A 57,671-nucleotide genomic window follows, 5' to 3' on the forward strand; every position below is an offset into this window, starting at 1 on the left:
CGCTGGACCGGCTGGCGGCCGGCGAACCGCTCTGGCGCGTCCACGAGGCGGTCTTCGCCGTACTGGCGTTGGAGTCGGAGCCGGTCGACCCCCGGCTGTGACGCCGTGAGTCGTGCCCGTCGAGCGGTCGGGCCGCCCACACCCCTCCGGTGGGCGGTCCGACCGGGCTCGATCCCCGTGTGCCGAACCGGTCCTACCCCAGCAGCCGCAGCGCCGTCGCCGACCGGCCGAGGCGTACGGTCTGACCCCAGGTCAGCTCCAGCGCGTCGGACTCCATGCCGTCGCCGAAGGCGACCAGACGGTCGGACTCGACGGTCAGCCGGAGCCGGTCGGCCGCGGCCAGCACGCCCGCGACCTGCGAAGTGCCGGTCGCGGGGGAGGGCCAGGCCTCGCGGACGAACCACAGCAGCCGCGGCTCCGCGGGACCCGGCAGCGGAAGGCCGCTGCCGCGTTCCTGCCACAGCGACCGCAGCCAACCCGTGGCACCCGTGCCTGTACCCACCAGAACGCCCGATGACGCCTGGGCTTCCGCGGGCGCGGCGTCGTCGTCGGGACCGAGCCGGTAGCGGGCGGTCTGATGTCCCGGCGGTCCGAGGTAGATCTCGTTGAGCGCCAGCAGCCGCTGTGTGTCGTCGGCGACGGCCTCCACCATGGTCAGTTCGTCGGCCCGGCCGCCGCGCGCGGCGGAGTCGAGCAGCTTGCCCGCGTCGCCCGCCCGGTGCCGGACGAGCACGCCCGGATTACGGCCGGGATCGGTGTCGATCCCCACCACCGGCTGCCCCGACAGGTACTTGGCGGCGTTGGCGACCAGCCCGTCCTGGCCGATCACCACGACCACGTCCTCCGGCGCGAAGAGGAAGCGGTCCAGATCGGCCCGCTCCACCCGCGCCTGCCGCCACCGCAACGGCACCGCCGCGGCCACCTCGGCGAGCGCGGCCCGCCCGCGCTGATGGCGTTCGCGCACCTCCTGGATGCTCCGGCCGCGCGAGGAGAGGAAGAACGCCGCCTGGCCGTGGGTGCCGTGCCGGGCCAGCAACTCCTCGTACTCGCTGACCCGGTGCACCAGCACCGCGCGCGGGGCGAGGCTCACCGCCGCTCACCACCGGAGCCCGGGACCGCGCCGCCGCCGGGGCGCCCGAGCCGTTCCACCAGGCCGGTGAGCATGTCGGGGGTGAGCGTGAGGCTGTCGATCCGCGGCAGATTCTCCGCGACCCGGTTGAGCGCCAGCGCGTGCAGCGTCGCCGGATCCACGTCCCCGTGCACCCGCAGCCACCCGGCCTGTGCCTCGGCGCGCGCCGTACCCGCCTCGCGCGCCGCCTCGGCCTTCGCGCGGGCGAGGCGGACGAGCCGGGCGGCCTCGGCCTCGGCGCGCACGGCGTCGGCCGCCGCGTTCTCCTCCGCCTCGCGGCGCGCGTTCGTGCCGTGCTGCTCGACCAACTGCTCCTCGCGCCGGGCCAGTTCGATCCGGCTGGCCAACTCGTTCTCGGCGATGGCCCGTTCGCGCTCGACGGCGACGGCCCGCCGCTCGTACGTGGCCCGGTCCGCCTCCTGCTGGATCTGCTCGCGGGCGGGCGTCCGCAGCGCGCGCTCCACCTCGGGCTCCGGCCGGATCGCCACCACGCGTACGGCGACGACCTCGATGCCGGTGGTGGCCAGTCGCGGCTCGGCGGCGAGCCCGTCGGCGATCCGCTGCCGTACCGCCGCCACGCCGTCGACCAGCGCGGACGCCAGCGCGGTACGGGCCAGGACGTCGAGCGCGTGCTGCTGGGCGGTCTCGGTGAGCAGGGTGGCGAGCTGTTCCAGCGGGGCGCCGCGCCAGATCCCGGTGTCGGGGTCGATGGAGAAGTCCAGGCGCTCGGCTGCGGTGGCCGGGGCGCTGATCCGGTACGTCACGGTCGACTGCACGCTGACGTCCTGGAAGTCGGAGGTCCTGGCATGGAAGGACATCGCCAACTCGCGGTCGTCGACCGGCACTTCGGACAGGGCCGCGGTCAGCGACCGGTACCAGAAGCTGAGGCCGGGCCCGTCGTGCACGAGCGCGCCGCGCGAGTGGTGGCAGATGTGCGCGGTGGGCGCCGAACGCAGATGGCGCCAGCCGAAGCGCCTGGTGATGTCGGCCATGGTGGGCCCCTCCTTCTCGTCAGTGCGACGATATCGAGCGATCCTCTTATCGTCAAGAGGACGAGATGGGGAGTTCGGCGTACCCGCCGGGGTGCGCTGGCGCGGGCTGACGGGGCGCGCGCGGCGCGTCCTGCCGCCGGGGCGCGTGAATCGCGGGCGCGGTGGTCAGGATGGAGGCATGGGATTCCACGTCGACTCCGAGACCGGGCGGCTGCGCCGCGTCATACTGCACCGCCCCGACCTCGAACTGAAGCGCCTGACCCCCAGCAACAAGGACGCGCTGCTCTTCGACGACGTCCTGTGGGTGCGCAGGGCCCGCGCCGAGCACGACGGCTTCGCGGACGTGCTGCGCGACCGGGGCGTCGAGGTCCACCTCTTCGGCGACCTGCTGCGCGAGTCGATGCTGGTGCCCGAGGCCAAGAAGCTGGTCCTCGACCGGGTCTTCGACGCCAAGGAGTACGGACCGCTGGCCACGCCCCATCTGCGGGAGGCGTTCGACCGGTTGGGCGTCGTGGAACTGACCGAGGCGCTGATCGGCGGCATGACCAAGCGCGAATTCCTGGAGCGCTTCGCCGAACCCGTCTCCGTCCGCTTCCACGCCATGGACCTGGACGACTTCCTGCTCGCCCCGCTGCCCAACCACATCTTCACCCGCGACACCTCGGCCTGGGTCTACGACGGCGTCAGCATCAACGCCATGCGGTGGCCCGCCCGGCAGCGCGAGACGGTGCACTTCGAGGCGATCTACCGGCACCATCCGCTGTTCTCCGGCGGCGGCTTCCACGTCTGGTCCGAGGGGCAGGCCGACTACCCGTCCACCATCGAGGGCGGCGACGTCCTGGTCATCGGCAGCGGCGCCGTGCTGATCGGGATGAGCGAGCGCACCACCCCGCAGGCCGTGGAGATGCTGGCGCAGGGGCTGTTCGAGGCCGGCTCCGCGCAGACCATCGTGGCCCTGGACATGCCGAAGCGGCGGGCCTTCATGCACCTCGACACGGTGATGACGATGGTCGACGGCGACACGTTCACGCAGTACGCGGGGCTGGGGATGCTGCCCTCGTACACCATCGAGCCGGGCTCGGGCGCGGGCGACCTCAAGGTCACCGACCACTCGCCCGAGCACATGCACCGGGCCATCGCGGCGGCCCTCGGCCTGGACTCCATCGACGTGCTCACCGCGACGCAGGACGTGCACGCCGCCGAGCGCGAGCAGTGGGACGACGGCTGCAACGTCCTGGCCGTGGAGCCGGGCGTGGTCGTCGCCTACGAGCGCAACGCGACCACCAACACGTTTCTGCGCAAGCGCGGCGTCGAGGTGATCGAGATCCCGGGCAGCGAGCTGGGCCGGGGCAGGGGCGGCCCGCGCTGCATGAGCTGCCCGATCGAGCGGGACGCGGTCTGAACGCCCGACCGGAGCTGAGGGGCGGCCCGAACGCCTGGTCGGGGGCGGGCGGGGTCTGAACGCCTGATCTCGGCGGGGCGCGTGTGCGGCGCGGGAGGGGTCTGTATAAGAATGCCGATCTACGTATAGACTTCCAGTCTTGTTCGTCCCGCACCCCGACCTAGGAGTCTCCGCATGGCCGTCGACCTCAAGGGCCGCCACTTCCTCAAGGAGCTGGACTTCACGCCCGAGGAGTTTCGCCACCTGGTGGAGCTGGCCGCGGAGCTGAAGGCGGCGAAGAAGGCGGGCACGGAGGAGCAGCGGCTGCGCGGCCGTAACATCGCGCTGGTCTTCGAGAAGACCTCCACCCGTACCCGGTGCTCCTTCGAGGTCGCCGCCGCCGACCAGGGCGCGTCCACCACCTATCTCGACCCGTCCGGCTCGCAGATCGGACACAAGGAGTCGGTCAAGGACACCGCCCGCGTGCTGGGCCGGATGTTCGACGGCATCGAGTACCGGGGCAGCGGCCAGGACGTCGTCGAGGAGCTGGCCGCCCACGCGGGCGTCCCCGTGTGGAACGGCCTCACCGACGACTGGCACCCCACCCAGATGCTCGCCGACGTCCTCACCATGACCGAGCACAGCGCGAAGCCGCTCACCGGCATCGCATACGCCTACCTCGGCGACGCCCGCTCCAACATGGGCAATTCGCTGCTGATCACGGGCGCGCTGCTGGGCATGGACGTACGTGTCGCCGCGCCCGCCACCCTGTGGCCGCGGGAGTCCGTGGTCGCCGAGGCCCGCCGCCTCGCCGAGGTCTCCGGCGCCCGCCTCACCCTCACCGAGGACGTCACCGAGGCCGTGCGCGGCGCCGACTTCGTCCACACCGACGTGTGGGTGTCGATGGGCGAGCCGAAGGAGGTCTGGGACGAGCGGATCGCGCTGCTCGCGCCGTACGCCGTCACCGCCGACGTCCTCGCCGCCACCGGCAACCCGGACGTGCGCTTCATGCACTGCCTGCCCGCGTACCACGACCTGGGCACCGCGATCGGCCGCGAGATCCACCAGCGCACCGGGCTGACCTCGCTGGAGGTCACCGACGAGGTCTTCGAATCCGACCGGTCGGTCGTCTTCGACCAGGCGGAGAACCGTATGCACACCATCAAGGCGGTCCTGGTGGCGACGCTGGCCTGAGCCCGGTGCCGCCCCGGTCCTGAGGCCAGGCCCGGCCGCCCTGGTGGTCAGTGCAGGGTGAACCAGACGGCCTTGCCGGTGCCGGTCAGCCGGCAGCCGGAGTCGGCGCTCAGCGCGCGGATCAGGATCAGGCCGCGGCCGTGCTCGGCCAGCTCGTCGTGGCACGGGGGGTCGGGCTGGGCGGGGATCAGGAGATTGAGGCCGACGGGGAAGTCCAGGCCCTGGTCGTGGACCTCGACCTGGAAGCCGTGCGGAAGCAGCTCCACGAACAGCTCGATCGCTCCCGGCGGGGTGTGCTCCACGGCGTTGGCCACGACCTCGGCGGTGAGGAGCTCCGCGGTGTCGGTGTCGGGGCCGGTGTCCTGACCGAGTTCGACCAGGACGGTACGGACCATGGCGCGCGCCAGCGGGACGGCGGCGGGGGAGTGCGGCAGGTCGATCCGCCAGACCGTCGGCCGGTCGGGGAACTCGCCTGCGGTGCGGGTGGGGCTGGTCATCGCTACTCCGATCCGGACGGGGCGGGGGCTCGCTCACCCCGATGTCCTCCACCTTAGGAATCGGACAATACGGTCAGCAGAGGCGTCCGGAAGGAGGTCGTAGGGACCAAAGGCCCGCGAGCGGACGGACCTGCTACCCGTACCCGGCGCGCGCGCCGCTCTCGTTCCGCCCGTGTTCGCGCCCCGCCTCCTCCTTGTCTCGCCCTCCTGACGACAGTCACAAACAGGTGATAACGTCGGGACGAGGAGGCCGCGCATGAGTCCGTATCCCAGCTCCGCGAGCCCCACCGGCCACTGGCGCCATCTGCGCGTCGACCGGGCCGAGGGCGTCGTCACCGTCACCTTCGACCGGCCCGAGCGGCTCAACGCACTGACCTTCGGCGCCTACGCCGACCTGCGCGACCTGCTGGCCGAGCTGGCCAGGGAGGGCGGGACCCGCGCCCTGGTCCTCGGCGGCGCGGGCCGCGGTTTCTGCTCGGGCGGCGACGTGGACGAGATCATCGGCGCCACCCTGGCCATGGGCACCGGCGAGCTGCTGGAGTTCAACCGGATGACCGGACAGGTCGTCCGGGCGATCCGCGAGGCGCCCTTCCCGGTGATCGCCGCCGTGCACGGCGTCGCCGCGGGCGCGGGCGCGGTGCTCGCCCTCGCCGCCGACTTCCGGATCGTGGAGCCCTCCGCGCGCTTCGCCTTCCTGTTCACCCGCGTCGGCCTGTCGGGCGCCGACATGGGCGCCGCGTATCTGCTGCCCCGGCTCGTCGGGCTCGGCCACGCCACCCGGCTGCTGATGCTCGGCGACAGCGTCGACGCGGCGGAGGCGGAGCGGATCGGCCTGGTCAGCCAGCCGGCGCCGGAGGGCGGTGCCGACGAGACCGCCGCCGCGCTCGCCCGCAGGCTGGCGGCGGGCCCGGCGCTGGCCCACCAGCAGACCAAGGCGCTGCTCACCGCCGAGTTGGACATGCCGCTGGGCGCCGCCGTCGAAATGGACGCCGCGGCCCAGGCGTTGCTCATGACCAGCGGCGACTACGCCGAATTCCACGCCGCCTTCACCGCGAAGCGCGAGCCGACGTGGGAAGGCCACTAGCGATGCCGGGCGGTCACCGGACCGCGGGCGCCCGCCGTCCCGAGCGCGTCGCCGTCATCGGCGGCGGCCCCGGCGGCCTCTACGCCGCCGCGCTCCTCAAGCGCCTCGACCCGGACCGCACGGTCACGGTGTGGGAACGCGGCGCGCCCGAGGACACCTTCGGCTTCGGCGTCGTCTTCTCCGACGAGACCGTGGGCGGCATCGAGAACGCCGACCCGGCCGTCTACGCCGCCATGCGCGAGGAGTTCATCCGCTGGGAAGCGATCGACATCCGGCACCGCGACCGCCTCACCCGCTCCGGCGGCCACGGTTTCGCGGCCCTCGACCGGCGCCGGCTGCTCGCGCTGCTGTACGAGCGCTGCCGCGACCTCGGCGTGGACGTCCGCGTCCGCACCCCGGCCCCCTCCGCCGACCGGCTCGCCCTCGACCACGACCTCGTGGTGGCCGCCGACGGCGCCCACAGCGCCACCCGCGCCGCGCACGCCGACGTCTTCCGCCCCCGCCTGACCACCCACGGCTGCCGCTACATCTGGCTCTCCGCCGACCTCCCGCTCGACGCCTTCCGCTTCGAGATCCTGGAGACCCCGCACGGCGTGATGCAGGCCCACGCCTACCCGTACCGGCCGGGCGCCAGCACCTTCGTCGTCGAGATGACCGAGGACGTCTGGCGGCGCGCGGGCTTCGACCGCGAGGCCGCCGAGACCGCCGAAGCCGCTGAGGGCGCTGAGGGTGCCGTCGGCGCCGTCGGCGCGGAGGGCGCAGCGAACGGGTCCGATATGGAAGCCGCCACCGCCGCCACCATCGCCGCCTGCGAAAAGCTCTTCGCCCGCCTCCTGGACGGCCGCGCCCTGCACGCCAACCGCTCCCGCTGGCAGCCCTTCACCACCGTGGTCAACGAGCGCTGGCGGCACGGCCGTACGGTCCTGCTCGGCGACGCCGCCCACACCGCGCACTTCTCCATCGGCTCCGGCACCAAGCTCGCCATGGAGGACGCGCTGGCGCTCGCCGCTTCCCTGCGCGAACAGCCCGACACCGAAACGGCGTTGGCCGCCTACGAGAGCGAGCGGCGGCCGGTGGTGGAGAGCACGCAGCGGGCGGCGCTGGCCAGCCTGGAGTGGTTCGAACGGCTCGGCAGCTACGTGGACCAGCCGCCGACACAGTTCGCGTTCAATCTGCTGACCCGCAGCCGCCGCGTCACGCACGGCAATCTGCGGCTGCGCGACCGGGAGTTCACCGACCGCGTCGAGCGCGGCTTCGGGGCGCCGCCCGGCACACCGCCGATGTTCACCCCCTTCCGGCTGCGCGGCCTGACGCTGCGCAACCGCGTCGTCGTGTCACCGATGGACATGTACGTGGCGCGGGACGGTGTGCCCGGCGACTTCCACCTCGTCCACCTGGGCGCGCGGGCCCTCGGCGGGGCCGGTCTGGTGATGACCGAGATGGTCTGCGTCAGCCCGCGCGGCCGGATCACCCCCGGCTGCACCGGCCTGTGGAACGGCCAACAGGAAGCCGCCTGGCGGCGGATCACCGACTTCGTCCACCAGCAGGGCGGCGCGGGCGGGACCGGCGCGGGTGCGAGCGGCCCGGACGGAACCGGCCCGGACGGAACCGGCGCTGGTGGGACCGGCGTCGGCGGAACCGGCACCGCCATCGGCCTCCAGCTCGGCCACAGCGGCCGCAAAGGCTCCACCCGCCTCATGTGGGACGGCATCGACCAGCCGCTCCCCGACGGCAACTGGCCGCTGGTCGCCCCCTCGCCGCTGCCGTACCGCGAAGGCGTCAACCAGGTGCCGCACGCCCTGCGCGCGGACGAACTCGCACAGATCCGCGACCAGTTCGCGGCGGCGGCCGAGCGCGGCGCCCGCGCCGGTTTCGACCTGCTCGAACTGCACTGCGCCCACGGCTACTTGCTCTCCTCCTTCCTGTCCCCGCTGACCAATCACCGCACCGACCGCTACGGCGGCGACCTCGCGGGGCGGCTCCGCTTCCCGCTCGAAGTCCTGGACGCGGTACGGGAGTCGTGGCCGTCCGACCGGCCGCTGACGGTACGGATCTCCGCCACCGACTGGGCGCCGGGCGGCGCCACGGGAGACGACGCCGTCACCGTCGCCCGCGCGCTGGCCGAGCACGGCGCCGACGCCGTGGACGTCTCCACCGGCCAGGTCGTCGCCGACGAGCGGCCCGCCTTCGGACGCTCCTACCAGACGCCGTACGCCGACCGGATCCGTAACGAGACGGGCCTGCCGGTGATCGCGGTCGGCGCCATCTCCTCCTGGGACGACGTCAATTCCCTGCTGCTCGCGGGCCGCGCCGACCTCTGCGCGCTGGCCCGCCCGCACCTGTACGACCCGCACTGGACACTGCACGCCGCCGCCGACCAGTCCTACGAGGGCCCCGGCGCGCCCTGGCCCACCCCGTACCTCGCGGGCCGCCGCCCGCCGCCCACCGGCCGTACGGACGCGCCGAAACCCCGCCTGGCGCTGGACTCCTGAGCGCAAGGGGCCGGGCTACTGGTCCGCCACGAAGCGCGCCCCCTGGTCGCGCAGCAGCACATGCAGGGCCGTGAACACCGCCGCCGAGCGGATGCCCGGCCAGTCCGCGGGCAGCAGCGCCGGGGGCAGGCCGGGGTCGGCGTACGGCAGGCGGCGCCAGGTGTCGAGCGCGCGCAGATAGTCCCCGAAGGCCCGCTCGGGCGAGGGCTCACCGGCCCCGGACTCGGCCCCGACCTCGGACTCAGCCCCGGCCCCGGACTCAGCCCCGACCTCGGACTCGGCCTCGGCCCCGGACTCGGCCGACCACCTCCCCAGCACCGGCTCGTGCGCCGCCAGGAAGGTGTGGTGCAGCGCGGCCAGCGCGTCCAGATCCCACCAGCGCCGTACCGCCTCCTCGGTCGCGGTGAAACCGAGGTGCGCGCCGCGGAACAGGTCGACGTACGGGGCCAGTTCGAGCCGCCGCAGCACGTGCCGGGTCTCCTCGTGCAGCGCGCCGGGCGCCACCCACACACCGGGCGCGGCCGTACCGAAGCCGAGACCGGCCAGCCGGGACCGCAGCAGATGCCGCTTGTGCCGCTCGGACTCCGGCACCGAGAAGACGGCGAGCAGCCAGTCCTCCGGGTCGGGATCGGGCGCGGCGCCGACCCCGTAGATCCGCCCGTCGCCGTCCGCGAGCAGCAGCCGCGCGTCGTCGGACAGCGCGTACGCGGCGGCCCCGCCGACCCGGTCGGGCACGAGGAGGCCGCGCCGCTTGAGCCGGGAGACCGCGGACCGGACCGACGGCGGGTCCACGCCCACCGCCCCCATCAGCCGGATGAGCGCGGCCACCGGCACCCGTCCCGCCAACTCCGCGCGCCCGTAGGCGCCGTAGAAGGTGAGGATCAGGGAACTCGGTGTGTGCTGCTCGGTCACATGATCACCCTAGGGCGTCTCAGTCCAGGTCGCGCAGCCGGAAGCGCTGGAGCTTGCCGGTGGGCGTACGGGGGAGCGCGGGCACGAAACGGATCTCGCGCGGCGCCTTGTACGGCACGATCACACTCTTGGCGAAGTCCCGCAGCGCGCCCGCCGCCCGGTCCCCGCCGTCCACGCCCTCGTGCAGGACGACGAACGCCCGGACGATCTGCCCGCGCTCCTCGTCCGGCACCCCGATCACCGCCGCCTCCCGCACGTCCGGGTGCCGCAGCAGCGCCTCCTCGACCTCGGGCCCCGCGATGTTGTACCCGGCCGAGATGATCATGTCATCGGCGCGCGCCACGTAGCGGAAGTAGCCGTCGGCGTCCCGGACGTAGGTGTCGCCGGTCAGATTCCAGCCGTCGCGTACGTACTCCGTCTGGCGTTCGTCGGCCAGATACCGGCAGCCGGTCGGCCCGCGCACGGCCAGCAGCCCCGGCTCGCCGTCCGGCACCGGCCGCAGGCGCTCGTCCACGATCCGCGCGGTGTACCCGGGTACCGGCAGCCCGGTCGCGCCGGGCCGGGCCGCGTCGTCGGCGGCGGAGATGAAGATGTGCAGCAGCTCCGTCGCCCCGATCCCGTTGATCAGCCGCAAGCCGGTCCGCTCGTGCCAGCCCATCCAGGTCGCGGCGGGCAGATTCTCCCCCGCGGACACGCAGCGCCGCAGCGACGAGACGTCGTACGACGGCAGGTCGCCGAGCATCGCGCGGTACGCGGTCGGCGCGGTGAACAGCACGCTGACCCGGTGCTTCTCGACCGCCGCCAGCAGCTCCTCCGGTCCGGCCCGCTCCAGCAGCAGCGAGGACGCGCCCGCGCGCAGCGGGAAGACCACCAGGCCGCCGAGTCCGAAGGTGAAGCCCAGCGGCGGGCTGCCGGTGAAGACGTCCTCGGGCACCGGGCGCAGCACCCGCGCGGAGAAGGTGTCCGCTATGGCCAGCACATCGCGGTGGAAGTGCATGCAGCCCTTGGGGTGCCCGGTCGTGCCGGAGGTGAAGGCGATCAGCGCCACGTCGTCCGCCGAGGTCGGCACCGCCTCGTACGTGTCGGCGCGCCCCTCGGCCAGCCGCAGCAGATCGTCGTCGCCGGTACCGCCGTACGGGGTGATCCGCAGCCCCGGCACGCGCGCCGCCGTCAGCTCCTCCAGATACGCGGCGTCGCACAGCGCGTGCGAGACGCGGGCGATCCGGCCCACCTCCGCCAGCTCGTGCGCGCGCTGCGCGGCCAGGACGGTGACGGCCACCGCGCCCGCCTCCAGCACGGCGAGCCAGCAGGCGACCAGCCAGGGGGTGGTCGGGCCGCGCAGCAGCACGCGGTTGCCGGGGACGACGCCCAGCTCGTCGGTGAGGACGTGCGCGATCCTGGCGGTCGTCGCGCGCAGCTCGGCGTACGTCCACTCCGAGCCGTCGGGCAGCCGGAGGCAGGGGGCGTCGGGGCGTCCGGTGGCGAGGAGTTCGGCGGCGCAGTTGAGCCGATCGGGGTAGCGGAGACCGCCGTCGGCTCCGGGGCCTTCACCGAGGGCGTCGCGGTCGTCGCGGTCGTCGCCGGCGTCGCCGTCCAGGCCGTCGAGGCGCGGCCACTGGTCGGACGGCGGAAGGTGATCGCGCGCGAAGGTGTCCACATGGGCTGACGGCAGCAGGTCCATGGCGACAGTGCCCCTCGACGAGTAAGCATCCAGCGGACGATTTCAGCGTAACGTGTTGATGACGGCAGTCAACAGGACGCGATAAAGCTGGGAGGCGGGGCGATGGAGGACGGGGTTTCCCGCGGTGCGGATTCCGACGGTCCGGCGGCCGGGGAAGGAGCCGTGGGCCGCGCCGGTGGAGGCGGTGGCACCGGTGGCGGTGGCATCGGTGGGGGCGGCGGCGCCCGTGTGGCGTTCACCCTCGACCCGGCACGGGCGGCCTGGGCGGACCGGATCAGGGCGCTCGCGGCGGAACGCCTGAAACCGCTGGCCGAGGCGGGTGAGCCGGGCCGCGTCAACCGGCCGCTGCTGGCCGAACTCGGCGCCCTCGGACTCCTGGCCCGCGTCCTGCCGGGAGACGGCGCCCCGGTCTCCGCCCTCGATCTCTGTGTACTGCGGGAATCGCTGGCGCGCGAGTGCACCGAGGCCGAGACCGCCCTCGCCCTCCAGGGCCTGGGCGCCCACCCGCTGCTCACCGCGCCCGCCGTCGCCGCGCGCTGGCTGCCCGAGGTGACCTCGGGCCGGGCCGTCGCCGCCTTCGCGCTCACCGAGCCGGGCGCGGGCTCCGACGCGGCGGCGCTGTCCCTGGCCGCCGAGCCGGACGGCGCGGGCCGCTGGCGGCTGACCGGCGAGAAGTGCTGGATCTCCAACGCGCCCGAGGCCGACATCCTCACCGTCTTCGCCCGGACTGCCCCCGGGCCGGGCCCCGGCGGCAGCGGCGCGCGCGGTGTCACCGCCTTCGCCGTCCCCGCCGACCGCCCCGGCCTGACCGGCGAACACCTCGACATGCTCTCGCCGCACCCCATCGGACGGCTGGTCTTCGACGGCGTCCCGGTCGGCGCCGACGACCTCCTCGGCGTGCCCGACCACGGCTTTCGTACCGCCATGGCCACCCTCGACCTCTTCCGGCCCAGCGTCGGCGCCTTCGCGGTCGGCATGGCGCAGGCCGCACTCGACGCGGCCGTCGCGCACGCGGGTGAACGCACCGCGTTCGGCGGCCCGTTGAAGGACCTCCAGGCCGTCGCGCACCCGCTCGCCGAGATGGCCACCCGCACCGAGGCCGCCCGGCTGCTGGTCCACGCGGCGGCCACCGCGTACGACACCGGCGCCGCCGACCTGACCGTCCGCGCGGCGATGGCCAAGCTCTACGCCACCGAGACCGCGCAGTACGTGGTCGACGCCGCACTCCAGATCCACGGCGCCCGCGCACTGCGCCGCGGCCACCTGCTCGAACACCTCTACCGCGAGGTGCGCGCCCCGCGGATCTACGAGGGTGCCACCGAGGTCCAACGGACCATCATCGCCAGGGAGTTGTACCGATGAGCCTGCGCCGTATCAACCCCGCCGAACTCTCGCCGCCCACCGGCTTCTCACACGCCGTCACCGCCACCGGCCGCAGCCTGGTGATGCTCGCGGGCCAGACCGCGCTGGACTCCTCCGGCGCGGTCGTCGGCGACGGCCTGCCCGCCCAGTTCGAGCGCGCCCTCGCCAATCTGCTGACCGCCCTGCGCGCGGCGGGCGGCACCCCGGCCGATCTCGCCCGGCTCACCGTGCACACCACCGACGTCGCCGCGTATCGCGCGTGCGCCGCTGAACTGGGCCGGATCTGGCGGGAGTCGGCGGGCCGGGACTATCCGGCGATGGCGGTGATCGGGGTGGTCGGACTCTGGGACGAACAGGCCCTGGTGGAACTGGACGGCATCGCGGTGCTGCCGTAACGCCCTTCCTCGCGTAACCCCCTTCCGCGCGTAACGCCCCTCCTGGGCTGCGGACTTGGCGGCACTACGCGTCCACGCCGGTCCGATAGCTCTCGCGCGTCCACGCGCGGGCCCGGTCGGTGAGGGTGAAGCCGAGGCCGGGGCGGTCGGACAGGTGCATACGGCCGTCCCGGATCTCCAGCCGCTCGTTGAACAGCGGTTCGAGCCACTCGAAGTGCTCGACCCACGGCTCGTGCGGGTAGGCGGCGGCCAGGTGGAGATGGATCTCCATGGCGAAGTGCGGGGCGAGTTGCAGCCGGTGGTGGTCGGCCAGCGCGGCCAGCTTGAGGAACTGGGTGATCCCGCCGACGCGCGGCGCGTCCGGCTGGATGATGTCGCAGGCCCGCGCGTCGATCAGCGCCACGTGCTCCGCGACACTGGCCAGCATCTCCCCGGTGGCGATCGGCGTGTCCAGCGCGGCGGCCAGCGCGGCGTGCCCCTCCGCGTCGTACGCGTCCAGCGGCTCCTCGATCCAGGTGAGCCCGAACGACTCCAGCGCCCGCCCCAGCCGCGCCGCCGTCGGCCGGTCCCACTGCTGGTTGGCGTCCACCATCAGCGGTACGCCGTCGCCGAGATGGGCCCGTACCGCTGCGAGCCGCTTGAGGTCCTCTGCGCTGTCCGGCTGCCCCACCTTGATCTTGACGCCGCCGATCCCGCGCTCCAGCGAGGCCGTCGCGTTCTCCATCACCTGCTCGACGGGCGTGTGCAGAAAGCCGCCGGAGGTGTTGTAGCACCGCACCGAATCCCGGTGCGCGCCCAGCAGTTTGGCCAGCGGCAGGCCCGCCCGCTTCGCCTTCAGATCCCACAGCGCGATGTCGAACGCGGCGATCGCCTGCGTGGCCAGGCCACTTCGGCCCACCGAGGCGCCCGCCCACACCAGCTTCCCCCACAGCCGCCCGATGTCGTTGGGGTCCTCGCCCACCAACTCCCCGGCCACCTCCCGCGCGTGCGCGAACTGCCCCGGACCGCCGGCCCGCTTGGAGTAACCGAACCCGATCCCCTCGTGCCCGTCCTCCGTCCCGATCTCCGCGAAGAGCAGCGCGACCTCCGTCATCGCCTTCTGCACCCCCGTCAGCACCTTGGCGTCGCTCACCGGCACCGCCAGCGGCAGATAGACGGACGACAATCTGACCGACCGGATCCGGTCACCGGCGGGCGGTATCGACACCACGGAAATCCTCCCGATCACATATCTAAACGCCAAGCGCATCCCTGAACGCGCCCAGCATACGACCAGCCGCCGCACCCCGCACCGACCCGCTCAACAGCAGGTCAGACGGGGTGCGGTGGCATCCGTGTGTCAGATGTCGCGGAAGATCTCGATCTGGGCGCCGATGGAGTTGAGACGCTCGGCGAGGTCTTCGTAGCCGCGGTTGATGACGTAGACGTTGCGGAGGACGGAGGTGCCTTCGGCGGCCATCATGGCGAGCAGGACGACGACGGCGGGGCGCAGGGCCGGGGGGCACATCATCTCGGCGGCGCGCCAGCGAGTGGGGCCCTCGACCAGGACGCGGTGCGGGTCGAGGAGCTTGACGGCCGCGCCGAGGCGGGTCAGCTCAGTGAGGTAGATGGCGCGGTTGTCGTAGACCCAGTCGTGGATGAGGGTCGAGCCCTGGGCGGTGGCGGCGATGGCCGCGAAGAAGGGGACGTTGTCGATGTTGAGCCCGGGGAACGGCATCGGGTGGATCTTGTCGATGGGGGAGCGCAGCTTGGACGGGCGGACGGTGAGGTCCACCAGCCGGGTGCGGCCGTTGTCGGCGCGGTACTCGGGAGTCAGCTCGTGGTCGAGCCCCATCTCCTCCAGCACGGCCAGCTCGATCTCCATGAACTCGATCGGCACCCGCCGGATCGTCAGCTCCGACTCGGTGACGACGGCCGCGGCCAGCAGGCTCATCGCCTCGACCGGGTCCTCGGACGGCGCGTAGTCCACGTCGCGGTCGATCGAGGAGACGCCGTGCACGGTGAGCGTCGTCGTACCGATGCCGTCGACGCGGACGCCCAGCTCCTCCAGGAAGAAGCAGAGGTCCTGGACCATGTAGTTGGAGCTGGCGTTGCGGATGACGGTGACGCCGTCGTGCCGGGCGGCGGCCAGCAGCGCGTTCTCGGTCACCGTGTCACCGCGCTCGGTCAGCACGATCGGCCGGGTCGGGGTGACGCTCCGGTCGACCTCCGCGTGGTACGTGCCGTCCGTCGCGGTGATGTCCAGGCCGAAGTGGCGCAGCGCGTTCATGTGCGGCTGGACCGTACGGGTGCCGAGGTCGCAGCCGCCCGCGTACGGGATGCGGAAGCGGTCGGTGCGGTGCAGCAGCGGCCCGAGGAACATGATCACACTGCGGGTGCGCCGCGCGGCCTCGGTGTCCATCGAGTCCAGGTCGAGGCTGGCGGGCGGCACGATCTCCAGGTCGTTGCCGTCGTTGATCCAGCGGGCGCGGACGCCGATGCTGCCCAGCACCTCCAGGATCCGGTAGACCTCCTCGATCCTGGCCACCCGGCGCAGCGTGGTGCGCCCGGCGTTCAGCAGGGTCGCGCACAGCAGGGCCACGCAGGCGTTCTTGCTCGTCTTGACGTCTATGGCGCCGGACAGGCGACGCCCGCCGACCACCCGCAGATGCATGGGGCCCGCGTAGCCGAGGGAGACGATCTCGCTGTCCAGGGCTTCGCCGATGCGGGCGATCATCTCAAGACTGATGTTCTGGTTGCCGCGCTCGATACGGTTGACTGCGCTCTGGCTGGTCCCGAGAGCCTCGGCGAGCTGGGACTGTGTCCAGCCTCTGTGCTGCCTGGCGTCCCGGATGAGCCTGCCGATACGTACGAGGTAGTCGTCGGTCATATCGCCGAGGCTATCTCACATATGAGATGCGGCAACCGCAGATCGGCCGTCCGTGACGGACCCCACTCCCGCCGCGTGCCATCCGGCGTACGCCAGCGCGTGCCGCCCGTGCCCGCACCCGCGACCGCCATCACCGTACTCGCGGGTCACGGCCGCGCAACCCGGAGCGCTGTCCGGCCCACCATCCGACCGCGGAACCCGGTCCCACAACCCGACCGCGCGGCCCCTGCCCCCGCGACCCGATGCGCACGCCCCGACCACGCGCCGCCGCGGGCGTACGGCACACTTCCGATCATGCTCACGCGCATACGTTCCCCACGGCCCACGCGGCCCCGGCCCGCGCACCGCGCGGCCGGTGCGGGACTGGTCGTCGCCGTACTCGCCCTGGCCGGAGCGCTCGCCGGGTGCGGCGGCGGCGCGGGCCCCTCGCGGGACCAGCCGAAGCTGCCCTTCGGCTGGTCGCCGAGCGGACCCTCCCGGACACCCCCGACCCGGGCGGAGACGACGGGCGCCGCGGCCACGCGGGGTACCGGATCGCCCTCGGCCGGCTCGACGTTCGCCCTCACGGCGCCGCCGGCGCGCGCGGGAGCGACCGCGGTGACGCCCGGCGTGAGCGGGAACGCGCGCACGTGCCCGACCCCCGGACACCCGTATCGCGTGTGCGGCCACTACACGCTGGTCCGGCCGACGATCGACCCGTCCGCGCCGTGCGTCGACAGCGACCAGGGGGTCCACGGCGGCACGACGTATGCGTGCCTCTACGGCTACTGGGTGGAGCTCCCGAAGGTCCCGACACCGGCCACGCCGACGTAGCGCGGCCGGTGCCCGCTACCGCCCGTGCGGTACGAAGATCCGCTCGTCGTCGGCCGCGGCCCGCGGCGCCGGAATCCGGCGGCGCGCCACCCGCCGCGGCGTACGCGGCAGGACCACGGCCAGCAGGCAGCACACCGCCATGCCGAGCAGCCCGGTGACGACGCCGAGCTTCGTGGCCAGGGAGACCTGCGGCAGGACGAACACGGCGATGTCGAGGCCGAAGGACGCGGCGCTCACCACCGTCAGCGCCGCCGCGACACGGTTCAGCCGGGCGTCCAGCGCCTCCGCGCGCTGCGAGGACGCGGCCAGCAGGGAGTTGCTGACGTAACCGAGGAGCTTGTCGGCGCGCTCCTGGGTGTCGTCGAGCCCGATCACCTGGCGCGCGGAGAGATAACTGGCCCGGTGCGCCTGCGTCGACTCGATCCGGTAGCCGTCGAGATGGTGGAAGTCGGCCCACAGACCGTCGAGGAACCGCCGGAAGGCGTGCACATCGGTGGTCTCGGGGTGGCCGTGCGCCAGGTCGGCCAGCACCCACCGCCCGGCGACGAGCGCGCCCACCAGCAGCGACTGCTGCGCCACCGCGATGTCCGTGGGCTCGGTCATGGTCAGCAGATCGTGCAGCGGCGTCGCCGGATCGCGGTCCCAGGCGTAGGTGTACGGCAGCAGGATCCGGCAGTCGGGGCCCGATATCAGCGCGGGCACCCGTGCGTCGGCCGCCCACGGCGGGTCCCGCGTCACGAAGTGGCAGTTGTAGCGCGCCGATTGACGGTCGATCGGCGAACCCGCCCCGGCCGGCGCGAGATCGGGCCGCAGTGCGATCTCCTGGACTAGACCACTGGCGACGGCCGCGGCCAGCACCGCCGTCAGGATCGGCGCGTCCGCCTCGCGCAGCGCCTGGTTGACGGTCGCGTCGAGCGCGTCGAGGTCGTGCAGCGCCATCCGCCGCAGATCGGCCTCGTGCCGCAGCGCGTAGACCACCAGCACCGTGCCCGCGGTCAGGATGCGCGCGTGGCAGGCCACGATCTCCGTGCCCGGCAGGCTGATCGCCGGTCCGACCATGCCGGTCAGGTCCATCTCGATGGTGGTGTCCGGGTTGTACGCCAGCGACCGCAGGCCCCCGACCACCGGCCGTAACTCGCCGTGGCCCGGCACCGCGACCAGCTCCAACGAGCTGACGGGGGAGCGGTGGTGCAGCGGATACGCCCGGCTCTGGAGGTGCAGCACCTCGCTCGCGCCGAAGCTCATACTGCCGCTCGTGCCGCCGCTCATGCCGCCGCTCCCGCGCGGCCGGTGCCGGAGCCCGGGGTCCAGGAGACCGCCACGTACTCCGGGATCAGGTCGGACTCGCTCACCGACACCCCGCCCAGGTAACGCCGTTGCAGATCCTCGGGGCCCCGGTCCTCGATCGCCGTGCCCAGCAGCGACTCCAGCTCGTCGTGCGTGAGATGGCTCGCGTCCGCGGGCACCGACCTGCGCAGGAACCAGTCGCGCTGCTCGGCCAGGACGCGGCAGCCCGCCGCCGCCGCGGGCCAGTAGCTGACCGCGGTCACCGCCGTCGTACCGAAACCGGCGCCCAGCGTCACCACCGACCGTGCCGCGTCCCCCGGCAGATAGAAGACGACGCCCTCCGCGACGTACGCGACCGGCCGGCCGGCCGCCAACTCGCGTGCGGCGGAGGTCACTTCGGCGCGGCCCTGCGCGCTGTTCAGATCGGCCGCGAGATGCCGCACCTCGCGCTCCGGCGCGACACCGGACGCCGTCAGCTCCGCCGCCCGCCGCCGCTTGGCCGCCGCCATCTCCGGCAGATCCACCTCCAGCGCCGCGGGGAACGGCAGCAGCCAGGGATACGAGGAGAAACCGGCCCCGCACACCACGAGCACCGTGTCCGGGTCGGCGCGCAGCGCCCGCGCGAGGGTGTCGGCGATGTAGCGTCCGCGCAGCGACACCACCAGGTCGTCGTGCGGGTACACCTCGTCGGCGAACTCCCGCCACAACTCCCTCACCGCGGGCCGGTCACCGTCCGGAATCCACGCGCCCGCCAGAGGATCCTCGGCGAGGTCGGGCTTGCGCGCCCGCGACTCGTTGACCAGATACGCGGTCAGTTCGACCCCACCGTGCTGCATGACCCGTCGACCCCCGAGTGTGTGACGTTGCGTCACCCACCTTGGTATCACGTCCCGTTGCCGTTGTGGATCTCCCCGTCGGCCGCACGACGGGTCCCGCGGGTCAGGCCCGCAGGCGCGCCAACTCCGCTTCCCTGGCGTCGATGTACGGTCCGAGGTCGGTCACGGTCGCCAACCGGACCTGTCCGATGGGCACGTGGTGCCCGACGACGGTGACCGTGACGGATTCCGCGTCAGCGTCAGCGTCCGCGTCCGCATCCGCATCCGCATCCGCGTCGGCGTCCGTACCGGCATCCGCCACCGCCTCGATCCGCGCCGCCCACCACGTCCCTTCCGTCAGCACGTCGGCCGCCCGCGGCGCACCGTCCACGACGACCTCCGCCCGCGACGTACGGCCTGCCCCGGCCTCCCGCGCCGAAGGGTCCTCGTCCGCCCGCGGGTACCCGTCCCGCTCCAGCCGCAGCGACTCGGCCAGGCTCACCGGCTCGGCGGCACGCACCGCGCTGGTCACCCAGACCGCCGCCTCGTCCTGCCCCAGCCGTCCGTGCCGCACGGTGATCCGCTGCCATACGTCGTCTCTTCTGTGGCCCTCGGCGAACCACGCCGGTTCCGGCGCGGGACCGGTCACCGCGCACACCCGGAAAGGCGGCGCCCCGCGCAGCGCGGCCATCCGCCGCGCCGCCTCGGCCAGGACCGCCGCGACCCTCGCGCCCTCGTCCTCCGTCGCATACCGCATGAGGGCATTGTCCCGGCACCCGTCAAGCGGGCACACTCCCGCGCGAGGCCCGCGCCCCGTCCCGCGTCCGACCCGCCGCACGGCACACCCGTCGGTCACGCCGTCGGTCACGCCCGTCCGACCCGCCCGTCCGACCCGGCGCCCGCCACGCCGCCGTCCCCGGGTGACCTGTCGCAGTGAAGGTTGAGCGATTCTCACCGAAGGTTGAGCGGCTTCCTGCCGGTGGCGTGGACCTATCTCTGGACGGCTGTCGTGGTGGGCACCCCCATCCGTAGGATCGCGGCATGCCTGCCGCCGAACGTGTTACCCGGTCCTCGTTTGCCGGTCGCATCCAGCCGATCTCGTCTCCCGGATCACTCCCGGTCTTGCCCGGCCGGATCTGGTCGGATGCGGACTGGGAGCGGATCCAGCTCGGTTACCACTCCCGGGGTATGGACGAGAAGTGGGACGTGTTCAGCGAGGGCAGGGTTGTCTTCCTCCATCGGAGCTGGACCGGTCGCGGGGTCTTCGAAGCAACTTTCACGCCCGTGGACGCCGGGGGCTGGCGGATCTCCGGAGCTGTGGTGGAGCGTGATCAGGAGCGCTACCGGAGCAGGGACGACGAGTACGACTGCGTGATGCTGGAACTGGTGATCAGTGCGATTGTGCTGGATGAGCCGACGCAGGAGTTGCGGTCGCGATTGGTGGCGATGACGCGCAGTGCGTCCGGTGGCGCGGACGTGCCAGCTGGATGGGTTCAGCACAGTGCCCTGGGTCTGCGCTCGGATCCGCCGTCTCAGCCGTAGCAGAGCCCGTAGACCGGGTTGATGCGAGGGCGCCCCACCGGCAGGAGCCGATCAAGCTTCGGTGGGAAACACTCAACCTTCACTGCGACAGGTCAGGTGGGCCGGGCATGACCCAGCGGCGGTCATGTACTAGAGTTATCTCGACATCGAGATATCTGCTGAGGCGTACGACGACCGCACCGCACGAGGTAAGGGTTACCTAACCAGAGCCCACCTTAGCGGACCGGCCGGCGGGCATGTCACCGACATGCGGCCGGGCCGGGGGACCGCGGTGGTACGCGCGCAATGACGCAAGACGACGCATGAAGGAGACTGTCGTGTCGGCGAACAGCTTCGACGCCCGCAGCACGCTGCGCGTGGGCGACGAGTCGTACGAGATCTTCCGGCTGGACAAGGTGGCGGGCGCGGCCCGGCTGCCGTACAGCCTGAAGGTGCTGCTGGAGAACCTGCTGCGTACCGAGGACGGCGCGAACATCACCGCCGACCACATCCGGGCGCTGGGCGGCTGGGACTCCCAGGCCCAGCCGAGCCAGGAGATCCAGTTCACGCCGGCCCGCGTGATCATGCAGGACTTCACGGGTGTGCCCTGCGTCGTGGACCTGGCCACCATGCGCGAGGCCGTCAAGGAGCTCGGCGGCGACGCCGCCCGGATCAACCCGCTCGCCCCGGCCGAGCTGGTCATCGACCACTCGGTGATCGCCGACCGCTTCGGCACCGCCGACTCCTTCGCGCAGAACGTGGAGCTGGAGTACGGCCGCAACAAGGAGCGCTACCAGTTCCTGCGCTGGGGCCAGACCGCGTTCGACGAGTTCAAGGTCGTCCCGCCCGGCACCGGCATCGTTCACCAGGTGAACATCGAGCACCTGGCCCGTACCGTCATGGTCCGCGGCGGCCAGGCGTACCCGGACACCCTGGTCGGCACCGACTCGCACACCACCATGGTCAACGGCCTCGGCGTGCTCGGCTGGGGCGTCGGCGGCATCGAGGCCGAGGCCGCGATGCTGGGCCAGCCGGTGTCCATGCTGATCCCGCGGGTCGTCGGCTTCAAGCTGACCGGCGAGCTGCCCACCGGCACCACCGCCACCGACCTGGTGCTGACCATCACCGAGATGCTGCGCAAGCACGGCGTGGTCGGCAAGTTCGTGGAGTTCTACGGCGAGGGCGTCGGCGCCACGTCGCTGGCCAACCGCGCCACCATCGGCAACATGTCGCCGGAGTTCGGCTCCACCGCGGCGATCTTCCCGATCGACGAGGAGACGCTGAAGTACCTGCGGCTGACCGGCCGCGACGCGCAGCAGGTCGCGCTGGTCGAGGCGTACGCCAAGGAGCAGGGCCTGTGGCTGGACCCGGCCGCCGAGCCGGACTTCTCCGAGAAGCTGGAGCTGGACCTCGCCACCGTCGTCCCGTCGATCGCCGGGCCCAAGCGCCCGCAGGACCGTATCGTCCTGGCGAACGCCTCCCAGCAGTTCGCCCGCGACGTGCGCAACTACGTGACCGACGACGAGGAGGCGGGCAAGGAGTCCTTCCCGGCCTCCGACTCCCCGGCCACCCACAACGGCGTGCCGACCAAGCCGACCGTGGTCACCGCCCCCGACGGCAGCACGTACGAGATCGACCACGGCGCCGTCACCGTCGCCGCGATCACCTCGTGCACCAACACCTCGAACCCGTACGTGATGGTCGCCGCCGCCCTGGTCGCCAAGAAGGCGGTCGAGCGCGGTCTGACCCGCAAGCCGTGGGTGAAGACGACGCTGGCGCCCGGCTCCAAGGTCGTCACGGACTACTTCGACAAGGCGGGCCTGACCCCGTACCTGGACAAGCTCGGCTTCAACCTGGTCGGTTACGGCTGCACCACCTGCATCGGCAACTCGGGCCCGCTGCCCGAGGAGGTCTCCAAGGCGGTCAACGAGGCGGACCTCGCGGTCGCCGCGGTGCTCTCGGGCAACCGCAACTTCGAGGGCCGGATCAACCCGGACGTCAAGATGAACTACCTGGCGTCGCCGCCGCTGGTCGTCGCGTACGCCATCGCGGGCTCGATGAAGGTGAACATCACCGAGGACGTCCTCGGCACCGACACCGACGGCAAGCCGGTCCGCCTCCAGGACATCTGGCCGACCGAGGCCGAGGTCAACGACGTGGTCGCGTCCGCGATCGGCCAGGACATGTTCAACGAGTCCTACCGCGACGTCTTCGCGGGCGACGCGCAGTGGCAGGCGCTGTCGATCCCGACCGGTGACACCTTCGAGTGGGACCCGCAGTCCACCTACGTCCGCAAGCCCCCGTACTTCGAGGGCATGACGATGGAGACCACCCCGGTCACCGACATCGAGGGCGCCCGCGTCCTGGCCAAGCTCGGCGACTCGGTCACCACCGACCACATCTCCCCGGCCGGCGCGATCAAGGCCGACACCCCGGCGGGCAAGTACCTCACCGGACACGGCGTCGACCGGCGCGACTTCAACAGCTACGGCTCGCGCCGCGGCAACCACGAGGTCATGATCCGCGGCACCTTCGCCAACATCCGGCTGCGCAACCAGATCGCGCCGGGCACCGAGGGCGGCTACACCCGCGACTTCACCCAGGCGGACGGCCCGGTCGCCTTCATCTACGACGCCTCGCGCAACTACATCGAGCAGGGCGTGCCGCTGGTCGTCCTGGCGGGCAAGGAGTACGGCTCCGGCTCGTCCCGCGACTGGGCGGCCAAGGGCACCGCGCTGCTCGGCGTCAAGGCGGTCGTCGCGGAGTCCTACGAGCGCATCCACCGCTCCAACCTGATCGGCATGGGCGTGCTGCCGCTCCAGTACCCCGAGGGCGCCTCCGCGGCCTCCCTGGGGCTCACGGGCGAGGAGACGTTCGCCATCTCCGGCGTGACCGAGCTGAACGACGGCACGACCCCGCGCACGGTGAAGGTCACCACCGACACCGGCGTGGAGTTCGACGCCGTTGTCCGGATCGACACCCCCGGAGAGGCCGACTACTACCGCAACGGCGGCATCATGCAGTACGTGTTGCGGTCGCTGATCCGCAAGTAACGATCAAGTGACGTTCCGCTACGGCGGATACGCAGAAGAAACCGCAGGCGGGCCGCGCTCCTCTCAGGGGAGTGCGGCCCGTCCGCTTATGTCCGTACATGCAGACCGGCTCGGCCCGGTTCGGTCTTCACTACTTGAACGCACTTCCGTGACAGTCGTGTTGACTAGTGAATACAAGATCCGGCGCGCTCGGGATCGGTGAGACATCCCACGTTTCGCGGAGGTCTCAACTCGGGAAAGCTTGCCGCCCAAACCATCATTCGATCTTGCCCTGCCGACTGCAAGTGGACTATACCTGTCGGCGTCCAAGGAACCCGCTCACAGCGGGGCGGGGCGGGGGGGAACGTCGGGCAGAAACACCCGGCGGCCTACGGTGACGTACCCCTCCTCGATGGATGCACGGCATCACTCAAGCTTCAACTGTTCGCGGTCGTCGGCGGATTCCGCTGCACCGCATGAGTCCTGATGAGAGCGAGGACTTGAGCATGGGATCCGAAATGAACCGCCGGGATCTGGTCAAGCGTTCCGCGGCGCTTGGCCTCGTAGCCATTCCGTCGGCCGGTCTGCTGAGCGCCTGCGCGTCCAGCGGCGGTGACAGCAGTAGCGACAAGCCCACCAAGAGCGCGACTGCGGCCTCGAAGGACAACCCCTTCGGCGTGAACGACTCCACGGCCCTCGACATCGTCATCTTCGACGGTGGTTACGGCCACGACTACGCCACCGCGCTCGGCAAGCTGTACGAGTCCAAGCACCCGGGCTCCAAGTCCAGCGTCCTGCCCACGCAGGACATCGCCGGCAAGCTCCAGCCGCGCTTCAACGCCGGCAGCCCGCCGGACGTCATCGACGACTCGGGCGCCCAGCAGATCAAGCTGGACGTCCTGCAGAAGAGCGGTCAGCTCGCGGACCTCACCCCGCTGCTCGACGCGCCCTACATCGACGACCCGAGCAAGAAGATCCGCGACGTGCTCCAGCCCGGCACGATCGAGACCGGCACGCTCGACGGCAAGATGTACTCGCTGAGCTACATCTACACCGTGTTCGGCCTGTGGTACTCCGGCAAGCTGTTCAAGGACAAGGGCTGGACCGAGCCCAAGACGTGGGCCGACTTCATCTCCCTTTCCGCGGAGATCAAGAAGGAGAAGATCGCGCCCTTCTGTCACCAGGGCAAGTACCCGTACTACATCAACGTCGCGATCATGGACCTCATCGCCAAGAACGGCGGCCTGGAGCTCCAGAAGCGCATCGACACGATGGACCCGACGGCCTGGGACGACCCGGCCGTCAAGGCGGGCATCGAGGCGGTCTACGAGATCGTGGACAAGAACTACCTGCTGCCCGGCACCAACGGTCTGACCCACATCGAGTCGCAGACCGCGTGGAACCAGTACAAGGCCGCCTTCATCCCGTGCGGCTCCTGGCTGGAGAACGAGCAGATGAAGGCCACCCCGAGCGACTTCGACATGAAGTTCATGCCGATGCCGTCGCTCACGGGCGACAAGCTGCCCTTCGAGGCGATCCGGGCGGGCGCGGGCGAGCCGTTCATCGTCCCGGAGAAGGCCAAGAACAAGGCCGGCGGCCTGGAGTTCCTGCGCATGATGCTGACGAAGGAGGGCTCCGGCAAGTTCGCCGCCGCCGCCAACTCCCTCACCGTCCTCAAGGACGGCGTCGGCTCCGACGTCCAGCTCCGTCCGGGTACCGCGTCGACCGTGACCGCGCTGAGCGCTGCCGGTGCGAACACGTTCAACTACAACTACCCGAACACCAACAGCGAGTTCGATGTCGCCCTGCAGAACCTGAGCGGTGAGCTGATGGCCAAGCGCCTCACCCCCGCCCAGTGGATCTCGAAGGCCAAGGCGCTCGCGGCCAAGGCCAAGAAGGCCTGACCCAGCGACGTCGTGCGGTGCGGGGGCCGGAATCCGTCCGGCCCCCGCACCGGCATAGCCCCTCGATCAGGAGCAGGATCCATGCAGCATCGCAAATACCCCTTCATTGTGGGCTTCCTCATCGTCCCGATCGTCCTGTATGTGACGTTCGTGATCTGGCCGTATCTTCAGACGATCGGCTACTCGCTCACGGACTGGAAGGGCGAGTCCCAGACCTTCAACTTCGTGGGCCTGGACAACTACACGACCCTGTTCCACGACTCCGTCTTCAGAACCGCGTTGTGGCACAACATCCTGCTGCTGATCTTCCTGCCGGTGATCACCATCCTGCTGGCGCTGTTCTTCGCCTTCATGGTGAACGTGGGCGGTCGCAGCACGGCGGGCGGTGTCCAGGGCGTCCGCGGCGCCGGGATCTACAAGGTCGTCTACTTCTTCCCGCAGGTCCTGTCGGTCGCGATCCTGATCGTGCTGTTCGGCGCGGTCTACCGCAGTGACTCGGCCGGTCTGCTCAACGGCGTCCTGGTGAAGCTGCACCTGGAGGACGCCAACAACCCCATCGAGTGGCTGAACGACCCCAACCTCGTGCTCTGGTGCCTGCTGGCGATCCAGGTCTGGGCGGGCGTCGGCTTCTACCTCGTGCTGTTCTCCGCGGCGATGCAGTCCATCCCCAAGGACATCTACGAGGCCGCGCTGCTCGACGGCGCGGGCCGCTCGCAGACCTTCTTCAAGGTCACCCTCCCGCTGCTGTGGGACAGCGTGCAGACCTCGTGGGTGTACATCTCGATCTTCGCGATGGACTTCTTCGCCCTGGTCTCCGGACTGACCCCCGGAACCGGCTACGGCGGTGGTCCCGACCACCACAGCGAGGTCATGGCGACCTACCTGATGCGCAACTTCCTGTCCTTCGGCAAGAGCGGTTACGCCTGCGCACAGGGCGTGATCATCATGCTGGTGACCTTGATCGTTTCCGCTGTCACGCTGCGGGTCTCCCGCCGTGACCGCATCGAGTTCTGAGCGGGGAAGCACCATGACCTCACCCATCACCGAGGCGCAGTCCGGCGGACTGCTGGGCCAGGTACCCGCTCAGGGCGGGCCCGGCAAGAAGCGCAAGGGCAAGGGAGCGGAGGAGGCCGGCTACGACGGAGCCGGCGGCCGGGTGCTCAACGTCTTCTCGCACGGCTTCCTTGCGGTCTGGGCGATCATGATCATCCTGCCACTGGCATGGATCATCCTCAGCTCGTTCAAGAACAACAGCGAGATCGGCTCCAGCGCGTGGTCCTGGCCCTCGCACTTCACCTTCGGCGCGTTCAGCCGCGCCTGGGACAAGGGCATCGGCGACTTCTTCCTGAACACCGTGATCGTGATGGTGTTCTCGGTGCCGCTGACCATGCTCTTCGGCTCGATGGTCGCCTACGTGCTGGCCCGGTACGAGTTCCCCGGCAACAGGTTCATCTACTTCCTGTTCGTCGGCGGCGCGATGTTCCCGTACTTCCTCGCGCTGGTCCCGCTGTTCTTCATGGTGAAGAACCTCGGCATGCTGAACACGTACCAGGGTCTGATCCTGGTGTACGTCGCCTACTCGCTGCCGTTCACGACCTTCTTCATGCACTCGTTCTTCAAGACGCTGCCAACGGCCATCCATGAGGCGGCGGTGCTCGACGGCGCCTCGCACACCCGGACGTTCTTCCAGGTGATGGTGCCGATGGCCAAGCCCGGTCTGCTGAGCGTCGGCATCTTCAACGTGCTCGGGCAGTGGAATCAGTACATCCTGCCGGTCACGCTGATGCAGCCGCAGACCAGCACCGACAAGGACCACTCCATGCTGGCCCAGGGCCTGGTGAACCTCGCGCTGTCGCAGGGGTACTCGGGCGACTACCCGGCGCTGTTCGCCGGCATGGTGATCGCGATGCTGCCGGTGCTGGTGGTGTACCTGTCCTTCCAGCGCCAGGTCCAGGCCGGACTCACCGCGGGCACCCTGAAGTAGCCCACGGCGGCGCCCCCGAGCGCCGTTGAGCAGGCCGTACGCCGCGAGGAGCGGCTCCGCGAGGGCGCGGAGCCGCTCCTCGGCGTTCGCGACCGATTCGCATAACGGTGTGGCTCTCCCCCTTGACGGGACATCACCCCAAACACTCAACTTAGAGTTCACATGTTGTAGACGACGGGGTCTCACCGATGTGGCAGGTACGACATCGGTCCGGGTCCCCGTCCGTGCGGGCAGCCGGGACGCTCCGGCTGCCGGGCAGGAGTGGATGTCGTGGTCGAGACTCCGGGATCGCAGTCGTCGCTGCACCGGGCCAACCTGGAACGCGTCGTGCGTGCCGTACGGCTGGCCGGGTCACTCACCCAGGCGGAGATCGCGCGCAGCACCGGCCTGTCGGCCGCGACGGTCTCCAACATCGTCCGCGAACTGCGGGACAACGGCACGGTGCAGGTGACGTCGACCTCCTCGGGTGGTCGGCGGGCCCGCAGCGTGGCGCTGTCCGGTGACGCCGGCATCGTCGTAGGAGTCGATTTCGGCCATTCGCATCTCCGGGTCGCGGTCGGCAATCTGGCCCATCAGGTGCTGGCCGAGCAGTCCGAGCCGATCGACGTGGACGCCTCCGCCTCCCAGGGCTTCGACCGCGCCGAGCAACTCGTCGCGCGGCTGGTGGAGTCCACCGGGATCAACCCCGACAAGGTGCTCGGGGTGGGTCTGGGCGTGCCGGGGCCGATCGACGTGGAGTCCGGGACGCTCGGTTCGACCGCGATCCTGCCCGGCTGGAGCGGTATCAACCCCCGCCAGGAGTTGACCGACCGGCTCGGTGTGCCGGTCCAGGTGGACAACGACGCGAATCTGGGCGCACTGGGCGAGTTGGTCTGGGGCGGCGGCCGGGGCGTGAAGGACCTGGCGTACATCAAGGTCGCCAGCGGCGTCGGCGCGGGCCTGGTGATCGACGGCAGGATCTACCGCGGACCGGGGGGCACGGCGGGTGAAATCGGCCACATCACCCTCGACGAGTCGGGTCCGGTGTGCCGGTGCGGCAACCGCGGCTGCCTGGAGACCTTCACCGCCGCGCGCTATGTGCTCGAACTCCTGCGCGGCAGCCACGGAGATGGCCTAACGGTCCCGAAGATGGTGCAGCTCGCACGCGAGGGCGACCCCGGCTGCCGTCGCGTGATCGGGGACGTGGGCCGCCACATAGGCATGGGCGTGGCCAGTCTGTGCAACCTCTTGAACCCCAGCAGGGTCGTGCTGGGCGGGGACTTGGCCGAGGCGGGGGAGCTGGTGCTCGGCCCGATAAGGGAGTCCGTGTCGCGGTACGCGATCCCCAGTGCCGCCCAACGGCTGTCCGTGGTGCCCGGGTCGCTGGGTGCCCGTGCGGAGGTTTTGGGGGCACTTGCCCTGGTGCTGAGTGAGATGGGTGATTCTACACTGTTGGATGGTAATACTCCGGTTGATACACCCGCCTTTTCGGCATAACTGAGCGTTCACACAGCTAACGAAACGGGTCGTTGCCATCTCGTTAAGTGTTTACTTCTTGACGGCATGGCGTCAGCCGGAGTTGACTCACGAGCACCTCGGCCGCGGTGTTGCGGCCCTGTCAGGGAGGCAACCTCACATGAACGCAATGACGCGTCGAATCGCCGTCGGGACGGTCGCTGTTTCGATCGCGCTCACGATGGCCGCTTGTGGCAAGGCGGGCGACAAGTCGTCCGACAGCAGCAAGGACAAGACCATCGGCCTGCTGCTCCCGGAGAACGCGACCACCCGGTACGAGAAGTTCGACCGGCCCCTGATCGAGGCGAAGGTCAAGGAGCTGTGCTCCGACTGCAAGGTCGACTACGCCAACGCCGCCGGTGACCCCGCCAAGCAGGCGCAGCAGGTCAGCAGCATGATCGCCAAGGGCGTCAAGGTTCTCATCCTGGACGCGCAGGACTCGGTCGGCATCCAGTCCTCGGTCCAGGCCGCGGTCGACAAGGGCATCAAGGTCGTCGCGTACGACCGCCTCGCGCAGGGCCCGGTCTCGGCCTACGTCTCCTACGACAACGAGAAGATCGGCGAGCTCCAGGGCCAGGCGCTGCTCAACGCCATGGGCGCCGACGCCAAGCCGACCTCGAAGATCGTCATGATCGACGGCGACCCGGCCGACCCGAACGCCGCCTCCTTCAAGGCCGGCGCCCACAAGATCCTCGACGGCAAGGTGAACATCGCCTACGAGCAGTCGGGTCTGTGGAAGGACACCGTCGCCAACCAGAAGGTCACCGCGGCGATCACCCAGCTCGGCAAGGCCAACATCAAGGGCGTCTACTCGGCCAACGACGGCATGGCCGGCGGTATCGCCACCGCCCTCAAGGGCGCCGGCATCAACCCGCCGCTGACCGGCCAGGACGCCGAACTGCCCGGCATCCAGCGGATCCTCGCGGGCACCCAGGCCGCGACGATCTACAAGGCGTACCAGCCGGAGGCCGACGCCACCGCCCAGATCGCGGTCGCGCTGCTCGAGGGCAAGGACTTCAAGGACGTCGCCGACACCACCGCCAAGAGCGGCTCGGGCCAGACGGTCCCCGCCCACCTCATCGGCGCCGTCGCGGTGACCAAGGAGAACATCAAGGACACGGTCATCAAGGACAAGCTGTACACCGTGGCCCAGATCTGCACCGCCGAGTTCGCCCAGGCGTGCAAGGACGCGGGCATCCAGTAGTACCCAGGGCCTCGGCCCGCCCCCGAAAGACCTGTCCGGTGCCCCGCCCCCACCATTCCACCCCGCTGCCGGGGCGGGGCACCGGACGGAAACGCTTCCGGGGTAGAGCGTTCGGGGAAGGGGTATGAGCCCGTTCCCCGTTGACTGATGTCATCCCAGTGCTTTATTGCACGTCCCCCGCGGCTGTCCCCCCAGTACGCGGCATCCCCGCCGGTCAGGCGGCGAAGGAGATGGTTCACGTGTCCGCTACGCCCGTGCTGGCGTTGCGCGGAGTCTCCAAGCGATTCGGTGCGGTTCAGGCCCTCACCGATGTCGAGTTGGAGGTCCACGCCGGAGAGGTTGTCGCCCTGGTGGGCGACAACGGAGCCGGTAAGTCCACACTGGTCAAGACGATCGCCGGTGTGCACCCCATCGACGAAGGCGTCATCGAATGGGAGGGCAAGGCGGTCAGCATCAACCGGCCGCAGGACGCCCAGAGCCTCGGCATCGCCACCACGTACCAGGACCTCGCGCTCTGCGACAACCTCGACGTGGTCGGCAACCTCTATCTCGGACGGGAGATCCTCCGGGTCGGAGTGCTCGACGAGGTCACGATGGAAAGGCGTGCGCGCGAGCTGCTCAACACGCTGTCCATCCGGATCCCCAGCGTGCGGATCCCGATCGCCAGCCTCTCCGGCGGTCAGCGGCAGGTCGTGGCCATCGCCCGCGCCCTGATCGGCGAGCCCAAGGTCGTCATCCTCGACGAGCCCACCGCCGCCCTCGGCGTCGAGCAGACCGCCCAGGTCCTCGACCTGGTCGAGCGGCTGCGCGAGCGCGGCCTCGGCGTGATTCTGATCAGCCACAACATGGCTGACGTGACGGCGGTCGCGGACACCGTCCACGTGCTGCGCCTGGGCAGGAACAACGGGTCCTTCCCGGTCAAGGGCACCACGAACGAGCAGATCATCGCGGCCATCACCGGAGCCACGGACAACGCCGTGACCCGCCGTCAGTCGCGCAATGTGGAGGCGGCGAAGTGAGCGACAAGACCACCCTGTCGAAGGCCGACGAGGAGCCGCCGGCCGCTCCGGTCGACGAAATGGCGCCGGCCGCGGTCGAGGTCATCGACCCCCGGCTGCTGGTCCGCCAAGAGGGCTTCAAGGGCTACATCACCGAGTTCAAGCGCAAGCTCAAGGGCGGTGAACTGGGCTCGCTGCCCGTCATCGTCGGCCTGATCATCATCTGGACCGTGTTCCAGCTGAAGGACAGCCTGTTCCTCAGCTCGACCAACATGGTCAACATCAGCTACTTCCTGGCCGCCACCGGCATGATCGCGGTCGGCCTGGTCTTCGTGCTGCTGCTCGGTGAGATCGACCTGTCGGTCGCCTCCGTCAGCGGTCTGTCGGCCGCGATCTTCGCGATCTTCTCCACCACGCACGGCATGAACATGTGGCTGGCGATGATCCTCACGGTCCTCACCGGCATCGGCATCGGCGCGATCCACGGCTTCTTCTTCGCCAAGATCGGCGTCCCCGCCTTCGTGGTCACCCTCGCGGGCAACCTCGGCTGGAACGGCCTGATGCTGTGGCTGCTCGGCTCCACCGGCTCGCTGTCCATCCAGGACAAGGGCCCGATGCACATCCTGGGCCAGCGCTCCTTCTTCATGGACCAGGACATCGCCGGCGCCTACATCCTGGCGACCGTCGGTGTCGTCGCGCTGCTCGCCGGTTCGCTGATCGAGCAGACCCGCCGCCGCAAGGCGGGCGTCCCGTTCCGCCCCACCAGCGAGATCGCGCTGCGCACCGTCGCCCTGGCCGTCGTGGCCTACGTGGCCGCGTACGTGCTCAACAAGTCCGCCGGTGTGCCGAACGCCCTGGTGATCTTCCTGGTCGCCCTGGTGATCTGCGACTTCGTCCTGCGCCGCACGCCCTTCGGCCGCAAGGTCTTCGCGGTCGGCGGCAGCATCGAGGCCGCCCGCCGCGCCGGTATCAACGTGGCGCTGATCCGGATCGCGGTCTTCGCGATCTCCGGCGGCTTCGCCGCCATCGGCGGTCTCTTCCTGGCCGCCCAGACCTACACCGCGACGCTCGCCGCCGGTACCGGCAACCTGCTGATGCTGGCGATCGCCGCCGCGGTCATCGGCGGCACCAGCCTCTTCGGCGGTCGCGGCAACGTCTGGTCGGCGCTGCTCGGCATGCTGGTCATCCAGTCCATCCAGACCGGACTCGACCTGCTCAACATGAACACCTCGATCCAGTACATGATCACCGGCGCCGTTCTGCTCGCCGCCGTCGTCATCGACTCGGTCTCGCGCCGTACGCAGAAGACCTCCGGCCGCGCGTAGCGGCACCGCGTACGACGGCGGCGCGCGTAACGGCTCGTAACAACGCGGGCGGACACGCGCGCCGCGGCAGCACCTCGAACCGCCGGGCGGACCTGGAAATCCAGGTCCGCCCGGCGGTTCGCCGTTGCCGTGCCGTGACATACATCGCACAGGGCGGCCGACAGCCTTGGAACCGGAAGATTAGACTCGTCGGATCGGCCGTATCGAAGCGATCCGGCCGTGTCGGCGTCCACGTCGGCAAAACCGTGGGACAGACCTTCGACAGGTGCCGACAGGTACCGACAGGCAGCAGAGGGAGGAACGGGTGGCAGTGCTGACCCGTATCAACGGACCGCGCGACCTCGACCGGCTCAGCCAGCAGCAGCTCGTGGAGCTGGCGGGGGAGATCCGTGCCTTCCTCGTCGACGCGGTGTCCAAGACCGGCGGGCACCTCGGCCCCAACCTCGGTGTGGTCGAGCTGACCATCGCCCTGCACCGCACCTTCCACTCGCCCGTCGACCGGATCCTCTTCGACACCGGCCACCAGGCGTACGTGCACAAACTGCTCACCGGACGCAAGGACTTCGCGAAGCTCAAGAGCAAGGGCGGCCTGTCCGGCTACCCGTCGCGCGCCGAGTCCGAGCACGACGTGATCGAGAACAGCCACGCCTCCACCGTCCTCGGCTGGGCCGACGGTCTCGCCAAGGCCAACGAGGTGCTGGGCCGCACCGACCACGTGGTCGCCGTGATCGGCGACGGCGCGCTCACCGGCGGCATGGCCTGGGAGGCGCTGAACAACATCGCCGCCGCCCAGGACCGCCCGCTGATCATCGTCGTCAACGACAACGAGCGGTCCTACGCGCCCACCATCGGCGGCCTCGCGGACCACCTGGCGACCCTGCGCACCACCGACGGCTACGAGCGCTTCCTGTCCCGTACCAAGGACCTCCTGGAGCGCACCCCGCTGATCGGCCAGCCGCTCTACGAGACGCTGCACGGCGCGAAGAAGGGCCTGAAGGACTTCATCGCCCCGCAGGGCATGTTCGAGGATCTCGGCCTGAAGTACGTCGGCCCGATCGACGGCCACGACGTGGAGGCGCTGGAGTCCGCGCTGCTGCGCGCCAAGCGGTTCGGCGGCCCGGTCATCGTGCACTGCATCACCGAGAAGGGCCGCGGCTACAAGCCCGCCGAGCAGGACGAGGCCGACCGCTTCCACGGCATCGGCCCGATCCACCCCGACACCGGTCTGCCGGTCGCCGCCGCGGGCGCCGACTGGACGTCCGTCTTCGGTGACGAGATGGTCGCGCTCGGCAAGGAGCGCGACGACATCGTCGCCATCACCGCCGCGATGCTCCAGCCGGTCGGCCTGGAGAAGTTCGCCAAGGCGTTCCCCGACCGCGTCTACGACGTCGGCATCGCGGAACAGCACGGCGCGACCTCGGCCGCGGGTCTGGCCACCGGCGGACTGCACCCGGTCTTCGCGGTCTACGCGACCTTCCTCAACCGCGCCTTCGACCAGGTCCTGATGGACGTGGCCCTGCACAAGTGCGGTGTCACCTTCGTCCTGGACCGGGCGGGCGTCACCGGCAGCGACGGCGCCTCGCACAACGGCATGTGGGACATGTCCATCCTCCAGGTCGTGCCGGGACTGCGGATCGCCGCCCCGCGCGACGCCGACCAGGTACGCGCCCAGCTCCGCGAGGCCGTCGCGGTGGACGACGCGCCGACCGTGGTGCGCTACTCCAAGGGCGCGGTCGGCCCGGCCGTCGCCGCCGTCGGCCGGATCGGCGGCATGGACGTGCTGCGCGAGCCGTCCGAGGGCGAGCGCCCCGACGTCCTGCTGGTCTCGGTCGGCGCCCTCGCGCCGATGTGCCTGGAGATCGCCGGGCTGCTGGACGCGCAGGGCATCACCACCACCGTGGTCGACCCGCGCTGGGTCAAGCCGGTGGACGAGGCGCTGCCCGGCCTTGCCGCCAAGCACCGCGTCGTGGTCACCGTCGAGGACAACGGGCGGGTGGGCGGCGTCGGTTCCGCCGTCGCGCAGGCGCTGCGCGACGCGGAGGTGGACGTGCCGCTGCGCGACTTCGGCATCCCGCAGCGCTTCCTCGACCACGGATCGCGCAAGGACGTGATGGCCGACATCGGGCTCACCGCGCCGGACATCGCCCGCCAGGTGACCGGCCTGGTCGCCACCATCGACGGCCGCTTCGCGGACGACGCGGACCACGCGCGCGAGATCGCCCGCGACTGATCCCACCGCCCGCCCGCCCCTCGCCGGGGACACGGCGGCGCACCCGTACGACGCGGGGGTCCACCCATACGGGTGGACCCCCTCTTCCATCGGCGTACGCGTAGGCGCGCCTATTCGGGTGAGACGGACCTCCGGAGTGCAGTAACGCAGTAGCGGCTGCCGACCGACGGAATCGACCGGCCGAACCGACCGGCCGCCGGACGATCTGGAGGTGTGACGGTGGACACCGACACGCGTGACGACACGGCCCCCCGACCCCGGGGGGTGTTCCGCACCAAGAGCATCGAACAGTCGATCGCGGACACCGAGGAGCCGGAACACGGCCTGCGCAAGGAGCTGTCCGCGCTCGACCTGATCGTCTACGGGGTCGGCGTCATCGTCGGCACCGGCATCTTCGTGGTCACCGGCTCGGTGGCCAAGGACTACGCGGGGCCCGCCGTCGCGCTCGCCTTCATCGTCTCCGCGATCGTCTGCGGGCTGGCCGGGCTCTGCTATGCCGAGTTCGCCTCGACCGTGCCGGTGGCCGGATCGGCGTACACCTTCAGCTACGCCTCCATCGGCGAACTGCCCGCCTGGATCATCGGCTGGGACCTGATCCTCGAACTGGCGCTGGGCGCGGGCGTGGTGGCGGGCGGCTGGTCAGGCTACATGGCCAATCTGCTGTCGCACTTCGGCATCGACATCCCCAAGGTCCTCACCCACGACGGCGGCGGCTTCGGCTTCGACCTGCTGGCCGCGGTGCTGGTGCTGGTGCTCACCGGCATCGTGATGGCCGGAATGAAGCTGTCCGCGCGGGTCACCACGCTGATCGTCGCCGTCAAGGTGACCGTGGTGCTGCTGGTGATCTTCGCCGGGCTCTTCTTCGTCACCGGCAGCAACTACCACCCGTTCCTCCCGGCGTCGAAGGCCAACACCGGCAGCGGCTCCGACCTGCACGCGCCGCTGGTGCAGATGATCTTCGGCTTCACCCCGTCCTCGTTCGGCGTGATGGGCATCTTCTCCGCCGCCGCCGTGGTCTTCTTCGCCTTCATCGGCTTCGACATCGTCGCCACCGCCGCCGAGGAGACCAAGAAGCCGCAGCGGGACATGCCGCGCGGCATCCTCGGCTCGCTGGTGATCTGCACCGTGCTGTACGTGGCGGTCTCGCTCGTCGTCACCGGCATGCAGAAGTACTCGGAGCTGGACACCACCGCGCCGCTGGCGTCCGCCTTCAAGTCGGTCGGCGCGCCCTTCTGGTCCGGCCTGATCAGCTTCGGCGCGGCCGTCGGCCTGACCTCCGTGGTGATGATCCTGCTGATGGGCCAGACCCGGGTGTTCTTCGCGATGAGCCGCGACGGGCTGCTGCCGCGCGCCTTCTCCCAGGTGCACCCGAAGTTCGGCACCCCCTACCGCACCACGGTGCTGCTCGGCGTGATCGTCGCGCTGATCGCCGGATTCTTCACCGTCGGCGAACTGGAGGAGATGGTCAACGTCGGGACGCTCTTCGCGTTCGTCGTCGTCGCCATCGGCGTCGTCGTGCTCCGCCGGACGCGCCCCGACCTGCCGCGCGCCTTCCGCGCCCCCTGGGTGCCCGTCCTGCCGGTGGCCTCGGTGTGCGCGTCCCTGTGGCTGATGCTCAACCTCAGCGTGGAGACCTGGCTCCGGTTCGCCGTATGGATGGTGATCGGCTTCGTCATCTACTTCGGCTACGGCCGCTCCCACAGCAGGCTGGGCCGCGGGCGCTAAGTGCAGCCGACGAGCGCGGTACTGCCGGCGCGGCCGGCCGTACCGGTGGCCGTACCCGCGGGTGCCCCCGGCCGCCGCGACCGGCGCTACTGGTCGCGGCTGGCCGCCCTGCTCGCGGCGCTCACCGTCCTGCTGCGCCTGCCGTCCTTCGCCCGCCCGGTGTGGAACCCCGACGAGGGCTATCTGGCCGTCCAGGCGCGGCTGCTGGCGCACGGCGGGGTGCTGTACGACACGGTGGTCGACCGCAAGCCGCCGCTGCTGCCGTGGCTGTACCAGGGGCTCTTCGCGGTCTTCGGCGACGGCTCGCTGTGGCCGCCGCGCACGGCCGCGCTGCTGGCGCACCTGGCGACCGCGCTGCTGCTGGCCGCGGTCGCCCGCCGCCGCTGGGGCGACCGGTCGGGGGCGGCGGCGGGCGCGGGATATCTGCTGCTGTCGGTCGGTCTCGCGCCCGAGGACACCCTGGCGGCCACCTTCGAGGTCTTCATACTCCCGTGGACCGCCGCCGCCGTCTGGTGCGCCGACCGGTCCCGCTGGGGACTGGCGGGCGTGGCCGTGGCGGGCGCGGCCCTGACCAAGCAGACCGGCGCGGTGATACTGCTCCCGGTGGCCTGGACGCTGTGGCGGGCGGCGCGGGCCGGACGCGCCCCGGCGCTCGCGGGCGCGCTGCGGCTCTGCCTCGGCTTCGCGCTGCCGGTCGGCGCGGTGGCCATGCTGACCGGACCCGGCCGCTTCCTGTTCTGGACGGTCACCGGCTCCGCCGAGTACGTCTCGCCGCGCGGCGCCTGGCTGACCGGGCTGAGCCGGGCGGCGGGCGGCGCCAGCGTCCTGGCGGTGGCCGCCGCCGGAATGCTGCTGGCCGCGGGCGCCGCCTGGGCGCTGCGCCGCCGCCCGGTCCCCGCCGACCTGTGGGTGTGGCTGGCCGCCTCCGGGGCCGCCGTGGTCTCCGGCTTCCAGTTCTACGGCCACTACTTCCTCCAGATGGTGCCCCCGCTGGTGCTGATCGGCGTGGCCGCCGTCCGCGCGCTGCCCCGGCTGCGCGCCGCCGTCACCTACTGGACGGTCCTGGCCTGCGCCGGATTCCTGGTCTGGGACCTGGCCGCGCCGAGCCGCGAGCTGGACCACGCGGTCGCCGTCGCCGCCGCGGTCCGCGCGCACACCGCGCCCGACGACCGCGTCCTGGTGTGGGGCATACACCCCGAGACGTACTGGTTCGCCGACCGGCGGCCCGCCAGCCGCTATCTGACCGCGGGCTTCCTCACCAACTTCAGCGGCGGGCGCGGCGGGGTCCGGGTGGGGGAGCGGTACGCGGTCCCCGGCGCCTGGCGTGCCTTCGGCGCGGAATTCTCCGCGCACCCGCCCGCGCTGGTGGTCGACGACTCCCGCGGCGACCCGTACGCGATCTCGCGCACGCCGACCCTGCGTGACCTGCTGGGTTCCGGCTACCGGCGGGTGGCGAGGGTCGACGGCGCGGTCGTCTGGGCGCGCGAGGCCGCAGGACCGGCCGGGCGCGGCGGCGCCCATGGGGGACCGGCTGGACGTGGCGCATGGGGGCGATGGTAAAAAGGCGCGAGAGCTGGTGCGGCAATATCGAGGTGGCGTTGTCATGACGGAGTCCAAGGGACCCGGGAACCAGGACCGTGCGAAGGACGGGGGGAGCAAGCCCAAGCGCAAGTCCCTCCTGGACCGGGTACGGCCCTACGCGGTCGGCACGACCGCGATCGTGGTGGTCTTCGGCGGGTCCGCGCTGATCGGCCAGCACGTACGCAGCACCAAGGACGACAAGGTGCGCGAGCCCTCGGGCGTCATCGCCGCGCCCATCGTGCCCACGGGCCCGGTGGACACCGCGTCGCCCAGCCCCAGCGCCGCCCCCACGGGCCCCAAGCTCGGCCTGCCGGTGCGGCCGTCCGTGCCGGTCACGGTCACGATCTTCGTGGACCTGCGCAGCCCCGACTCCAAGGCGTTCGCCGACGAGTACCAGGCCACGCTGACGCAGTTGCTGACGACCGGCCAGGCGGAGCTCCAGTACCGCCTGGTGACCGCCTCCGACCAGCAGTACGGCGGCGAGGGCTCCAAGACCGCGGCCAACGCGGCGGCGTGCGCGCAGGACCAGAGCCGCTTCACGCAGTTCATGAAGGAGGTCTGGAAGCACCAGCCGGACCCGAAGAGCGACACGCTGACCCACCTGAACTTCCTGAAGGAACTGGCCGTCAAGGCCGGGAAGATCAAGCTCAGCACCTTCGAGCCGTGCCTGGAGCAGGGCGACCACAACGGCTGGGTGCAGCAGTCGCAGAACGACTTCGCGAAGTCCGACCTCGGCTCGATCCCGGTGGTGGAGATCAACGGCACGCCGGTCAAGGACGTGCACTCCACGCTGACCCCGCAGAAGCTGCGCAAGATGGTGCTCGCCGAGGCCAAGCGCGTGATCGCGGTGCAGGCCACGCCGTCGGACACGCCCGCGCTGCTGGGCTGACGGACTGTCGGATTTCTCCGGCCGCTCCGTCTTCCGCACCGCGGTAGCTCCGCTGTCCCGCCGCTCCCCGCGGTCGGGTGTTTCGTGCCTTTGAATCATCGGTATGTCAGATTTCGTCAACTTTTAGGCGAAATCGGGTACTAAAGGCATGTGACACCCGATCACGGAGGAGTGGTGCGCATGTCCATACCGGTGTTCGATGACGTCGAACCGCTGCCCGCCTGCGGTTGCGAGGAGTGCGCCCGACGGCGCCTCACCGACTCGATGGCGCGCGACACCGGTGGACCGGCCACCGGCGCGACGACCCGTGTGGTGGTCGTGGCCGCCGCCGCGGGCACCGCGCTGGGCAGCGCCGCCGGAGCGGTCGCCGCCGTGCCCGTGCCGTCGGAGGCCACCGCCTTCACCACGGGCCACGCCGCGCTCGCCGCCGCCCCCGCCACGGTCCCGGCCGCCACCCCCCTGCGGCTCACCCGCGACCAGATCATCCAGCGCGCCCGCACCTGGGCGGACGCCAAGGTGCCGTACAGCATGACCGCGTACTGGAAGGACGGGTACCGGCAGGACTGCTCCGGCTTCGTCTCCATGGCCTGGGGTCTGGGCAGCAGCGCCTGGACCGGCAGTCTGGCCGGCTACGGCGTCCGGATCACCAAGGACGAGCTGATGCCCGGTGACATCCTGCTCTTCCACAACGCCGCCGACCCCGAACACGGGTCGCACACGGTCATCTTCGACGGCTGGGTGGACGACGCGCACACCGCGTACACCGGCTACGAGCAGACGGTCCCGGCCACCCGGGTCCAGACCACGCCGTACGCATACTGGTCCAATTCCGGGAAATACATTCCCTACCGGTACAAGTATCTGGCGGGTGGCAGCAGTTCGGGATCGGGGTCCGGTGGGTCGTCGTCGGGTTCCACGGCCTTCCCCGGCACGTCCGCCTTCGGCCCCGGCGCCGACAACGCCAACGTCACCCGGCTCGGCACCATGCTGGTCGGCCGCGGCGCCAGCTCGTACTACAAGGTCGGTCCCGGACCGAAGTGGAGTGAGTCCGACCGCGGCGCGACCAGTGCCTTCCAGCGCGCCCAGGGCTGGTCGGGCAGCGACGCGGACGGGCTGCCCGGCCCCACGACCTGGTCGTACCTCGTCCAGGACAAGGGCCGCGACATCTCCGGCGCCCCGCGGGCCTCCGGCGGCACCCCCGCCAAGGCCCCGGCCTACCCCGGCGCGGGCGCCTTCCGGCCCGGCCAGACCAACGACTCGGTACTCGCCCTCGGCAAACGGCTCGTCGCCAAGGGCTTCGGCAAGAACTACACGGTGGGCCCCAGCCGTACATGGGGCGAGGCAGACCGGCGCAATGTCGAGGCGTTCCAGCGGTCCCTGGGCTGGACCGGGCGCGACGCGGACGGCTACCCCGGCCCCGAGACCTGGAGACGACTGTTCACGTGACGACATCTTCCACCGCCGCCGGGACGGGGCTGCCGGAGCAGACCCGCCCGGCCGCCCACAGCGGCGGCACCGAAGTCCACCCCGCCCCCGCCGCCCCGCCGGAGCTCGTCGAACGGCCGGGGCCCTGCCTGCCCGGCTGGACCGCGACCGCCGTCGTGCTCGCCGCGACCGTCGGCGTCTGCTGGCTGCTGTGGCGCGCGGGCGTCCTGCCCGCCGACGTGGCCGGCCGCCCCCTGCTGCCGCCCCCGCCCGGCGGCGGCTCCGCCAGCGGCCTGTGGAGCGGCGTCCTGCTGCTCGCCGCGGTCGCCGCCTTCGCCGCGGGCGGCCTCACCAGAGGCCGCAACGGCAGCGTCTGGGTGCTCACCCGGCACGGCTCCTACCGCGGCACGGTCCGCCGCACCGGCCTGCTCTGGATCAGCCCGCTGCTCACCCGCCGCAGGCTCGACGTGTCCCTGCGGCACTGGCGCAGCCGCCCGATCGACGCGGTCGACGCCAACGGCACCCCGCTCCAGCTCAGCGTCCTGCTGGTGTGGCGGGTCAGGGACACCGCCAAGGCGGCCTTCGCCGTCGACGACCACAACCTCTTCCTGCGCGAGCAGGTCGAGGCCGCCGTCGCGCTGGCCGTCTCCCGGCACCCGGCCGACGACTTCCGGGGCGCCGCGCCCACCCTGCGCGACAGCGAACGGCTCGGCGACCACCTCACCAAGCTGATCGCCGCCGACCAGCGCCCGGTCGGCATCGAGGTCTTCTCGGCCACCCCGGTCCGCCTCGACTACGCCCCCGAGGTCGCCGCGGCCATGCGGCGCGCCCAGATCGCCGCGCTGGACGCCAAACACCGCAGAGCCGTACTCGACGACGTCCTGGCCACCGTCGCCGAGACCGTCCGCGGCATCACCGAGCGCGGCCTCGTCCAGCTCGACGACTACGAACGCAAGGCGCTGGTACGGGACCTGACGGTGGCGCTGTGCACGACCGTGCCGAAGAAGTGAGCCGCGCCGGGACCCGCGTGAGCTGAGCCGGAACGGCGAAGCGCCGGACGGCCCCCTGACATCGGGGCCGTCCGGCGCTTCGCCGCGTCCGTCCTAGGCGGGGACGCTCGCCACGCCAGGCGCCAGGAACGGCTTGCCGTTCACCCGCTGGGACACGCCCTCGCGGTCCAGGTACGGGGTGACGCCGCCCAGGTGGAAGGGCCAGCCCGCGCCGGTGATCAGGCACAGGTCGATGTCCTGCGCCTCGGCCACCACGCCCTCGTCCAGCATCAGGCCGATCTCCTGCGCGACGGCGTCCAGCACCCGGTCGCGCACCTGCGCCTCGGTGAGCACCGAGTCGCCCTGCTTGAGCAGCGCGGCGACCTCGGGGTCCAGCTCCGGCACGCCGGAGTCGTAGACGTAGAAGCCGCGCTTGCCCGCCTTGACCACGGCCGCCAGATTCTCCGAGACGGTGAAGCGGTCGGGGAAGGCGCCGTGCAGCGTCTCGGAGACGTGCAGACCGATGGCCGGGCCGACCAGTTCGAGCAGCACCAGCGGCGACATCGGCAGGCCGAGCGGCTCGACGGCCTTCTCCGCGACGGCGACCGGCGTGCCCTCGTCGATGACGTTCTGGATCTCGCCCATGAAGCGGGTCAGGATGCGGTTGACGACGAACGCCGGGGCGTCCTTGACCAGCACCGCGGTCTTCTTCAGCTTCTTCGCCACGCCGAAGGCGGTGGCCAGCGACGCGTCGTCGGTCCGCTCGGCGCGGACGATCTCCAGCAGCGGCAGCACCGCGACCGGGTTGAAGAAGTGGAAGCCGACGACCCGCTCCGGGTGCTCCAGCTTCGAGGCCATCTCGGAGACCGACAGCGAGGAGGTGTTGGTGGCCAGGATCGCGTCCGGGCGCACCACCGCCTCCAGCTCCGCGAAGACCTGCTGCTTGACGCCCATCTCCTCGAAGACGGCCTCGATGACGAAGTCCGCGTCGCCGAAGGCGGTCGCCTTGTCCAGGTGACCGGAGACCAGCGCCTTGAGGCGGTTGGCCTTGTCCTGGCCGACGCGGCCCTTGGCGAGCAGCTTGTCGATCTCGCCGTGGACGTAACCCACGCCCTTGTCGATCCGCGCCTGGTCGATGTCGGTCAGCACGACCGGCACCTCCAGGCGGCGGGCGAAGAGCAGCGCGAGCTGCGAGGCCATCAGGCCCGCGCCGACCACGCCGACCTTGGACACCGGGCGGGCCAGCGACTTGTCGGGCGCGCCCGCCGGGCGCTTGCCGCGCTTCTGCACCAGGTTGAAGGCGTAGATGCCGCTGCGCAGTTCGCCGCCCATGATGAGGTCGGCCAGCGCCGCGTCCTCGGCGTCGAAGCCCTGCCGCAGATCGCCGTTCTTCGCCGCGGCGATGATGTCCAGCGCGCGGTACGCGGCAGGGGCCGCCCCGTGCACCTTGCTGTCCGCGACGGCCCGGCCGCGGGCCACGGCCTGGTCCCACGCCTCGCCGCGGTCCACCTCGGCCCGGTCCACCTCCAGCTCGCCCTTGAGGACGGCCGCGGTCCAGGCCAGCGACTGCTCCAGGAAGTCCGCCGCCTCGAACAGCGCGTCGGCGATGCCCAGTTCGTACACCTGGGCGCCCTTGAGCTGACGGTTCTGGTTGAGCGAGTTCTCGATGATGACGGTGACCGCGCGGTCCGCGCCGATCAGGTTCGGCAGCAGTACGCAGCCGCCCCAGCCGGGCACCAGGCCGAGAAAGACCTCGGGGAGCGAGAAGGCGGGCAGCGAGGCCGACACCGTGCGGTAGGTGCAGTGCAGACCGACCTCGACACCGCCGCCCATGGCCGCGCCGTTGTAGTACGCGAAGGTCGGCACGGCCAGGGACTGGAGCCGCTTGAAGACCTCGTGACCGCTCCTGCCGATGGTCAGCGCCTCGTCGCGCGTCCTGAGCACCTCGACGCCCTTGAGGTCGGCGCCGACCGCGAAGATGAACGGCTTGCCGGTGATGCCGACGCCGGTGATCGCGCCCTCCGCCGCCTCCTTCTCCACCTGGTCGAGCGCCGCGTCCAGGGTGGCCAGCGACTGCGGGCCGAAGGTGGTCGGCTTGGTGTGGTCCAGGCCGTTGTCCAGCGTGATCAGCGCGAAACGGCCCGCGCCCGGCAGCTCCAGGTGCCGCACCTGGGCCTGGGTGACGACCTCGCCGGGGAACCGCTCGGCCGCCCCCTTCAACAGCTCGGTGGTGCTGCTCACTTGGTGCCTCCGTCGAAGTGGGGGTTCTCCCAGATGACCGTGCCGCCCATGCCGAAGCCGACGCACATGGTGGTGATGCCGTAGCGCACGTGCGGCTGCTCCTCGAACTGCCGGGCGAGCTGCGTCATCAGCCGCACACCGGAGGAGGCCAGCGGGTGGCCGTAGGCGATGGCGCCGCCGTACTGGTTGACCCGCGGGTCGTCGTCGGCGATGCCGTAGTGGTCGAGCAGCGAGAGCACCTGGACGGCGAACGCCTCGTTGATCTCGAACAGGCCGATGTCGCCGATCGACAGACCGGCCTTGGCCAGCGCCTTCTCGGTCGCCGGGATCGGGCCGATGCCCATCACCTCGGGCTCGACGCCCGCGAAGGCGTACGAGACCAGGCGCATCCGTACCGGCAGGTCCAGCTCCCTGGCGACGTCCTCCGCGGCGAGCAGCGAGGCGGTGGCGCCGTCGTTGAGACCGGCCGCGTTGCCCGCGGTGACCCGGCCGTGCGGGCGGAAGGGGGTCTTCAGACCCGCGAGCTGCTCCAGCGTGGTGCCCGGCCGCATCGGCTCGTCCGCCGTCGCCAGGCCCCAGCCGGTCTCCCCGGCCTCGGGGGTGGTGCGGCGGATCGCGATCGGCACCAGGTCCTGCTGGATCCGGCCGTTGGCGTACGCCTTCGCGGCCTTCTCCTGGCTGCGGACGGCGAATTCGTCGGCGCGCGCCTTGGTGAGCTGCGGGAAGCGGTCGTGCAGATTCTCGGCGGTCATGCCCATGAACATCGCCGACTCGTCGACGAGCTTCTCCGAGACGAACCGCGGGTTGGGGTCGACGCCCTCGCCCATCGGGTGCCGTCCCATGTGCTCGACGCCGCCGGCCACCACGACGTCGTACGCGCCGAAGGCGATGCCGCCGGCCGTGGTCGTCACGGCGGTCATCGCGCCCGCGCACATCCGGTCGACGGAGAAACCGGGCACGGTGGTCGGCAGCCCGGCGAGGATGCCCGCCGTCCGGCCCAGGGTGAGGCCCTGGTCGCCGATCTGCGTGGTCGCGGCGACCGCGACCTCGTCGATCCGCGCCGGGTCCAGATCCGGGTTGCGCCGCAGCAGCTCCCGGATGCACTTGATCACCAGGTCGTCGGCCCGGGTCTCGTGATACATGCCCTTCGGGCCCGCTTTGCCGAACGGGGTGCGGACGCCGTCAACGAATACGACGTCCCTTCCGGTACGAGGCACGGTGGGTCTCCCTCTTCGACGATGTGGAACGCGGCGCTGAAGCACGCTTCCTACGGCTCGCCTCACATGCTACTCGTCGGTAACTCATGTGCACAGCTTCCCTCGCGGAAGCGGCGCAGCTCACATCGCACGGATGTTACCGAAGGTTACCCCTGTGGGGGAGAGCCTGAGGGAGCGCCGCGGGCGGGTCGGCCGTTCGACACGGAACCACCGGCGGCGGACCACCGACGCAGGACCACGGACGGGGAACCGCCGACTGCGGACGGGCCACCGGCCCCGGCGGGCTATTCGCCCGGGGGCGGGTCCGCCGGGCGGGCGGTCAGCGCGACCGTCAGCAGCGGGGTGGTCAGCTCGACCTGCCACGGGCGGGCGCCCATCTCCGCGAGCTGGGCGGCCACGACCTCCTCGCTCGCGTTCGCCGGAGGCGCCCAGCACAGCCGACGCACCGTGTCCGGGGTGATCAGATTCTCCTGGGGGAGATTCAGCTCCTCGGCCAGCGCGCTCACCGCGGCGCGCGCCGCGGAGAGCCGGGCGGCGGCGACCGGGTCCTTGTCCGCCCAGGCGCGCGGCGGCGGGGGGCCGGTGTACGCGGCGGCGGGCTGCGGCAGCTCCCGCTCGGGCAGCGCGCGCGCCCGGTCGATCGCGGACTGCCACTGGTCGAGCTGGCGGCGGCCCATCCGGTGCCCGAAACCGGGCAGGGCGGCCAGCGCGTGCGCGTTCGGCGGGCTCTCCAGCGCCGCCGTCACGATCGCGGCGTCGCTGAGCACCCGGCCGGGGGAGACGTCCCGCTCACGGGCGGTACGGTCGCGCGCCAGCCACAGCTCGCGCACCACGGCGATCTGCCGACGCCGCCGCACCTTGTGCATGCCCGAGGTCCTGCGCCAGGGGTCGACGCGCGGCGCGGCCGGCGGGGCGGCGGCGATGGCCGCGAATTCCTGGAGCGCCCACTCCAGCTTCCCCTGGGTGCGCAGCTCCTCCTCCAGCGCGTCGCGCAGATCCACCAGCAGCTCGACGTCGAGCGCGGCGTACCGCAGCCACGGGTCGGGCAGCGGGCGGGTGGACCAGTCCACCGCCGAGTGGCCCTTCTCCAGTGCGAAGCCCAGTACGTTCTCCACCATCGCGCCGAGGCCGACCCGGGCGAACCCGGCCAGCCGCCCGGCCAGTTCTGTGTCGAACAGCGAGGTGGGGTGCATGCCGATCTCGGACAGGCACGGCAGATCCTGGGTGGCGGCGTGCAGCACCCACTCGGTGCCGGTCAGGGCGTCGCCCAGGGTGGACAGGTCGGGGCATCCCGTGGGGTCGATCAGCGCGGTCCCTGCTCCGGCGCGGCGCAACTGGACCAGATAGGCCCGCTGCCCGTAGCGGTAGCCGGAGGCGCGCTCGGCATCGACGGCGACCGGACCGGAACCCGCGGCGAAAGCCGCGACGACATCTGCGAGAGCCTCCGGGCTGGCGGTCACCGGCGGGATTCCCTCGCGCGGGTCCAGCAGCGGGACCGGCGCCGGGCCTGCTTGGGTTGCGGTCTCTCTGGCGTCGGTCACTTGTTAAGGGTAGCCGGGTACGGCGTGTCAGGTGGAGATCCAACGGACAGGGCGTACGGTACGTCGCCGCCGGGTCCCTGAGCGCCGGGGCCGCGGCACCGCCACGACGGCCGACGCGCGCGCGTATACGGCGGGCGTACGCGCGGACACGGGCGCGCGTATACGAAACGACCCCCGGCGGAACGTTCCGCCGGGGGGTCGCTCACGGCCGGGGCCTCAGTGGATGATTCCGGTGCGCAGGGCCACCGCGACCATGCCGGCGCGGTCCCCGGTGCCCAGCTTCCTGGCGATCCGGGCGAGGTGGCTCTTGACGGTCAGCGCCGAAAGGCCCATGGAGACGCCGATCGCCTTGTTCGACTGGCCTTCCGCGACCAGCCGCAGGACCTCGACCTCGCGGCCGGACAGCTCGCGGTAGCCGCTGGGGTGGCCGGGGGCGCCCGGCGGGCGGCGCTGCATACGGGCCGCGGTGGCGCCCAGCGGAGCCAGTCCCGGCCGGGTGGCGAGACCGCCGGGGCTGTTGCGGGTGCCGGTCACGACATAGCCCTTCACCCCCCCGGCAAGCGCGTTGCGCACGGCGCCGATGTCGTCGGCGGCGGAGAGTGCGAGGCCGTTGGGCCAGCCTGCCGCGCGGGTCTCGGCGAGCAGGGTGAGGCCGGAGCCGTCGGGGAGATGGACATCGGCGACGCAGATGTCGCGGGGGTTACCGACCCGGGGACGGGCCTCGGCGATGGACGAGGCCTCGATCACGTCGCGAACCCCGAGAGCCCACAGGTGTCGGGTGACAGTGGAGCGGACGCGGGGGTCGGCTACGACGACCATGGCCGTCGGCTTGCTGGGGCGGTAGGCGACCAGGCTCGTGGGCTGCTCGAGAAGAACGGACACCGGGCCTCCTGTGGCAAAGGGGACTGAAACGGTCACAATCTCCTTCGGCAGCAATTGCTCCGGCCTTTAGGGAAAGATCACGATTTATTGAGGATCATTTCCGGCAATTCGGACGAGAAATCGAACATGCGAGAAGTGAGTGCGCCGCGCGATACGCCGGGGAGTGCGCGGGGGCGCGCCATCGGGGGCGCGTGACGTCACCGCAGGCCGGGGCGGTACGCCGGGCTACGGAAGCGGTCTGACGGACTCAGGTACGGCGCTTCGGCATCGGCACCACGCCGCTGCCCCCGCGCACCAACGGCTCCGGGCCCTCCGACGGCGGCAGACCCGCGCACGCGCACAGCAGATCGCACCAGGCCGCCAGGTGCGCCGCCACCTCGGGTGCGCCCCCCGCCCGCTCCCTCGGCGTCCAGGACGCCCGGATCTCGATCTGCGTGTCGTCCACCCGGTCCGCCAGTGCGCCGAAGTAGTGCGACGACGCCCGCGAGACCGTACCGCTCGGGTCGTTGTACGCCGCCCCGCGCGCCGCCAGCGCCCCGGTCAGCCAGGACCAGCTCACCTCGGGCAACAGCGGATCCCCCGCCATCTCCGGCTCCAACTCGGCCCGCACCAACGTCACCAGGCGGAACGCGCCGTGCCACGCCTCGTGCCCGTCCGGCTCGTGCAGCAGCACCAACCGCCCGTCGGCCAGCTCCTCGCCGTCCGCCAGCACCGTCGCCTCCAGCGCGTACGCGTACGACGCCAGCCGCTTCGGCGCGGCCGTCTCCTCGATCCTGACCTCCGGCCTCACCCGCACCGAGCGCAGGGTGTCCACCGAGCGCCGAAAGGGGAGGGGGACGTCGTCACTGCCGTCGCCGAGGTGCCCGTGAACCGCTGCCATGCCCGGAAGACTAAGCCGCCGATGCCCTCCGGGCTCGGAACAACACCCTTATTGCCCTTCGGGGCGCCTTCCCGCTCCCCGCGAGGAGCACCCTTGCGCCTGCCGCGCGCCCCCAACCCCCCGACTGCGCGGCGGGGTTCGCCGCTGGGGTGGCTGTGGGGGGTGAACGTCAAGGGGGGCGCTCTTGTGTCGGCTCAGCGTCACGGCGGACCGTGCGTGGGAGCCGTCTTTTCTATGCTCACCGCGATTCCCTTTTTTTGCCGCCCTCTCGCCTCCGGCGGCTTAAATCCGGTGTCGACGGTCGATCGTGCTCGCTCCCTCGTTCCTCGGTCGCTGTGCGCGTTCTCCCTTTCAACACCGGCGCCGCCTTTGGCTCGCTGGCTACCGGCGAACCCACCTCGCGCAGCGGTGCCGTAGGGGCGCAGCCCCTCGCGCAAACGCACCCCACCGGCGAACCCACCTGCGCAGCGGTGCCGTAGGGGCGCAGCCCCTCGCGTAGACGCACCCTGGGGGCGAACCCCAGCGCCCGGATGTGTGCTCGGGGCGCAGCCCCCTTGGTGGGGGTGGTGGGGGAGACGTGGGAGGATTCTCGGCGTGAGTGCGCACCAGCAGACCGCTGCTTCCCCGTTCATCCGCGCCTGTCGGCGCGAGCCCGTGCCGCATACGCCGGTGTGGTTCATGCGGCAGGCCGGGCGTTCGCTGCCCGAGTACCTGAAGATTCGCGAGGGCGTCGCGATGCTGGACTCGTGCACGCGGCCCGACCTCATCGCCGAGATCACGATGCAGCCGGTGCGGCGGCACAAGGTCGACGCGGCGGTCTACTTCAGCGACATCGTGGTGCCGCTCAAGGCGATCGGGATCGACCTCGACATCAAGCCCGGCGTGGGCCCGGTGGTGGCGGACCCGATCCGTACACGGGAGGACCTGAAGCGGCTGCGGGCGCTGGAGCCCGAGGACGTCGGTTACGTCACCGAGGCGATCGGCCTGCTGACGGCCGAACTCGGCGAGACGCCACTGATCGGATTCGCGGGCGCGCCCTTCACGCTGGCCAGCTACCTCGTGGAAGGCGGCCCGTCGCGCAACCACGAGCGGACCAAGGCGCTGATGTACGGCGACCCCGAGCTGTGGCGTGACCTGCTGGACCTGCTCGCCGACATCACCGTGGGCTTCCTGAAGGTGCAGATCGAGGCGGGCGCGAGCGCCGTCCAGGTCTTCGACTCGTGGGTGGGGGCGCTCGCGCCCGTCGACTACCGGCGCTACGCGATGCCCGCGTCGGTGAAGGTCTTCGACGCGGTCGAGGACTACGGCGTCCCGCGCATTCACTTCGGCGTCGGCACCGGCGAACTGCTCGGTCTGATGGGCGAGGCGGGCGCGGACGTCGTCGGCGTCGACTGGCGGGTGCCGCTGGACGAGGCGGGCCGTCGGGTCGGTCCCGGCAAGGCGCTCCAGGGCAACCTCGACCCGTCGGTGCTCTTCGCCCCGACGGCGGCCGTCGAGGCGAAGGCCCGGGAGGTGCTGGACGCGGCCCCGGCCACCGGCCATGTGTTCAACCTCGGCCACGGTGTCCTGCCCAGCACCGACCCGGACGCTCTCACCCGTCTCGTCGACTTCGTGCACACCTCGACCGAGGTGTGACGGCTCAGTCCGTCGGCGGCTCCTCCGCACGCTCCGGCGCGTCCGTACCCGCCGGAGCCGTGGAGGGCGTGCGCTGCGGGTGGATCGGCGCGTGCGAGGACGGGCTCCAGGGGCGCGGCGCCATCGTCGGCGGCTCCTGCCGGGGCCAGCGGCGGCGCACCAGCCGGTAGCCGATGAAGCCGGCCAGCGCGACCACCAGGAACGGCAGCACCGCCGACAGGACGACCAGCACACCGCGGATCGTCACGTAGAAGGCGTGCCAGCCGCCGCCCAGCGCGTGGCCGACCTGCGTCCAGAAACCGTCCTCGTGCTTCGGCTTCGGCTTCGCCGCGACGTGCTTCACCGGCGGCTCGACCAGCCGCAGCGTCACCGTGGCCAGATCCGTCCGCTCCCGCAGTGCCGCCTGCTGTGCCTGGAGGGACTCCAAGTCGGCCTCGCGGGTGCTCAGTTCGCGCTCCAGCGACACCACGTCGCTGAGCGAGCCCGCCTGGTCCATCAGCTTGCGCACCCGGGCCACACTGGCCTGCTGCGACTTGATCCGGCTCTGCACGTCGACCACCTGGCCGGTGACGTCCTCGACGCCGACCTTGCGCTCCATCAGCGTGCCGAGCCCGGCCAGCCGGGTCAGCAGACCGTCGTACGCCGCGGGCGGCACCCGGAGCTGGATCGTCGACTGCTCGTGGCCCCCGGCGTCGACCGAGGTGTCCTCGGTGCCCGCGTAACCGCCCGCGTCGGCGACCATCGCGCGGGCCTTGTCGAGCGCGTCGCCCACCTTCGGGGTGCGGACGGTCAGGTGGGCCGTACGGACGAGGTAGCTGGGCGCGGACGGCTTGCCGCTGTTGCCGGTGGTGGCGGCCTTGTCCGACGCGGAACCGGGCGTACCGGAAGGCGCGTTCCCGGCGTCCGTACCGCTGCCGCCGTTCTTCATCGAGTCGCTGCCGCTGTCGTCCTGGCCGCGGGCCGCCGGGGCGGCGGCCTTGTCGGAAGCGCCGCGGCTTTCGCTGCTGCACCCGGCGACCGCGAGCGAGGCGGCCAGCAGCAGCACGGCAGGGACGGCGGCCAGCCGCCGCCGTCCGCGCCGGCCGGCGTGGTGCGCGTGTCCGGTGCGCGGCGCTCCGGGTCTGTGTGTCCTCACGTCAATTCCCCCCAGGTGCGGGCCTCGTGAGGCCCGCCTAGTGACCTGTAGTGACAGTTGGACGTGGACGGTCCGCGCCGGGTTGCGGTTCCGCGGTAGCGATGGGATCACGTTCGGAACTCGGAACGGAGTCTGAGACAGTGGACGCATGAGCCAGACGCACAACGGCACGGGCGCTCCTGAACACGCGATCGTCATCGGCGGCGGAATCTCCGGACTCGCCGCGGCGCACCGGCTGGCGGGCGCGGGCGTCCGCGTCACGCTGCTGGAGGCGTCGTCGCGGCTGGGCGGCAAGCTGTACGCCGACGAGATCGCCGGGGTGCCGGTCGACCTCGGCGCCGAGTCGATGCTGGCCCGCCGCCCCGAGGCGATCGCCCTGGCCCGCGAGGTCGGGCTCGGCGACGACCTGGAGCCGCCCGCGGTGCTCGGCGCCGCGCTGTGGACGCGCGGCAAGCTGCGGCCCATGCCCAAGGGACACGTCATGGGCGTGCCCGGCGACCTCGGTCCGCTCGCCTCGTCCGGTGTGCTGTCCGCCGCCGGTCTCGCCAGGCTCCCGCTGGACCACGTACTGCCGCGCACCGAACTCGGCGACGATGTCGCGGTAGGCGCCTTCGTCGCCGCCCGGCTCGGCCACGAGGTCGTGGACCGGCTCGTCGAACCACTGCTCGGCGGCGTCTACGCGGGCAACGCCTACGAGATCTCGCTGCGCGCCGCGGTGCCGCAGCTCTTCGAGGCCATGCGCACCGGGCGCTCCCTGATCGAGGCGGCCCGCGACATCCAGCGCCGGGCCGCGGCCAGGGCGGGCGGCGCGGGACCGGTCTTCAACGGCATTCGCGGCGGTGTCGGACGGCTGCCGCTCGCGGTCGCCGAGGCGTGCCGCGCCGCGGGCGTCACCATCGAGACCGACGCGCCCGTACGCGAGTTGCGGCGCACCCCGCACGGCTGGCAGGTCGGCCTCGACGGCCGCGCGCTGGAGGCCGACGCCGTGGTGCTCGCCGTGCCCGCGCCGACCGCGGCCCGGCTGCTCGCCGCCGAGTCGCCCGCCGCCGCGGCCGAACTGGACACCGTCGAATACGCGGGCATGGCGCTGGTCACCATGGCCTTCCGCCGCCGTGAGATGACACGGCTGCCCAACAGCAGCGGCTTCCTCGTCCCGCCGGTCGACGGCCGCACCATCAAGGCGTCCACCTTCTCCAGCCGTAAATGGGGCTGGCTCGGCGAGGCAGGCGGCGACACCGTCGTCCTGCGCACCTCCATCGGCCGCCACGGCGACGAGGCGGACCTCGCCTGGGACGACACCGACCTCGTCCGCCTCTCCCGCGACGACCTGGAGGCCGCCGTGGGCCTGCGCGCCGCCCCGATCGCGGCCCGCGTCACCCGCTGGACCGCGGGTCTGCCCCAGTACCCGGTCGGCCACCTCGCCCGCGTCGCCCGCGTCCGCGAACACCTCACCAAGCTCCCCGCCCTGGCCGCCTGCGGCGCCGCGTACGACGGCGTCGGCATCCCCGCCTGCATCGCCGGCGCCCACCGCGCCGCGGCCGAGCTGCTGCCGCGGGGCTGAACGGCTCCGCGCCGGGCGGCCCCGCGGGGCGTCGTGGGGGACCCTGGTGCCGGAAGCGTCGGGGGGCGCGGGAGAATGGGGGGTATGACCGACTCGACTGCCGACCGCGCTTCCGATTCCGCCGACGCCACGTCGGCGAAGGCCCCCAACGCGGGGAAGAAGGCCAAGGACCTCAACGAGGTCATTCGCTACACGCTCTGGTCGGTGTTCCGACTGCGCGACACCCTGCCCGAGGACCGCGGCGGGTACGCGGACGAGGTCGAGGAGCTGTTCGCGCAGCTCGCCGCCAAGGACATCACGATCCGCGGGACCTATGACGTCTCGGGGCTGCGGGCCGACGCCGATCTGATGATCTGGTGGCACGCGGAGACGGCCGAGGAGTTGCAGGAGGCGTACAACCTCTTCCGCCGCACCAAGCTGGGGCGCGCGGTGGAGCCGGTGTGGTCCAACATGGCGCTGCACCGCCCGGCGGAGTTCAACAAGTCGCATGTTCCGGCCTTCCTCGCCGATGAGACGCCGCGCGAGTGGGTCAGCGTCTATCCCTTCGTGCGCTCCTACGACTGGTACCTGCTGCCGGACGAGGACCGCCGCCGGATGCTCGCCGACCACGGCAAGATGGCCCGTGGCTACCCCGACGTGCGGGCGAACACCGTCGCGTCCTTCTCGCTCGGCGACTACGAGTGGATCCTGGCCTTCGAGGCCGACGAGCTGTACCGGATCGTCGACCTCATGCGGCACCTGCGCGCCTCCGAGGCCCGCCTGCACGTCCGCGAGGAAGTCCCCTTCTACACCGGCCGGCGCCGCGAGATCGCCGACCTGGTCGCGGGCCTGGCCTGACGCAGCAGCGCCCGTATCGCGGGGTCGCGCAGCGTGTGCGGCCCACGGGCGGCCAGGGCCGACAGCGGCGGCGCGTTCCGGGGTATCCCCCGGAGCGCCTCCTGCCCGGCCGGGGCCGCCCACCGCGTGTACGGATAGACCTCGACGCACGCCCCCGTCAGCAGCAGCGGCAGCACGTACCAGAGCAGCGCGGGTGTGCCGTCCAGCGCACGGACCGACCCGTTCAGGGCGACGGTGGCCACCGCCATCGCCAACGTCAGCCCGGTGGCGCCGCGCACCTGCCGCACCCCCGCCGCGAGCCGCTCGCGCGCCGCCGCCGGAACCCCGAGCCCGGCGGCCACCAGCCGCTCGCCGAGCGCGCGTACGGCCTCCGGCCAGGAACGCCGTTTCGTACCGCCCGAGTTCGACGCCGTCCGTGGGCCGCCGCTCTCCGGGCGCTCCACCGGCCGCGGCGACCCCGGCCAGGCACAGGCGCGCGCCGGCGGCGGTCGCCGCGGCACACGCGACGAGCAGCAGAAGAATCCACATGAGGGATTTCTACCGGACTCCGCCGACACCGCGTTCTCGGCCTGTGGATAACTCCGCGATCGGGCTGGCGGGGCCCGTCAGAGCGTGCCGGGGGCGGGATGCGCGCGCAGGGACGGGTGGTCGGCGACCACGGTGGCGGAGCCCGGGGCGACCTCGGTGAAGCCCGCGTCGCGGACGACGGGGAGCGAGGAGGCGCTCAGGCGGGTCCACAGGGCGGGGGAGGGGGTGCGGACGGCCAGGGGGAAACCGGCGGCGCGCCAGGCGTCGCAGTCGGCGTCCGACAGCTCCCACCAGGCGAGTTGGGCGCCGTGCCCGGCCTGGGCCATGGCCTTCCCGGCCGACATGGTGACGGCGGGATTCATCCACAGCACGGGGCGCGGGTCGCCGGGTTCGAGCGGTGACGGCGGCTCCGGGTCGTCCAACTCCGTTCCGGAGACCTGGAGTTTGGCCAGTTCCTTCGGCCAGCCGTCGAGCGGCACGGGCGGGTAGACCCGCACTTCGGCGGGCGGCACATCGGCCGTACCCGCTTCCGCGTCCGCCCCCGGCACCGATCCCGACGCGGACCCCGATCCCGATCCCGATCCCGTCACCGTGATGCCCGGCAGGGCTGCCGCCCGCCGCCACTCCGCTCCGCGCGCCCGCCGTACGACCTTGCGGATCCTGGCGTCCTGCCAGTCCCGTACGGCCTGCGCCCACTCGCCGTCGTCGGCCGTCGCGCGCTCGTCGCAGAGCAGGGTGAGGACGGCGCGCGCCGCCGTCTCCAGAGCGTCGGTACGGGTCGGGGGCGCGTCGCGCTCGATCCGGACGACGAGCGGGAGGACGAACTGGGGTGCCGCGTCGCGGTCGGCGGCCTGGTGCTGGAAGGGGCTGCTCACCGCCCCAGTCTGCCACCCGCTGCTAGACGCCGATCCGCCGTGGCGTGCGGCGTCGGTGCGTACGGAAGCGGCGGCGGCCGCGGCGGCCACGCCGGAACCGGTGGCGCCCGCCGATGTCGTCGGGCCAGCCACGATGCTCCCGCAGGGGCACCGCCCGCCCCGGCGGGGCGGTTCGGTTGTCTCCGGACCACCGGCCGGTGGGGGCTGGTCGCGCAGTTCCTCCCCCAGCCTTCGGCCGGGAGGTGCCCCCAGCGCCCCTTCGGGGCCCGTTCCGTCTGTGGGGATGGTGCCCCGCCGTCGTGGCGGGTCGCGCAGTTCCTCCCCCAGCCTTCGGCCGGGAGGTGCCCCCAGCGCCCCTTCGGGGCCCGTTCCGCCGCGGGGGCTGGTCGCGCGTCCCCGCGGCGCTGAACGGCTGCCCCCCGCCGGAGGCGCACGGCACCCCCCGGAGGGGTTACTCCGTGGGGGTCAAGGTCAGGGAGATGGAGTTGATGCAGTAGCGCTGGTCGGTCGGTGTGCCGTAGCCCTCGCCTTCGAAGACGTGGCCCAGGTGGGAGCCGCAGCGGGCGCAGCGGACCTCGACGCGGGTCATCCCGAGGGTGCGGTCCTCGATGAGTTCGACGGCGTCGGTGTCGGCGGGGTCGTAGAAGGAGGGCCAGCCGCAGTGGGACTCGAATTTGGTGTCGGAGCGGAAGAGCTCGGCGCCGCACGCACGGCAGGCGTAGACGCCGGTCGTCTTCGTGTCGGTGTACTCGCCGACGAAGGGCCGCTCGGTGCCGGCTTTGCGCAGGACCGCGTACTCCTCCGGCGACAGCTCGGCGCGCCACTGCTCGTCGGACTTGCTGACTTCGTAGGACATGGAGGTCTCCTCAGCTGCCGAGGCGGGCGAGAATCAGGGGACCGAGGTCGGTCACGTCGCCCGCGCCCATGGTGAGAACGAGATCACCCGGCTTCGCCATTCCTGCGACCACGTCCGGTACCGCCTGCTTGTCGTGCTCCGCGGTCACGTCGGCGCCCGCCGCGCGGGCCGCGTCGATGATGAGTGCGCTGGTCACACCGGGGATCGGGTCCTCGCGGGCCGGGTAGATGTCGAGGACGACGGAGGCGTCGGCGAGGGCGAGGGCGGCGCCCATCTCGGTGGCCAGCTCGCGGGTGCGGCTGAAGAGGTGCGGCTGGAAGACGACCAGGACGCGGGCGTCCCCGGCGGCGCCGCGGATCGCCTCCAGGTCGGCGGCCATCTCGGTCGGGTGGTGGGCGTAGGAGTCGATGACCTGGACGCCCGCCGCCTCGCCCTTGAGCTGGAGGCGCCGCTTGACGCCGGTGTACTTCGCGAGGGCCGAGGCCAGATTCCGGGTCGGGGCGCCGATCGCGGTGCCCGCGGCGAGCGCGGCGACGGCGTTGTGCGCGTAGTGGCGGCCCGGCACGGAGACGGTGAAGGTCAGCGGGCGGCCGTCGATGACGACGGTGACCTCGCTGGTCAGCCCGCGCGGGTTGATCTTCGTGATGCGTACGTCTGCGGTCTCGGCCTCGCCGACCGTCACGATCGTCAGACCGCCGATGTCCCGTACCCGCTTCGTCAGCTCGACGGCGCCCGGCTGGTCGGCGGAGATCACCAGCGTGCCGCCGGGGCGGATCTTGCCGACGAAGGTCTCGAAGGAGTCGTAGATCTCGTCCATCGAGGCGTAGTTGGCGTGGTGGTCGAGCTCCACGTTGAGGATGATCGCGACCTCGGGCGCGTACGTGTGGAAGCTGCGGTCGCTCTCGTCGGCCTCCGCGACGAAGATTTCGCCGCCGCCGTGGTGCGCGTTCGAGCCGGGCGCGTCCAGGTCGCCGCCGATCGCGTACGACGGCTCGCTGCCGAGCGCCGTCAGCGCGACCGCCAGCATCGAGGTGGTGGTGGTCTTGCCGTGGGTGCCCGCGACCGCGATCGGCCGGGTGCCCTCCATCAGCGCGGCCAGCGCGTCACTGCGGTGCACGACGGGGACGCCGCGCTCGCGGGCCGCCGCCAGCTCCGGATTCTCCGGGCGGATCGCGCTGGAGACGACCACCGAGGTGGCGTCCTGCGCCAGGTGCGCCGCGTCGTGGCCGATGTGCACGGTCACGCCGAGCGCGCGCAGCGCGCCCGCCGTCTCCGACTCACGTGAGTCACTGCCCGCCACCCGCGCCCCGCGCTGCGCGAGGATCTTCGCGATCCCCGACATTCCGGCGCCGCCGATGCCGATGAAGTGCGGTCGGTCCATGGCGGGGGGAACGGACGGGCTCATACGGAGGTCTCCCGGAGATGTGCGTGGTTCGTTTATTGACCGGGTCCTGATTCTCGCACCTCCGGGCGCGCGGACGACTCTGCCCGCGCGCCCGTGGCACCTTCCGCCGGCGCTGCCCGCGCACCCGTAGCACCGCGCGCCGACCCTGACCACGCACCCGTGGCACCCCCTGCCCGGCGAGACGTTTCTGCAAGGGGCGCCCGGGACACACGACGCCCGAGCCGCCGGGCGGCGCGGCACCGCCTCGCCGCGCTCACCGCGCTCGCCGCCTCATCGTGCCCTGCGCCTCATCGTGCCCTGCGGCTCACCGCGCTCGCCGCCTCATCGCCCGCTGCGCCTAATCGTGCTCGGCGAAGAGCTTCAGCACCGGCACCCCCACCTTGTGCCGCGCCCGCGACGTCCAGTCGCGGTGGAAGAACTCCTCCACGAAGTGCGGCGCGGTGAGCACGATGACCTCGTCGGCGTTGGTCTCCTCGACGACCGTGCGCAGCAGGTCGAGCGGGTGCTTGTCGACGATCCGGCCCACCGCCTCCGCGCCGGAGGCGCGCAGCGCCTCCAGGGAGTGCGCCAGGGCCCGCTCCGCGACCGGGGTGGCGTCGTCGCCCTCCGGCTCGCGGTCCTCGTGCGCGGCGTCATCCAGATAGCCGAGCGCCACGTCGTCCACGGCCCGCAACAGCCGGTCCTGGTCGCCGCGTGGCTGCATGAGCACGACGAAGGAGACCTGCTCGTCGCCGTGGAGAGAGGTGACGAGCTCCACGTCGGCCGGTGCGAGCGGCTTCTCGATCATGAGTACGGTCGTGAACACGGACGCGTCCTTCTTTCTCGTGCTTCGTCGGGGCCACCGGGCCGGCGTTGGAACGATCCTGCCCCGATC

General features: G+C 71.7%; 47 protein-coding genes (1 of these 47 running past the window's edge). 26 read left to right on the forward strand and 21 right to left on the reverse strand.

The annotated features are described in order from the left end of the window. Window positions 1-101: the end of a polynucleotide kinase-phosphatase gene (locus tag ACIP4Z_RS26380; protein ID WP_401312102.1), read on the forward strand. The gene continues 2,443 nt to the left of window position 1, outside the view; only the last 101 of its 2,544 coding nucleotides appear in the window; the start codon falls outside the window, past its left edge; it ends in the stop codon at window positions 99-101. Window positions 102-193: 92 nt separating this feature from the next. Here ACIP4Z_RS26380 and ACIP4Z_RS26385 read toward each other — a convergent pair whose 3' ends face one another. After that, window positions 194-1,090, reverse strand: a complete 897-nt coding sequence (locus ACIP4Z_RS26385) for a hypothetical protein (protein ID WP_355338568.1) — start codon at window positions 1,088-1,090, stop codon at window positions 194-196. Next, window positions 1,087-2,121, reverse strand: coding sequence for an SPFH domain-containing protein (locus ACIP4Z_RS26390; protein WP_401312105.1), 1,035 nt, complete (start codon window positions 2,119-2,121; stop codon window positions 1,087-1,089). Before ACIP4Z_RS26390 ends, ACIP4Z_RS26385 begins: the two co-directional genes overlap by 4 nt. Window positions 2,122-2,299: 178 nt before the next feature. Here ACIP4Z_RS26390 and ACIP4Z_RS26395 point away from each other — a divergent pair, with 178 nt between their 5' ends. Both ACIP4Z_RS26395 and argF read left to right on the forward strand, forming a co-directional pair. After that, complete coding sequence (locus ACIP4Z_RS26395) at window positions 2,300-3,523, forward strand: arginine deiminase (protein ID WP_355338574.1); 1,224 nt, start codon at window positions 2,300-2,302, stop codon at window positions 3,521-3,523. A 174-nt stretch (window positions 3,524-3,697) separates the two neighbouring features. Continuing rightward, window positions 3,698-4,696 (forward strand): ornithine carbamoyltransferase, encoded by a 999-nt coding sequence (argF, locus tag ACIP4Z_RS26400; protein ID WP_355338577.1) that lies wholly within the window; start codon window positions 3,698-3,700, stop codon window positions 4,694-4,696. A gap of 47 nt (window positions 4,697-4,743) precedes the next feature. Here the strand turns inward: argF and ACIP4Z_RS26405 are convergent, their stop codons facing one another. Next, entirely contained in the window at window positions 4,744-5,193 is a 450-nt protein-coding gene (locus tag ACIP4Z_RS26405; RefSeq protein WP_355338580.1) for an ATP-binding protein, read from the reverse strand. A gap of 256 nt (window positions 5,194-5,449) precedes the next feature. On the opposite strand from ACIP4Z_RS26405, the gene ACIP4Z_RS26410 reads away from it, so the two are divergent. After that, window positions 5,450-6,277 (forward strand): enoyl-CoA hydratase family protein, encoded by an 828-nt coding sequence (locus ACIP4Z_RS26410; protein WP_401312110.1) that lies wholly within the window; start codon window positions 5,450-5,452, stop codon window positions 6,275-6,277. 2 nt (window positions 6,278-6,279) lie between these two features. Beyond that, window positions 6,280-8,769, forward strand: coding sequence for an FAD-dependent monooxygenase (locus tag ACIP4Z_RS26415; protein ID WP_401312113.1), 2,490 nt, complete (start codon window positions 6,280-6,282; stop codon window positions 8,767-8,769). A 15-nt stretch (window positions 8,770-8,784) separates the two neighbouring features. Here ACIP4Z_RS26415 and ACIP4Z_RS26420 read toward each other — a convergent pair whose 3' ends face one another. Then, window positions 8,785-9,681 carry a PaaX family transcriptional regulator C-terminal domain-containing protein gene (locus tag ACIP4Z_RS26420; RefSeq protein ID WP_401312116.1) on the reverse strand — a complete coding sequence of 299 codons (897 nt, stop codon included), beginning with the start codon at window positions 9,679-9,681 and terminating at the stop codon, window positions 8,785-8,787. 19 nt (window positions 9,682-9,700) lie between these two features. Further along, window positions 9,701-11,362 carry an AMP-binding protein gene (locus ACIP4Z_RS26425; RefSeq protein ID WP_401312119.1) on the reverse strand — a complete coding sequence of 554 codons (1,662 nt, stop codon included), beginning with the start codon at window positions 11,360-11,362 and terminating at the stop codon, window positions 9,701-9,703. A 228-nt stretch (window positions 11,363-11,590) separates the two neighbouring features. Between ACIP4Z_RS26425 and ACIP4Z_RS26430 the strand changes: the two genes are divergently transcribed. Together ACIP4Z_RS26430 and ACIP4Z_RS26435 are read left to right on the forward strand one after the other, a co-directional pair. After that, window positions 11,591-12,724: an acyl-CoA dehydrogenase family protein gene (locus tag ACIP4Z_RS26430; RefSeq protein ID WP_401312255.1), complete on the forward strand. Its 1,134-nt coding sequence runs from the start codon at window positions 11,591-11,593 to the stop codon at window positions 12,722-12,724. Further along, window positions 12,721-13,119: a RidA family protein gene (locus ACIP4Z_RS26435; protein ID WP_401312122.1), complete on the forward strand. Its 399-nt coding sequence runs from the start codon at window positions 12,721-12,723 to the stop codon at window positions 13,117-13,119. The genes ACIP4Z_RS26430 and ACIP4Z_RS26435 overlap by 4 nt, the downstream gene beginning before the upstream one ends. A 64-nt stretch (window positions 13,120-13,183) precedes the next feature. Here ACIP4Z_RS26435 and ACIP4Z_RS26440 read toward each other — a convergent pair whose 3' ends face one another. Then, window positions 13,184-14,326 (reverse strand): enolase C-terminal domain-like protein, encoded by a 1,143-nt coding sequence (locus ACIP4Z_RS26440; RefSeq protein ID WP_391048818.1) that lies wholly within the window; start codon window positions 14,324-14,326, stop codon window positions 13,184-13,186. Window positions 14,327-14,458: 132 nt separating this feature from the next. Further along, complete coding sequence (locus ACIP4Z_RS26445) at window positions 14,459-15,988, reverse strand: UDP-N-acetylglucosamine 1-carboxyvinyltransferase (protein ID WP_355338602.1); 1,530 nt, start codon at window positions 15,986-15,988, stop codon at window positions 14,459-14,461. A 294-nt stretch (window positions 15,989-16,282) separates the two neighbouring features. Between ACIP4Z_RS26445 and ACIP4Z_RS26450 the strand changes: the two genes are divergently transcribed. Then, entirely contained in the window at window positions 16,283-16,801 is a 519-nt protein-coding gene (locus ACIP4Z_RS26450) for a hypothetical protein (RefSeq protein WP_401312127.1), read from the forward strand. A 15-nt stretch (window positions 16,802-16,816) separates the two neighbouring features. On the opposite strand, the gene ACIP4Z_RS26455 is transcribed toward ACIP4Z_RS26450, so the two are convergent. The 3 genes from ACIP4Z_RS26455 to ACIP4Z_RS26465 form a co-directional block, all read right to left on the reverse strand. Continuing rightward, window positions 16,817-18,070, reverse strand: a complete 1,254-nt coding sequence (locus ACIP4Z_RS26455; protein ID WP_401312130.1) for a hypothetical protein — start codon at window positions 18,068-18,070, stop codon at window positions 16,817-16,819. After that, complete coding sequence (locus ACIP4Z_RS26460) at window positions 18,067-18,924, reverse strand: class I SAM-dependent methyltransferase (protein WP_391048788.1); 858 nt, start codon at window positions 18,922-18,924, stop codon at window positions 18,067-18,069. The genes ACIP4Z_RS26455 and ACIP4Z_RS26460 overlap by 4 nt, the downstream gene beginning before the upstream one ends. Before the next feature lie 103 nt (window positions 18,925-19,027). Then, window positions 19,028-19,660: a hypothetical protein gene (locus tag ACIP4Z_RS26465; RefSeq protein ID WP_401312133.1), complete on the reverse strand. Its 633-nt coding sequence runs from the start codon at window positions 19,658-19,660 to the stop codon at window positions 19,028-19,030. Window positions 19,661-19,944: 284 nt separating this feature from the next. Between ACIP4Z_RS26465 and ACIP4Z_RS26470 the strand changes: the two genes are divergently transcribed. From ACIP4Z_RS26470 to ACIP4Z_RS26540, 15 genes are all read left to right on the forward strand, one after another. After that, window positions 19,945-20,445, forward strand: a complete 501-nt coding sequence (locus tag ACIP4Z_RS26470; RefSeq protein ID WP_401312136.1) for a hypothetical protein — start codon at window positions 19,945-19,947, stop codon at window positions 20,443-20,445. 317 nt (window positions 20,446-20,762) lie between these two features. Continuing rightward, window positions 20,763-23,477 (forward strand): aconitate hydratase AcnA, encoded by a 2,715-nt coding sequence (gene acnA / locus ACIP4Z_RS26475; protein ID WP_355338617.1) that lies wholly within the window; start codon window positions 20,763-20,765, stop codon window positions 23,475-23,477. 485 nt (window positions 23,478-23,962) lie between these two features. Beyond that, a complete protein-coding gene (gene ngcE / locus ACIP4Z_RS26480) occupies window positions 23,963-25,360 on the forward strand; it encodes an N-acetylglucosamine/diacetylchitobiose ABC transporter substrate-binding protein (protein ID WP_355338620.1) in 1,398 nt (465 codons plus the stop codon). A gap of 81 nt (window positions 25,361-25,441) precedes the next feature. Next, window positions 25,442-26,374 carry a sugar ABC transporter permease gene (locus tag ACIP4Z_RS26485; protein ID WP_355338623.1) on the forward strand — a complete coding sequence of 311 codons (933 nt, stop codon included), beginning with the start codon at window positions 25,442-25,444 and terminating at the stop codon, window positions 26,372-26,374. Between the two features lie 13 nt (window positions 26,375-26,387). Then, on the forward strand, window positions 26,388-27,344 hold the full coding sequence (locus tag ACIP4Z_RS26490) for a carbohydrate ABC transporter permease (RefSeq protein WP_355338626.1): 957 nt from the start codon (window positions 26,388-26,390) through the stop codon (window positions 27,342-27,344). Window positions 27,345-27,605: 261 nt separating this feature from the next. Beyond that, window positions 27,606-28,820 (forward strand): ROK family transcriptional regulator, encoded by a 1,215-nt coding sequence (locus tag ACIP4Z_RS26495; RefSeq protein WP_355338629.1) that lies wholly within the window; start codon window positions 27,606-27,608, stop codon window positions 28,818-28,820. Window positions 28,821-28,959: 139 nt separating this feature from the next. Then, on the forward strand, window positions 28,960-30,042 hold the full coding sequence (locus ACIP4Z_RS26500; protein WP_355338632.1) for a substrate-binding domain-containing protein: 1,083 nt from the start codon (window positions 28,960-28,962) through the stop codon (window positions 30,040-30,042). Between the two features lie 230 nt (window positions 30,043-30,272). Then, window positions 30,273-31,061 (forward strand): ATP-binding cassette domain-containing protein, encoded by a 789-nt coding sequence (locus ACIP4Z_RS26505; protein WP_188282659.1) that lies wholly within the window; start codon window positions 30,273-30,275, stop codon window positions 31,059-31,061. Next, window positions 31,058-32,365 carry an ABC transporter permease subunit gene (locus ACIP4Z_RS26510; protein WP_355338636.1) on the forward strand — a complete coding sequence of 436 codons (1,308 nt, stop codon included), beginning with the start codon at window positions 31,058-31,060 and terminating at the stop codon, window positions 32,363-32,365. Before ACIP4Z_RS26505 ends, ACIP4Z_RS26510 begins: the two co-directional genes overlap by 4 nt. A 304-nt stretch (window positions 32,366-32,669) precedes the next feature. Next, window positions 32,670-34,595 carry a 1-deoxy-D-xylulose-5-phosphate synthase gene (gene dxs, locus ACIP4Z_RS26515; protein WP_355338639.1) on the forward strand — a complete coding sequence of 642 codons (1,926 nt, stop codon included), beginning with the start codon at window positions 32,670-32,672 and terminating at the stop codon, window positions 34,593-34,595. A gap of 219 nt (window positions 34,596-34,814) precedes the next feature. Further along, window positions 34,815-36,320, forward strand: a complete 1,506-nt coding sequence (locus tag ACIP4Z_RS26520) for an amino acid permease (protein WP_401312146.1) — start codon at window positions 34,815-34,817, stop codon at window positions 36,318-36,320. Window positions 36,321-36,365: 45 nt separating this feature from the next. Then, complete coding sequence (locus ACIP4Z_RS26525) at window positions 36,366-37,880, forward strand: glycosyltransferase (RefSeq protein WP_401312148.1); 1,515 nt, start codon at window positions 36,366-36,368, stop codon at window positions 37,878-37,880. A gap of 43 nt (window positions 37,881-37,923) precedes the next feature. Then, window positions 37,924-38,790: a thioredoxin domain-containing protein gene (locus ACIP4Z_RS26530; RefSeq protein ID WP_391048769.1), complete on the forward strand. Its 867-nt coding sequence runs from the start codon at window positions 37,924-37,926 to the stop codon at window positions 38,788-38,790. A 180-nt stretch (window positions 38,791-38,970) separates the two neighbouring features. Beyond that, window positions 38,971-40,236, forward strand: coding sequence for a peptidoglycan-binding protein (locus ACIP4Z_RS26535; RefSeq protein ID WP_401312151.1), 1,266 nt, complete (start codon window positions 38,971-38,973; stop codon window positions 40,234-40,236). Continuing rightward, the gene (locus ACIP4Z_RS26540; RefSeq protein WP_355338651.1) at window positions 40,233-41,225 is read left to right on the forward strand and encodes an SPFH domain-containing protein; all 993 of its coding nucleotides are present in this window, start codon (window positions 40,233-40,235) and stop codon (window positions 41,223-41,225) included. The genes ACIP4Z_RS26535 and ACIP4Z_RS26540 overlap by 4 nt, the downstream gene beginning before the upstream one ends. Window positions 41,226-41,318: 93 nt before the next feature. Here the strand turns inward: ACIP4Z_RS26540 and ACIP4Z_RS26545 are convergent, their stop codons facing one another. The 5 genes from ACIP4Z_RS26545 to ACIP4Z_RS26565 form a co-directional block, all read right to left on the reverse strand. Continuing rightward, window positions 41,319-43,445, reverse strand: coding sequence for a 3-hydroxyacyl-CoA dehydrogenase NAD-binding domain-containing protein (locus ACIP4Z_RS26545; protein WP_401312154.1), 2,127 nt, complete (start codon window positions 43,443-43,445; stop codon window positions 41,319-41,321). Further along, window positions 43,442-44,662, reverse strand: coding sequence for an acetyl-CoA C-acyltransferase (locus tag ACIP4Z_RS26550; protein ID WP_355338657.1), 1,221 nt, complete (start codon window positions 44,660-44,662; stop codon window positions 43,442-43,444). The genes ACIP4Z_RS26545 and ACIP4Z_RS26550 overlap by 4 nt, the downstream gene beginning before the upstream one ends. A gap of 284 nt (window positions 44,663-44,946) precedes the next feature. After that, on the reverse strand, window positions 44,947-46,203 hold the full coding sequence (locus tag ACIP4Z_RS26555; RefSeq protein ID WP_391163883.1) for an HRDC domain-containing protein: 1,257 nt from the start codon (window positions 46,201-46,203) through the stop codon (window positions 44,947-44,949). Window positions 46,204-46,419: 216 nt separating this feature from the next. Beyond that, complete coding sequence (locus ACIP4Z_RS26560; RefSeq protein WP_188280408.1) at window positions 46,420-47,085, reverse strand: LuxR C-terminal-related transcriptional regulator; 666 nt, start codon at window positions 47,083-47,085, stop codon at window positions 46,420-46,422. Between the two features lie 247 nt (window positions 47,086-47,332). Further along, window positions 47,333-47,965 (reverse strand): DUF3000 domain-containing protein, encoded by a 633-nt coding sequence (locus ACIP4Z_RS26565; protein ID WP_188280407.1) that lies wholly within the window; start codon window positions 47,963-47,965, stop codon window positions 47,333-47,335. Between the two features lie 594 nt (window positions 47,966-48,559). On the opposite strand from ACIP4Z_RS26565, the gene hemE reads away from it, so the two are divergent. Continuing rightward, window positions 48,560-49,600, forward strand: a complete 1,041-nt coding sequence (hemE, locus tag ACIP4Z_RS26570) for a uroporphyrinogen decarboxylase (protein ID WP_391048758.1) — start codon at window positions 48,560-48,562, stop codon at window positions 49,598-49,600. A gap of 4 nt (window positions 49,601-49,604) precedes the next feature. On the opposite strand, the gene ACIP4Z_RS26575 is transcribed toward hemE, so the two are convergent. Next, window positions 49,605-50,735 (reverse strand): DUF4349 domain-containing protein, encoded by a 1,131-nt coding sequence (locus tag ACIP4Z_RS26575; protein WP_401312161.1) that lies wholly within the window; start codon window positions 50,733-50,735, stop codon window positions 49,605-49,607. 148 nt (window positions 50,736-50,883) lie between these two features. Between ACIP4Z_RS26575 and hemG the strand changes: the two genes are divergently transcribed. Together hemG and hemQ are read left to right on the forward strand one after the other, a co-directional pair. Continuing rightward, on the forward strand, window positions 50,884-52,296 hold the full coding sequence (hemG, locus tag ACIP4Z_RS26580; protein WP_401312164.1) for a protoporphyrinogen oxidase: 1,413 nt from the start codon (window positions 50,884-50,886) through the stop codon (window positions 52,294-52,296). Between the two features lie 84 nt (window positions 52,297-52,380). After that, complete coding sequence (hemQ, locus tag ACIP4Z_RS26585; RefSeq protein ID WP_355338673.1) at window positions 52,381-53,133, forward strand: hydrogen peroxide-dependent heme synthase; 753 nt, start codon at window positions 52,381-52,383, stop codon at window positions 53,131-53,133. Here the strand turns inward: hemQ and ACIP4Z_RS26590 are convergent. The 5 genes from ACIP4Z_RS26590 to ACIP4Z_RS26610 form a co-directional block, all read right to left on the reverse strand. Beyond that, entirely contained in the window at window positions 53,082-53,576 is a 495-nt protein-coding gene (locus ACIP4Z_RS26590; protein WP_401312168.1) for a hypothetical protein, read from the reverse strand. The genes hemQ and ACIP4Z_RS26590 overlap by 52 nt on opposite strands. 162 nt (window positions 53,577-53,738) lie before the next feature. Beyond that, complete coding sequence (locus ACIP4Z_RS26595; RefSeq protein WP_401312171.1) at window positions 53,739-54,536, reverse strand: peptidyl-tRNA hydrolase; 798 nt, start codon at window positions 54,534-54,536, stop codon at window positions 53,739-53,741. Window positions 54,537-54,987: 451 nt separating this feature from the next. Continuing rightward, entirely contained in the window at window positions 54,988-55,392 is a 405-nt protein-coding gene (msrB, locus tag ACIP4Z_RS26600; protein ID WP_355338679.1) for a peptide-methionine (R)-S-oxide reductase MsrB, read from the reverse strand. Between the two features lie 10 nt (window positions 55,393-55,402). Next, window positions 55,403-56,797 (reverse strand): UDP-N-acetylmuramate--L-alanine ligase, encoded by a 1,395-nt coding sequence (gene murC, locus ACIP4Z_RS26605; protein WP_355338682.1) that lies wholly within the window; start codon window positions 56,795-56,797, stop codon window positions 55,403-55,405. Window positions 56,798-57,134: 337 nt separating this feature from the next. After that, window positions 57,135-57,602 (reverse strand): indole-3-glycerol phosphate synthase, encoded by a 468-nt coding sequence (locus ACIP4Z_RS26610; RefSeq protein WP_355338685.1) that lies wholly within the window; start codon window positions 57,600-57,602, stop codon window positions 57,135-57,137. Window positions 57,603-57,671: the final 69 nt, after the last annotated feature.

The sequence above is a fragment of the Streptomyces sp. NPDC088910 genome (genome assembly GCF_044749865.1).
Lineage (GTDB): Bacteria > Actinomycetota > Actinomycetes > Streptomycetales > Streptomycetaceae > Actinacidiphila.

Excerpts from the sequence above, each read along its gene's own strand:
- ACIP4Z_RS26450 (WP_401312127.1), top strand. The coding sequence starts at position 16,283 with ATGCTCACGCGCATACGTTCCCCACGGCCCACGCGGCCCCGGCCCGCG.
- hemQ (WP_355338673.1), top strand. The coding sequence starts at position 52,381 with ATGACCGACTCGACTGCCGACCGCGCTTCCGATTCCGCCGACGCCACG.
- ACIP4Z_RS26445 (WP_355338602.1), bottom strand. The coding sequence starts at position 15,988 with ATGACCGACGACTACCTCGTACGTATCGGCAGGCTCATCCGGGACGCC.
- ACIP4Z_RS26410 (WP_401312110.1), top strand. The coding sequence starts at position 5,450 with ATGAGTCCGTATCCCAGCTCCGCGAGCCCCACCGGCCACTGGCGCCAT.
- murC (WP_355338682.1), bottom strand. The coding sequence starts at position 56,797 with ATGAGCCCGTCCGTTCCCCCCGCCATGGACCGACCGCACTTCATCGGC.
- ACIP4Z_RS26395 (WP_355338574.1), top strand. The coding sequence starts at position 2,300 with ATGGGATTCCACGTCGACTCCGAGACCGGGCGGCTGCGCCGCGTCATA.
- ACIP4Z_RS26455 (WP_401312130.1), bottom strand. The coding sequence starts at position 18,070 with ATGAGCGGCGGCACGAGCGGCAGTATGAGCTTCGGCGCGAGCGAGGTG.
- ACIP4Z_RS26535 (WP_401312151.1), top strand. The coding sequence starts at position 38,971 with ATGTCCATACCGGTGTTCGATGACGTCGAACCGCTGCCCGCCTGCGGT.
- ACIP4Z_RS26465 (WP_401312133.1), bottom strand. The coding sequence starts at position 19,660 with ATGCGGTATGCGACGGAGGACGAGGGCGCGAGGGTCGCGGCGGTCCTG.
- ACIP4Z_RS26435 (WP_401312122.1), top strand. The coding sequence starts at position 12,721 with ATGAGCCTGCGCCGTATCAACCCCGCCGAACTCTCGCCGCCCACCGGC.
- ACIP4Z_RS26460 (WP_391048788.1), bottom strand. The coding sequence starts at position 18,924 with ATGCAGCACGGTGGGGTCGAACTGACCGCGTATCTGGTCAACGAGTCG.
- hemG (WP_401312164.1), top strand. The coding sequence starts at position 50,884 with ATGAGCCAGACGCACAACGGCACGGGCGCTCCTGAACACGCGATCGTC.
- ACIP4Z_RS26425 (WP_401312119.1), bottom strand. The coding sequence starts at position 11,362 with ATGGACCTGCTGCCGTCAGCCCATGTGGACACCTTCGCGCGCGATCAC.
- ACIP4Z_RS26505 (WP_188282659.1), top strand. The coding sequence starts at position 30,273 with ATGGTTCACGTGTCCGCTACGCCCGTGCTGGCGTTGCGCGGAGTCTCC.
- ACIP4Z_RS26390 (WP_401312105.1), bottom strand. The coding sequence starts at position 2,121 with ATGGCCGACATCACCAGGCGCTTCGGCTGGCGCCATCTGCGTTCGGCG.
- ACIP4Z_RS26405 (WP_355338580.1), bottom strand. The coding sequence starts at position 5,193 with ATGACCAGCCCCACCCGCACCGCAGGCGAGTTCCCCGACCGGCCGACG.
- ACIP4Z_RS26485 (WP_355338623.1), top strand. The coding sequence starts at position 25,442 with ATGCAGCATCGCAAATACCCCTTCATTGTGGGCTTCCTCATCGTCCCG.
- msrB (WP_355338679.1), bottom strand. The coding sequence starts at position 55,392 with ATGTCCTACGAAGTCAGCAAGTCCGACGAGCAGTGGCGCGCCGAGCTG.
- argF (WP_355338577.1), top strand. The coding sequence starts at position 3,698 with ATGGCCGTCGACCTCAAGGGCCGCCACTTCCTCAAGGAGCTGGACTTC.
- ACIP4Z_RS26415 (WP_401312113.1), top strand. The coding sequence starts at position 6,280 with ATGCCGGGCGGTCACCGGACCGCGGGCGCCCGCCGTCCCGAGCGCGTC.
- ACIP4Z_RS26500 (WP_355338632.1), top strand. The coding sequence starts at position 28,960 with ATGAACGCAATGACGCGTCGAATCGCCGTCGGGACGGTCGCTGTTTCG.
- ACIP4Z_RS26470 (WP_401312136.1), top strand. The coding sequence starts at position 19,945 with ATGCCTGCCGCCGAACGTGTTACCCGGTCCTCGTTTGCCGGTCGCATC.
- ACIP4Z_RS26565 (WP_188280407.1), bottom strand. The coding sequence starts at position 47,965 with ATGGCAGCGGTTCACGGGCACCTCGGCGACGGCAGTGACGACGTCCCC.
- ngcE (WP_355338620.1), top strand. The coding sequence starts at position 23,963 with ATGGGATCCGAAATGAACCGCCGGGATCTGGTCAAGCGTTCCGCGGCG.
- ACIP4Z_RS26490 (WP_355338626.1), top strand. The coding sequence starts at position 26,388 with ATGACCTCACCCATCACCGAGGCGCAGTCCGGCGGACTGCTGGGCCAG.
- ACIP4Z_RS26530 (WP_391048769.1), top strand. The coding sequence starts at position 37,924 with ATGACGGAGTCCAAGGGACCCGGGAACCAGGACCGTGCGAAGGACGGG.